Here is a 55,867-nt window from a genome sequence, read left to right as displayed (position 1 = left end):
GACGTGACCGCGTTCTCGCCGGCTCCGGTGGGCCGGCGCCGGGATCCGACGGTGTTGTATGTCGGCCGCATCGACAGGAGTTCGTGGTGGAAGGGGCTCGACATCCTGTTTCAGTCGATGGCCTTGCTGCGATCCCAGGTGCCGGACGTTCGCCTGAACATGGTCGGCGATGGCGACGCGGTACCGGTGTTGCGGGAATTGGCCCGCCGGCTGGAAATCGACGACATCGTGGATTGGCACGGCGCGCTCGACGGCAGCGCACTCGTCGAGGAATATCGTCGCGCGGCGGTGGTGGTGTTGCCGTCGACAACCGAGTGCGAGTCGTTCGGCATGGTCTTGATCGAGGCGATGGCATGCGGGCGGCCCGTCGTCGGGTCCGAGGTCGGAGGTATCCCGTTCGTCGTGCGCCCGGAGGTCGAGGGGCTGCTGGTGCCGCCCGGTGAGCCGAAGGCGCTGGCCGATGCCTGTCGATCCATTCTGCTGGATCCGGCACTGGCCGAGCACCTGGGCGGGCAGGGCCGCAGGATTGCGGAGGACCGTTGGGCCTGGTCGAAGCGAATCGGCCCCATTCTCGACGTCCTCGACCAGACATTGGCGCGCGGCGAGGAACGGCGGGTTAACGCATGACGACCAAGGTTGCCAAGGTTGCCACGCCGCGTGCGAACGGTGGGGCCGGCCAAGACCGGCTGATAAGAAGCTCGTTCTTCATGATGACCACGTTCGTCACGATGGGCGCCTTCGGTTTCGGCTTCTCGGTCGTCATTGCCCGCACCTTCACGCCCGCGCAGGTCGGTGTCGGCATGTCACTGATCTCGGCGGCGTCGATGATCGCCTACCTGAGTCTGTTCGGGCTGAACTGGACCATCGTCCGATTCATCGCGAATTCGAAGAATGCGAACGCCCAGATCACGTACAGCCTGCTCACCGTCGCCGGCCTCGGGGCAGTCATCTCCGCCGCCTATGTCGTCCTCATTCCGCGCTATGCCCCGGAGCTTTCCTTCGTCAAGGAAAACGTGGCCTGCGCGGCGGGCTTTATCGTTGTGTGCGTCTTGTCGGCGGTGAATCTGCTGCGGGCATCGGTGTTCATCGGCACGCGCAGGCCGGAATACAACTTCTTTTTCGATGGCCTGATCCAAGGCGCGATCAAACTCGTTCTCCCGTTCCTGTGCGTCGGTCTCGGCGCTTACGGGGTTTTTGCGTCCGCCGGCGTGGCATCGCTGATAGCTGTGGTCGCGAGCATTATCTGCCTGCGCCGCGGGGGATTTCGTTTCGACTTCCGTCGCGAGGGCGTCCTGACGCGGGCGCAGCTGAGTTATTCACTGTCGGGGTACATCTCGATGGCCTTCGCTGTCGTGCCGGTCATGGCTTTGCCGCTGATCGCGTTGCACACCCTGGGCAGCGCCCAGGCGGGGTATTTCTACTTGACCTTCCAGATCGCGAACCTCATGTACACGATTTCTTACGCGGCGGGAGAAGCTCTGCTCTCCGAAGGTTCGTTCGACGAGTCTCGGATTGTGAACCTGGTCAAACGGTCTGCGCTACTCCTCGGGGCGCTGCAGACCGTCGGCGCGATAACCGTCGCCGTCGGGGCCGGGCTCATTCTGTCGGTGTTCGGCCGGGAATACGCGGAGCACGGCGAGCGCCTGCTGCAGATCTTGGGTGTCGGAACGATTGCGGTGACGCTGAATTCGCTGGCAGGCTACGTCCTGAAGATATTGAGATTGCTCAAACCCATGATCGCGTCCAACGTCGTGTTGGGCGTGGTGACGACGGGAGCCGCCGCACTATGGTGCCCGCGCGGGCTCGAATGGCTGGGCTGGGCGTGGATGATCGGGCAACTCGCGGCCGGCATCTATGCCGTGGTGGCGATAGCGATCTATTACCGAACCGGCCGCGGGCGCAATCCGGAATGCCGCCCGGTGGTGTCCGACAAACCGATGCTCTCCGAGGAAACGGCCTGATCGCCTGAATATCAGGCTTTGATCAGGCCGATTGCAGTGCCCTTTTCCGCCTCCGCCATCAGCAGTGGCCTGCGGTCGATACGGCGAGCGAAGTCGATGAAGGCCGTGTTCGACTGCATGTCATCACAGACCAGCACACCGTTCTTCGTCAGATACGGCCAGACGTGGTGAAATTCCATGGTCATCGTCTCCGCCGTGTGCAGTCCGTCGTGCAGAAACACGTCGATTTCGCCGAGCTCGGAGAGCAATGGCGGGAGTGCCCGACGACTCGAGCTCAAGATGTACGTCCAGCGGTTGCGCAACCTGTCCGGCACCGCGCTTCCGGTGAATTCCCTGTCTCCCCGGATGGCGGGCAGATCGATACTCCACAGATGACCGGCGCCATTTTTGTCGAGCGCGTCGAGCATGAAGGCCGAGGAAACGCCCCGCGCCACCCCCGTCTCCACGATGTTGAGCGGCTTGAGGTGCCTGACCAAAATCCAAAGCGTCGGGGACAACATCTCGCCGGCGTCATACGGGTGACCCGCCGGTGAACTCGCGCTCACTTCGCCGGAAATCGCGCGGATCTCTTCGTGGCAGGTGCTGCAGTCCGGCAGTCCCAGGAAATCGTGCACTGCCGCGAAGGCATCTTGTTGACAACGTGCCGCTGCATCGGCGAGAGTAATCGACCCGTCTGAATATCGCCGGCCGTCGCGCTTGACCTCTTGCCACGATTCAATTCTGTCGACCAGTTCAAAAGGCCGAGTAACCGCCAGGCGCGCGGTGCCGTACGCAAGTTTCAAAGGGCTCTGCAGCATTTATCGATAATACCCGAAAACCCTTCCTGGGGCAATGTGTATAAACGGCAGCCCCATGGGGGAACGGCGAATAATCCCGCGTCACTAAATTGTTTCTCGAGCACCTATCCCGAGAAACATCGTCGTGCCGTATGCGCGGGTTCGCCGGCAGATTCCACCGTCACTGAATAAGCCCTTTGACCGCGTCGGCCAGGGCGGCGAAGACGGGCTTTTTCGATCCGTCGACCCGCGTGATTCCGAAGTGGCTCTCCACGCTGTCGGCGGGGGAGGCGACGTCGCGATAGGTGTACCAGAACAGCGAGCCGATCATCGGTTCCGACCGGGCAGTCGCAATCGCATCCTTTGCCAGCACGGCCTGCTGCACCTCGGTCACATGATCGGGCTCGGCCGCGAGGCTATCGTCCGACCCGCCCCACGCAGGACCGGCGCCGCCCGTCGGGGCCCCGTACTCGGTAATCCATATCGGCAGATGCGGTGTACCCGCCTTTGCCAGCACCCGCCGCAGGTAGGGCAGCCCGGAATCGTCGGGCAGTGACGGGTCGGCCCAGGGACCGCGACTGGCGGGGTTGGGGTACGTGTAGGGATGCACCGCCAGGGCGTCGACAAGCCGCAGCGGCGACTCTGCGGGCGCAGACAGGAAGTCGGAAATGGAGATATTGCCGGCCACCCCCGTTTCGGCCGTCCCCAATCCGCCCATCACCACAAAAGCATGCGGGTCGGCTTGTCGGATCGTTGCCGAGGCGGCTTTCAGCAATCTTGTGTAGGCCGCCGGGTCCGGGCTCGGCTGCCAGAAATGGCTGTAATTCGGCTCGTTCCAGACTTCCCAGTAATGGGCACCGCGGGGTGAATATCTTTTGGCCGCGGCGCCTGCGAAAGCTGCGAATTCAGCGGGGTCCCGCGGAGCGCAGAACATGCTGGAACAACCGGCCGTTCTCGCCCACGGCGGGGTATAGGAAATAATGGGCAGCACGCCGATTTTACGGCGCTGCGCTTGCGCGATGATTCGATCGAATGGACCCCAGACATACCTTTGGGCAGACGTCGGTTGAATGTCGATCCACGGCATGTCGAACCTGATCCAGCGCGCCCCGGTCTCGACCACGTCATCCAGCGCCACGGCCAGCTCGTCGTCGGTCATCGACGGCAGCGTGTTGCCGAAGGAAATCCCCACGCGCAGATGATTGCCCGCGTACCCGGTAAAGGTGGGCTGGGGGATTTGCTGACCCTTTGTGCGCCAGAACGCAGACATCGACCACAGCACGGTCACGATGAGCAATATCACCAGCGAGCGCTTCGCCCCAATGGTCAACGCGCGCATGCCCCGCCGGCCAAATTTCGTTGCAGCCATCATCGTTGACGTCCCCTTCGCCCGGATCAGGAGGCGAGGACCGCCGCGTACAGCATTCGGAAGCGCTCCAACGGCTCGCTCCACGAGTGTTGTTCCGCGCGGGCGGCGCTGCGGCGCGCAAGCCCGCTCCATAGCGAACGGTCGGCGGTGACCCTGTCCATCGCCTCGGCGAGCGCCCGCGCGTTCGGCTCGACAAGCAAACCATCCGGGCCGACGGTTTCCCTGCTGCCTTCCACATTGGTGGCGACAACCGGCAACCCCGTCGCCATCGCCTCCAAGAGAACCAGGCCGGTGCTCTCTTTTCTCGAGGGAAGCACGAAGGCATCCGCCTGTCGATACTGCATCAACAGGTCGTCCCCGCGTTGTGCTCCGGCGAACGAGACGCCGTCGAGCCCCAAACGGCGTGCCAGCGCCTCGAGCGTCGCTCTCTGCTCCCCGTCGCCGACGATCACCAACTCGGCCTCCTGCGACATCACCGACATCGCCTCGAGCAGCAAGCCGACATTCTTCTGCGCGACCAGTCTCCCGACGAAAAGCCAACGGAACGCTCGGGTCACAGGCGCTTCCCGGCGCGGGGTCACGCTGAATTTGCTGTCGGTCCCGTTGGGGATGGTGACGATCTGCCGCGCCGCGACGCCGTACTCTCGCACCAGAACCGCGGGCTGGTCCGGGGACACGGCGACCACCCGAGAGGACGCCCGCAGGACACGGCCCAGCAGGAGGCTCTTGTACCAGGGCAGCAGGAAGCCGAAGATCCCTGAGGCGTCGGTCTCGAGATGGAAGTGCACGACGTAACGGCGGCGCAGGATTTTGGCGGCCAACCATACGACCTCGGGGCAGAACGCGACCGCGGCGTGCACGTGTATCACCGCGTGACGCGGCAGCCTCAGCAAATGCCATAGCAGCGAAGGCATTACGGGGGTGTGCGCGAGTTCGACCGTGCGCAGGCGGCGCACCGTGAGGTTACCGTGCCGCTCCAGCCGCGGGCTGCGCCGTGCCCCGCAATTCGAGGTCAGGACGTCGACGACGTGCGTGGAGGCCAGGCCCTGCGCGATCGCGTCGGCCACCGTCTCGAGGCCGCCGATGTGCGGCGGATAGTACGGAGCAACGTGGACAACGTGCGGCGAAATACGTTGGGCCCGTTGTGATTTCTGGCTTCTGCGAAAACGCAGATCCGTCACCGACACTTTAGTCCCTCCCTAACCCGCATGGCTGGGCCGGCCGGTGACGCAGAGCGCTTCGTCACGATGGGGGGTGGAGGAGTTGCGCTTTGCTCCGGTGTAGGTGCCGAGGCAGCGACCGACGGCTTCGTGCCAGGTGTAGCGACTCGCGGTCTCTACCGCCCCCAGCGACAGCATTGGACGCTCGGCGAGTGCCCGCACGATCAGGTCTGCCAAATCACGCCCATCGGGCCTGCAGAGATAGCCGTTTCGCCCCGGCGCGATGAGCAGACGAGCGAAGTTGTCGGGGTGTTCGGTGGTGATGACGGGCGTGCCGCAGGCCATGGCCTCCACCGCCGCCAGCCCGAAACCCTCCCGTCGCGTCGGGAAGACCATGAGGCGGGCGGACTTCATTCGGCCGATCACCTCGGCATGGGTCGGCAACTCGCCCGTGAACGTGACCTGTGCCGCCACATCGAGGGCCGCGGCGCGCTGACGAAGGGCTGCTTCCTCGGGACCCTTGCCGACGACCGTGAGGGACAGCGACGTGCCGCGCCCGGAAAGTTCCGCCACCGCATCGATCAGAGCGTCAACGCCCTTGTGGTCCAGCAGCCTTCCGACGAACAACAGGTCGGTGCACCGACCGTCGGCCGGTGCGCCGAGGATCTCGTCGGGGTCGATGCCGTTGTGGCCGACAACGACGGGCGTCCGCCTGGCGCTGATCTGGCGGACGCGCTGCGCGGTGCCCTCGCTCACGGCGATGATCCGGTCGGGCAGACGCAGCACGAGCCGCTCGAGGAGCGCCGCCACCGCGCCGAGGCCGCCAAGGTAGCTCTGCCAGTAGTCTTTCCCCCAGACCTCGTGCCAGGTCGCGACCATGGGCTTGCGCCGGATCAGACAAACCATTTTCACGGCCAGCAGCGGCAGGATCGGAATCTGGTCGACCTCGACGAGATCGAAGGGGACGGTCAGCAGCCGCACGCAGGCGAGCGAAAAGGCAACGGCTTCAACGATGGAGCGCCGCTGCCTCGTGTAGAGCGGCCATTGCCGGCACAACGCGTGCAACCGGACGGGTCCCTGATCGGTGAAATGCCCTGAGTCCCACCATTTCATGGTGTAGATGTGCACCTCGAACCCGCTGCGGGCGAGCTGTTGCGAATAATGCCAGGTTCGCGTCTCCTTGCCGCCGCTGTGCCACGGCGCGACGGCATCCGTCACGATCGCCAGTCTGGGCATCGGCGCGGGGGTCTCGACGCCGGCCTGGCCGCGAAGTCGACTACCCCTCACTTTCGTCCCCCTGTGGAGCGCAACGCCGCCGGGCCCGCATCAGTTGCCAGCCGAGCGCCGAGGCGAAGGACAGGCCGAAGCAGATCACACCGAAGGTGTCTTCGTGCGGCCAGGCGAAGAGGTGGGTGAGCCGCAGGTGCAGGGTGTCGGGTGCCACCAGGGCGGACACGGCGACGTAGACCCAGGCCACGAACGTGTACACGCAGACGACGGCCAACGCCGATTCGGTCATCCGCTTCTTCGTTCGGATCATCGCCGTGCCGGGGCCCGCGACCGTGCGCTGGGTGGTCGGGAACGACATGTGCTTCTCCTAGACGAAAGCGAACGGACGTGACGGGCGCTCCGCGGTGTCCGAGCGGGCCGATTCAAAACGCCGGCATGACATACCGGATATCCGTGCTACTGTAACTATACATACTATTCAGATGGTATCAACCGTATCGAGATGCTCACGGTATTTGAGGCGACGCCGGCGGTCGGGGAGCGTCGCTGACCGTGGCGCCCGGGCGGGGCTCGCGAGCGACGAATCGAGGCGACGAACATGCGGCGGTTGACAGCGGCGCTGGCACTGGGGGGCGCGTGCGTTGTCGTCACGTCCTGCACCGGCTCCACCCACGCTCCGGTCGGGGCGGGCGCGCTCGACGGGGTGCTGCTCGGCCCCGCCGAAATCGAGATTGCGATGAACGCCAACGGGCTGGTCAACGAAACGTCCACCGAGATGTCTGACGACAGTGCCAACGTCCCGGATCAGGATTGCCGGTTCATCGACTCCCCTGTGCAGACCTCGGTCTACGACGGGAGCGGGTGGCTCGCCATGCGCTCGCAGTATCAACGCGAATCCGCCGACCTGATCCATCAAATCTGGGAAGCGGTCGTGTCGTTTCCGTCCGCCGCCACCGCGGCGCGCTTCTTCGACGCATCGGCCCGGCGCTGGTCGGCCTGCTCGAATCGCCAGTACCACTACATCAACGACCCCGGCATCAACGACCCCGGCACGCCCGACACCGTGTGGACGGTGGGGCGGATGACCGACATCACCAACACCCTGAGCGTCACTCGGGGCGAGGAGGGCGGATGGGCCTGCCAGCGCGCGCTGACGGTCAGCAACAACGTCGCCGTGGATGTCGCGGCGTGCTCCGTCGCCGCGAGCCCGGGCGGCGCCGGGGTGGACATCGCCCATCAGATCGCGGCGAAGCTGGCCAAAGTGCAGGACCCAATACAGTCCAATAGTATGTAATATAGGTCTCTGGCGCACTATTGGTATACGTCCATCTACGCACGAATAGGCCGGAACGTTGATTGATCAGCAGCACAACGCGACCGTCCGCGGCGGCGGAAGCCAACCTCGGAGCGGGCGCACGATGCCGTCTTCGACAAGAGGGGTGCCGACAGAGCTGACGACAGCGGCGCCGACAGAGGTGCCTACATTTTTCGGACCGTCCGCTTCGCCTCTGTTCGGCGTGCTTCATCTCCCGGCCGACAACCAGATCAGGTGCGGGGTGCTGATCTGTGGCTCGCTCGGCAAAGAGGGAATGGACAGTGTCCGGCTGCACCGGATCCTGGCCGACAGCCTGGCGCGCCGGGGTTTCGCCGTGCTGCGCTTCGACTACCTGGGCTTGGGTGATTCCGCATACGCTCAGGGCCGCGACGACGCGGTCGCCCACTGGGTGGCGAGCGTGGGCCACGCACTCGACTACCTCACCCTGCTCGGCGCGCGGTCGGCTACCGCCATCGGCATCCGCGCCGGGTGCCTGATCCTCGACAAGTACCTGGCCCAATCCCAGGCCGTCGGCAACGTCGTCTGCCTCGATCCCGCCGGTACGGGCAGGCGTTATCTGCGGGAGCACACCGCTCTCTATCGGTTGTCGGTGGGCGAGGACGCAACCCGGCCCGCGGAGGTGTCGATCATCGGCGGCCGGTTGAGCGAGCACGCCGCCGCACAATTCTCCGCCCTGCGGATGGCTGCCGATCCGGTCAGCGCCTACGGCGCCGACCACGTCCTCGTGGTGGGACGGCCAGCCGAGACCGACAGCCGCGTCACCACCATGGCGTCGGCCGGGGGAGTCGACCTGGTCATCGCCGAGGGCCTGCCGGAATGCGCCCGCCCGACAGGGCTGTTGCTGCCGATCCCTTTCGCCGCGGTCGATTCGATCACCGAGTGGATCGATCGAAAGGTGCCCGCCACCACCCACCGCGCCGTACCCCAATACCTCACGACTGTGACCATGCCCGGCCCTGGCGGGGCCGACGTCGTCGAGAGCATCGAACGCATCGAGCCCAACGGCCTGTTCGCCGTCCGCACCCGGCCCCGGCGCGGCTGCCCCGCGCTCGCGAAGACCGTGGTGTTCTTCGTGTCGGCCAACGACTTGCACGTGGGGCCCGCCCGGGAGTGGGTCGAACTGTCACGTCGCATCGCAGCGGCCGGGTCGCAGGCGTTGCGCTGGGACCCGGCGGGACTGGGGTTGTCGGGCCAGGTCAGCCGGAACCCTTGGCGCAACGTGTATTCCAAGGCCGATGTCGCCGACTCCGTAGCGGTGGCCGGGCATGCGCGCCACGACGCCGGTGCACTCGAGCTCGTCGGAATCTGCTCCGGATCCTGGTACGCCGCTCACGCCGCCCGCGCGGTCGGTGCGCAGTCGGCGATTCTGGTCAATCCGCAGCCGTGGAATTGGCGGGTCGCCCCGACCGTGCTGTCGCAGTGGGACGCGCGCCGGCAGACGTTGCGTGCCAACGCGGTTGGGGACACGGGCGACGGCCCGTCCGAATCGCGGGTCGCGGTGATCGCCTACGCGGTCTGGACGAAGCGCCTCAGAGCGCTTCTGACCCCGGCCCGGGCGCGGACGAAGAGGTTCTTGCACACCCGCCTCCCGCGATGTGCCCTGTGGGTGCTGAGCCGGGCCGGGCTGGTGTTTCTGCCCGAGGACGTTCTGACGACGCTCGCCCGCCGCGAAACCGCCGTGACGGTGATCGCCTCGCCCGAGGACGTGCAGCACTTCACCGAAAACGGCGGTCAGGCGGCCCTGGACCGGCTGCGAACAATGCCGCGCCCGCCCCGCCTGATCGCCCCACCCTCAGGCGATCACGCCGCCAATCACCCGGCGATCTTGGCGGCCATCCGCACCGCGGTGCTCCCGGTGGCCATGGCCCGCGCCGCGAGCGCGTGAGATTCCTAGCCGGGTTCGGCCGACCGACAGACCACCACGACGACGGCCATCGCGTGACACTCGGCGTGCGACAGCGACAACGACGAGCTGAGCCAGCCCTGGCGGCGTGCCCCCTCGGCGACCGTCCCGCTCAAGCGGAGCCGGGGCAGCGGGCCGTCCCGCGTCACTTCGATCTCGCGCAGCGGAAACGGTGAGTCGGGTTCCGCGAATGCCTTGATGGCGGCCTCCTTGGCCGCGAACCGCGCCGCCAGCCTTTGCGCCAGGTTGCCGGCGCGGCAGTCGTCGACTTCGCTCGCCGTAAAAACCCTGCGCAGGTAGCGCTCCCCGAACGCCGTGAGCGAGTTCTCGACCTCCTGGATCGCCACGATGTCGCAGCCGACGCGCAGGTGGTGGCCGTCAACCTCGCCCGGCGGGCCGGCCGATGGCGTCACGCAGACGACGTGACCAGGCCTTCGACGACCTGCTCGATGTTGCGTATGGAAGCGAACGTCGACTTCTTGAGCACTTCGTCGGGGAACTCGATGTCGAACGCGTCCTCGAGCCCCAGCATCACATTGACCGACGCATGCGACGTCAAGCCGAGCTCGTAGAGATCGGCCTCGCTGTCCACCGTGTGCGCATCGACCTCCATGCGGCCATGGGCGGCCAGGACGTCCCGAATACGCTCCTGGATCACGCTTCCCCCTAGGTCTGAACTGTCAGCCATCACGTTCAGACCTATTAAACAGGGCTTCGGCCGGGTCCACTCGGCTCGCCCGGGCGCACGAGTTCCGGCGACCTGCACCGGTGAGCGAGAATGGCGGGCGTGCACCTGCGAGAAGGCGTGACGGATGGCGGCGTGCTGGCCGCGGTGCTGGATCATGCCGACCGGGCCCCGGATCGGCCCGCCGTGGTCGACCTCGATCGGGCGCTGACCCGCGGCGAGTTGCGCGTCGCAGCGGGCAGAGTGGCCGCGGGCCTGCGTGCCGGCGGCGTCGGGCCCGGGGAGCGGGTTGCCCTGCTGATCGGCAACTCGGTGGACTTCGTGGTGGCGGCGCTGGGCTGTCTGTGGGCGGGAGTCACGTTCGTTCCGCTCGCGATCGGCGATCCGGAGCTTCGTCGCGCCCAGATCTTGGCCGACTGCCGGCCCGCACAGGTGATCACCGCAGACGCCGGCCAGGCCGCGCCGTCGGGACTTCCCGTCGACACGGCGTGGACCCCCCTTGCGGCCCTGAGCGCGGCCGGCGGGCCCACGCCGCCACCCGTGACGGGGCCCATCTCCTACATCATCTACACCTCGGGGACGACCGGTCGGCCCAAGGGCGTGCAGATCCCCCCGGACGCCTTCTTCACCGCCGTCCAGGCCTGCGCCGACGCAGTGGGTCTCAGCCCCGACGACCGGGCCCTGTGCGTGTCGCCCGTGCACTTCGACGGGTCCTTCTCCGCCATCTTTCCCCCGCTGGTGCGCGGCGTCCCCCTCGTCATCCCTGACCGCGAGGCCCTGCTCTTCCCGCGCAGGTTCTTCTCGATCGTCGAGGGCGAGGGAATCACGGTCACCAGCTTTTCTCCCAGCTACCTGCGGCTGCTCCGGTCCAGCGGCCGGATGGCCCGGTTGGCCGACACCCCGCTGCGGGTGATCGCCCTGGGTGGCGAAGCGCCGTCCACCGCCGACATCAGGGCGGTGTGGGCCGCCAGCCCGCGGCTGCGGGTGGTGAACCGGTATGGCCCGACCGAGACGACCATCGCGGTCGCCCACCTGGAGCTCTCGCCCGAGTTGCTCGATGCGGGGCCGGTTCCGATCGGCCATCCACATCCCGGGAGCTCGTTCTACCTGGTCGACGAACACGGAGAGCTGGTGGATCGGCCCGGCGTCATCGGCGAGATGTACGTCGGGGGACCGCAGCTCATGGCCGGCTATCTGAACGCCCCGGCGGTGACCGCGGCTGCGCTGCGGACGGACGTCATCGAGGGGACCACCCTCTACCGCACGGGTGACCTCGTCTTCCGCGACGAACGGGGACACTACGTGTACGCGGGGCGTTCGGACCGCGTCATCAAGCGACACGGCGTCCGGATGTCGCTGGTCGAGGTGACCGAGGCGCTCGATGGCATCGACGAGGTCGCGGCGGCGGCGTGCACCACCTTCGATCGCGACGGCGATCTGGGGGTCGTCGCGTTTGTGGTGCCCCGCGGCGAGCTCACCCCGCTCGCCGTCCGCCAGGCCGCCGGCTCGCGGCTCCCCGAAACGATGCTGCCCGACCAGTTCGTCTTGGTGGCCGATCTGCCCTTGACGTCGTCTAGCAAGGTCGACGAGCGACGGCTGCTGCACGAGGCGGGCCTGTTTCCGCCGAACCGGGAAGCGTGAGCCGGCCGACATACTGGACACCATGTACATCCCGGGCCATTTCGCCGCCGACGAGCAGGCCGTCGACGACCTGCTCGCCCACCACGGCGCCGCCGACCTGATCACCGCGACGCCGGACGGCCTGGTCGCCACGATGCTGCCGTTCGTCTACGACCGCGGCGCGAGAACCCTGCGCGGCCATCTCGCCCGCCAGAACGACCAGTGGCGGCGTCCGGCGCTCGGTGAGGCACTCGTCATCGTGCGGGGACCGGACGCCTACATCTCCCCGGGCTGGTATCCGAGCAAGGCCGAGCACGGACGGGTCGTGCCCACATGGAACTACATCACCGCGCACGTCTACGGGCGACTCACCGTCCACGATGACCCGGCCTGGGTCGAACGGAATGTCCGTGATCTCACGGGACGCCATGAGGCCGGGCGGCCGCGGTCATGGTCGGTCGACGACGCCCCGCCTCCGTTCATCGAGGGGCAGTTGCGCGCGATCGTGGGAGTGGAATTACTGATCACCCGAGTCGAGGCCAAGTTGAAGCTCAGCCAGAATCGATCCGCCGCCGACGTCGACGGCGTGATCTCGGGACTGATCGCCGACGGGCGCGAAGACGCCGCCGAGGCGGTGCGGCGAGCGCGGCCCGCGTGAGGGCCGTCCGGCGCGGTGCCTGGGCTACGATCGCCGGGTGCAAGCGAGGGCGACCGGCGCGACGTCGGGGGGACACTACGAGCAGCTGATCCGGCGCCAGCGTGCCGAATTGCAGGATGCCTATCTGAAGGGCGTGCGCCGGCTGCGATGGGACGCGGGACGCCTTGCGGCGGAACGCGAACGGCGCCTTCGGGACCTGCTGTCGTGCGCCGCCGGCCGTTCGCCGTTCTGGCGGGAACGCCTGGCCGGACGCGATCTGGCGAATTTCACCGAAGCCGACCTTCCCTCGCTGCCGGTCTTGACCAGAGCCGAGATGATGGCCGAGTTCGACCGGTTGGTCACGGTGCCGGGGTTGACCCTGTCGCGGGTCCGGGACCACCTGGACGCCCTGGACGGCGACGGCTATCTGGACGACGAGTTCCGGGCGATCGTCACGTCGGGCTACATCGGAACCGAAGCCGTCCACGTCTACGGCTGGGACGCGTTCGTCACTTTCGTGATGCAGGGCTCGCGCTGGACCGGCCGCCGCGGCGAAGCCCCGGACGCGGTGCTCGCGCAGGCCTTCGCGACCAGCACCAGGCACGAATCCGGGGTGTTTCACGCCTTCAGCACTTTCGACAGCGGCGGGCCGGCTTCGCACGGCTTCGCCGGCACGCAACCCCTCGACGAGATCGTCGCCGGCCTCAACGACGCCGCGCCCGCGGTGCAAGCCCTGCAGGCCTGGCCCAGCCTCATCTGGGAGCTCGCCCAGGAGGCGATCAGCGGACGGCTGACCATCCGGCCGACCTGGGTCAGCGTCGCCGGGGAAGTCTGCACCCCACCCGTGCGCGAAGCGGTCCGCTCCGCGTGGGGCGTCGAGACCTCCGAGTTCTGGGGTTGCTCGGAGGGCACCTACGCCTTCCCCTGCGGCGTCGGGGAAGGCATGCACATTGCCGACGACCTGGTCATCCTCGAGCCCGCGGACGCCGAGGGCAACGTCGTCCCGTACGGCGAACCCGCCGAGCGGCTGCTGTTGACCAACCTGTTCAACCCGACCCAACCCCTGATCCGCTACGACCTCGTCGACGCGGTGACGCTCTCCGACGAGCCGTGCCCGTGCGGTTGCGCGCACCGCCGCATCACCGCCGTCAACGGCCGCATCGACGGCGCCTTCGAGTACGAGGGCGGTGCCGTGGTGCCCCGGGCGGCCTTCGAGCGCGCGATCCTGGCCGCCCCCGGCGTCGTCAACTTCTTCGTCGGCAAGACCCGCCAGGGTGTGGACGTGTCCGTGGTGACCGACGGCTCATGCGACCTGCCCCGGCTGCACACCGAACTGGCCGACGTGCTTCGCCGGCACGGCGGCGCGGAGCCGGATGTCGTTGTGCGCGAGGTTGATTCGGTGGAGCGACTGTGGTCGGGAAAGTCGAGGCAGTTCGGCGCCGGGTGATCGCGCCGCACGGCCGGCTCAGCCGGCCGAGCCGGCCGTGGCCTTGTCCAGGGCCTGGTCGATGTCGTCGATGATGTCGTCGATGTGCTCGATCCCGATGGACAGACGGATGGTTTCCGGCCGGATGGCGGCCCGCGCCAGCTCCTCGCCGGACAACTGGCGGTGCGTGGTGGAGGCCGGGTGGATGGCCAGGGTCTTGGCGTCGCCCAGGTTGAGCAGCCGCTTGATGAGCTGGAGGGCATCGAAGAACGCCAACCCCGCGTCGTAGCCCCCCTCGACCCCGAACGTGATGATCGACGGCACGCGCCCGTGCAGGTAGCGGTCGACCAGGTGGTGGTAGGGGTGCTCGGGGAAGCCGGCGAAGCTCACCCACGCCACCCGGGGGTCGGCGGCCAGGTGGGCGGCCACGGCCCGCGCGTTGGCCTCGTGGCGCTCGAGCCGCAGCGCCATCGTCTCGAGGCCCTGCAACAGCAGGAAGGCGTTGAAGGGGGACAGCGTGGCCCCGCTGTTGCGCAGCTGGGTGGAGCGGGCCCGCACGGCGAAGGGCCGCTCGGGGAAGTCGCGGGCGAAGACGACGCCGTGGAACGCCGGCTCCGGCTCGTTGAACATCGGAAAGCGGTCGGGGTAGTCGGCCCACGGGAACCGGCCGCCGTCCACGATCGCACCGCCGAGGGCGGTGCCGTGACCGCCGACGAACTTCGTCAGCGAGTGGACGACCACGTCGGCCCCGTGCTCAAAAGGCTTGAGCATCAACGGTGTTGCCACCGTGTTGTCGACGATAAGGGGCACGCCCGCCGCGTGGGCCACGGCGGCCACCGCCTCGAGGTCGACGATGTTGCCGGCCGGGTTGCCGATGGTCTCGCAGAAGACGGCGCGGGTGTTCTCGTCGATGAGCGGGGCGATCGACTCGGCACGGTCGTCGGCGGCGAAGCGGGCCTCGATGCCCAGGGTGGGTAACACGTGGGCGAAGTAGGTGAAGGTCGCGCCGTAGAGCTGGGGAGCCACCACGAAGTTCGAGCCGGCGCTGGCCACCGTCAGGATGGCGTAGCTGATGGCGGCCATGCCCGACGCCACCACCAGGGCACCCGAACCTCCTTCGAGGGCGCAGATGCGCTGCTCGAGCACCTCCAGGGTGGGGTTGTTGAGCCGGTTGTAGTGGAAGCCGGGCGTCTCCAGGTCGAGCACGGCGCCGGCATGGGCGGCGTTGGCGAAGTCGTGGGCCACCGTCTGGTAGATGGGTACGGCCACGGCGCGCGTCCCGTCGGGTGTGTAGCCGCCGTGGATGGCGATGGTTTCGTCGTGCATGGCGCGGGCGCTCCTCTGCTCAGATGGTGGCCAACAGGTTGGCGTACAACCCCAGGGCCGCGTCGCGCCATGGCCATGGGGCGCGGGCGCCGATTTCGTCAAAGGGGAAGGCGGCCACCAGCGACGGGTCCCGCTCGCCGCCAATCACCCGCTTGTGCAGCAGGCGGAGCTCCTCCCAGTCCGGGCCCTCCACGCAATCCGTTGGAAGGCAAGGCAATTCGTCTCGCTCATGGCCGGCGTAGCGCCGCAGATCGCGGTGGTACTCGCGCACCAGGCTCGACGGATCGTACTCGGGATGGCTCTGGGCCAGCACCACCTGCGAGCGGCACACCGTCTTGGTGGCCACGCTCCAGCCCACCTCCTCGGACTGCCACGCCACCGCGTAGCCGGCGGCGGTCACCTCCGCTACGGGCACGGCGTTGAGCCGTGAGTGAGGCAGGACGGCAGGGCCGCGCAGCCCGGCCGTCAGCGGGTGGGTCGGGTCGGCCTGCTGGGCGAAGACGCCCGCGCATTTGGCGGGCAGGGTGATCCGCTCGAGGCCGTCGAAGACGGCCAGCGCGGCGTGGGCCGCCAGGCAGGACAGCAGCATGGCCGGCACGGTCTCGGACCCCCACCGCAGCAGGCTGCACAGCTCGGACCAGTAGGGCTCGTCCTCGATGCGCGATTCGACCGGGTTGGAGCCGGTCACCACCAGCAGGTCGGGCGGGCCGGCGAAAATGTCGTCGAGAGGCCGGTATTCGGCGGCGATGCGGGCCCTGACCCGTTCGCCCCGCGGGACCCCGGCCATGGTGTGGCGGGTCACCACGATGTCCTCGCCCCCGGACCCGGCGTCCAGCAGACCCACGAACTGTCGCTCGGTGGCGTCGAAGGCGGCGTCGGGCATGTTGTTGACCAGCGCACACGTCCGCGGCACCGGCCCGTCGGCCTCTTTCGGCGCCGCGGGGTGGCGGGCCCCGGCCAGTCTCACGCTCACCGCTCAATACCTCACGTCTGTGTAGCTCACCGTGACCTCCTGGTGGAGGAGCCGGTAGGCCGCCTGCAACTGCTGCTCGTCATCGGTCGAGCCGACCACCGCCACGATGTGGTTGCCGGACCCGTCCCGCCAGTCCAGGGCGGCCCCGGGACCCTGGTGGACGCTGACCGTGTCCACCTCGGCGCGGTCGGTGAAGTCGTTGATGCCCTCGATGGCGGTCACCGTGGCCGAGACGGTCGGCGGCTGGAGGAAGAAGCGGTAGCCGACGCGCTCGGTGGCCACGGGCCCGTCGACCGATACCGGCTCGCCCAGGGCCACCCGCAGGGTGAGGTCCAGCAGGCTGACGCCGGCGGCCCGCTCCAGCATCTCGGGCACCCCGCCGCCCACGCGCCCGTTGACCTCGATGATGCGGGGGCCGTCGGGCGTGAACTTGACCTCGGTGTGCAGGCAGCCGGTGTGTACCCGCAGGGCGTCGATGGCCCTGGTGGCCAGGTCCAGGACGGCCGAGCGGCTCGCCTCGTCGAGGGCGGCGGGGATGAAGAAGCCGGTCTCACGGAAGTTTCCGGCCGGCGGGAAGCGGCCGGTCAGGGCCAGGTGGCTGACGATGCCGTCGGCCACCACGCTCTCGACCGACACGTAGCCCGCGTAGGGCCCGCCGGCCCGGGCCGGATCGTCGGGCAGGTACCCCTCGAGAACCATGTCGGGGCGGCGCGACCCGAGGGCGCCGAGCAGCTGGTCGAACTCGGCGGTGTCGCGGACCAAGAAGGTGTAGCGGCTGCCCTGGGCCGAGCGGGGCTTGAGGACGGCGGGCCAGCTCATCTGGGCGCCGACGGCCGCGAGCTCGCGCTCGGACTGATAGGGGCGGACGAGGTGGCACGGGGGCGTGTCGAGGCCGGCGTCGCGCAGCGCGCGACGCTGACGTGCCTTGTCGGTGAGGGCGGCCGCGGTCGCCGGGCTGTGAAAGGGCAAGCCCAATCCGTCTGCCACGCAGGCCAATTCGACCATCTTGGCATCGAGGAAGGTTGTCATGCCCGCGGGTTCCCAGTCGCCGAGGGTCTTGACCGCCTGCTCGACGCTCATGCCCTCGATGTCGACGATGGGGCCGACCCGGTTGAGCAGGGCGGTCATCTCACGCATCCCCGGCACGGCCGTGTCGATGATCCACAGCAGGTCGCAGAGGCCGGCGGCCGCCTCGGCGAGCTGCATCACGGGAACGCAGCGGGGCCCGTAGCCCACCGCCACCAGCGGCCGCGCCCGCCCGGTCGTGAAGTCCGTCATGGTGGTCAGCCGATCACGGCTTCGACGCAGTCCTGGGCGTCGTAGACGGCGCGCAGGCGGCTGCGGGGCGAGGGTAGGTAGTGGGTGAAGTAGCGCACGCCCTCGGTGAGCACGCCCAGCAACGAGATGTTGGGCTGCAGCCGGCCCTCGGAGTCGTAGGGGTGGAAGCTCTCGTTGATGGCCACGCTGCCGACGGGTGTGTCGCCGTAGGTGAGCTGCGTCAGCCTGCCCTTGGCGCATAGACGGTTGAGCAGCGGCGAGCCCGAACGGGCCAGCGATGGCATGTCGAGATGGCCCCGCACCACCCCGTCGACCAGCACGTTGGCCGGCTCGTCGAGGGCGGTCGAGCTCAGGCGGACGCCGTCGGGACTGGGCGCCAACTCCGGGCCGGGCCCGAGCGGGATGCGTACCACCCCGGCGTCGAGCAGCCCCAGCAGCTGCTGGGAGCGCATGGGCGGCACGCCCGCCTCCAGGCGGTTGATGCGACCCCGGACGCGTGACTGGAACTCGACGTAGGAGTCGAGGGACAGGCCGCCGAACTCGATGACCGATCGCAGCTGGTCTCGGAGGATGCGCAGCACTTCCTGGGCCGCCTTGACGGGGCTGCCCCCCGGGCGCAGGGCCTCGGTCAGGTCGTCGTCGATCATGTCGTAGACCTGACCCTGGTAGTCGGCGGCCGAGGCGTAGTGACGGTCCGATCCGGCGAACAGATGGCTCGCCGGGTCGAATCGCCCGTAGCGTGGCTCGAGACCGTCGACGACCTTCTCGTAGTGGCCGTCGATCCAGCCCTGGCGCAGGACGGTGCGTACCTCGGCCGACTCGGCGCCGCCCCCGGCCAGCTCGGCGGCCTGGATGTAATAGCGCGCCTGCATCTCGGCGAAGATCAGCGGGAGAAGCTCGGCCCGGAAGTCCACGTGGCGCCGCGCCGGCGACCCGCCCGGGTTGGTCAGCGCCGCGAATTCCTCGGGGGTGCACACCACCGGCTGGTACTGGCCGTAGGGGTCGACGCCGGTGGCCGACTTGGCGCAGTACGGCGCCCCCGAGCGCGAGTAGAGGGTGATCCTGGGCTCGCGGCCCGAGGGCACGTAGCGCATCCGGTCGGCCCGGTCGCACCGGTCCCGGAAGGTCCCGCCCCGTCCGATGGTGAGGGCCGTGAGGATGTCGAAGCCGACCAGGCCCATGCCGGCGACGGCCACCGAGGAGCCGGCCGCAGCGCTCTGGTCGAGGCACTCGATGGGGTAGGGCTGCAGGTAGCGCAGGCCCCCGTCGGCCCGGTGCTCGTGGTTGCCGGTGTGTCCCGAGGTGAGCACCACATGGTCGACGGTGAGGGTGGTGCCGTTGTCGAGCAGCACCGCCTCGCGCCCCGCCAGCGCCTGCGAGATGTCGATGGCCGCCGCGTAGTGCCGGACGATCTCGAGATTGTGCGGGGCGTAGGCCACCAGCGTGTCGTAGAACCAGACCAGGTACTCGCCCATCAATCGCCGGGGCAGGTAGTCGGTGGGCAGGATGGGGCTGCCCCCGGCGCCGATCCGGCACTCGTAGCCCACCCAGCGGTAGCCGCGGACCACCGCCCACGGGTGCAGTCCCACGGCGTAGGGGGGGAGCGCGCCCCCGTCGGGTGCGACGTAGAGGGAGAGCTGACCGCAGGCGTTGTTGAGCACCAGGAAGTCGGGCTGCTCGGCGGAGTAAACCCCGCCGCCGAGCTGAGCGGGCTCGATCACGTGCACCCGCACGCGCGTGCCCGTCTGCCGGGCCCGGCTCACGGTCCGCTCCAGCACGCACAGACCCCACGAGCCGAGTCCCACGATGGCCATCTCGATCATCGGACGCGTCCCATCCGGTCCATGTGTGCCGGCTGGTTCGAGGCGGGAAGAAGGACGGTGGCGTCCGCGGGCGGCCGGGGATCTGCAGCCCTCGACGGCAGCGCTGCTGCCTGTGTGGTCCCCAAAGACACGTGCCCCTCCTACCGCAATCAGCTCCAACCGGGCTGTCGACGCTCGAGTGCGCGATATCGCTATACCACTGTGCACTTGATCGGATAGATTACATACCATTAGACCAAAAATAAAGAGATCAAGCGACATATAGTCGGGTGATAGGCCGAAACCGGCAGGTAGCCCGCAAGATTGCCGCTGTAGTAGACCGCCTGTCTGTCGGTCATGGCACGGCCGGCCGCGACCGCCGGCGTCTGTCTGCCGTGTGGAGTAGACCTATAGTTTGCTCAGCCATTGAGAACATCTGAAAAGTATGTATAGTGACCGAAAACAGAATCTGCGTTTGGTACCCGGCCGTGCGCTGCGGTCGCAACGTCATCGCAGCGGCTGTGCGGGGGCCCACAGGGGTAGGTCCGTATCCGGGAGGAGTAGCACATGTTGCCGTTCGCCGTGCCCGCGCAGCTGTGCCGTGCGGTCAGCGCCCGGACGGGGGCATGTGCGATCACCGGGGCCGATCGATCCGGCGGTCGCTAGATGCTGGATTTCGCCGCCCTGCCACCGGAGGTCAACTCCGGGTTGATGTACGCCGGGCCCGGGTCGGGTCCGATGCTGGCCGCCGCGGCGGCCTGGGACGCTCTCGCCGCCGAGCTGTACTCGACGGCGCTGTCCTACGGGGTGGTGATCTCCGATCTCGCGAGCGTGTGGCTGGGGCCGTCGGCGATAAGCATGGCGGCCGCGGCCACGCCGTTCGTGTCGTGGATAGCGGCGACTGCCGGGCAGGCCGCGGATACGGGTGCGCAGGCCACGGCCGCGGCCGCCGCCTACGAGGCGGCATTCGCGATGACGGTGCCCCCGCCGGTGATTGCGGCCAACCGTGCGTTGCTCATGGCGTTGATCGCGACGAACTTCCTCGGTCAGAACACTCCCGCGATCATGGCCACCGAGGCCCAGTACATGGAGATGTGGGCCCAGGACGCTGCGGCGATGTATGCCTATCAGGCTGCGGCGCAGACCGCGTCGACGTTCACGCCGTTCGCCGATCCGCCGCAGATCACCGCCGCGGGGGGCGCGCAATCCGCCGAGGTTGCCCAGGCCGGCGCCACGCCCGCGGGCTCAGCCGCTCAGACGGTGGCGCCGCTGACGTCGGCGATGTCCACTCCCGCCGCCGCCGCGCTGCCCGACGCCGGCCTCACCTCGGGTGCCTCGTCGATGTCCTCGACGTCGTCGGCGTCGCAGCTGTCGATGTTGACGACCCTGACGTCGTCGTCGACGACACTCACGTCGGGCGCCGGCATGGTGTCGGGTGCGGGTTCGTCGGCATCGATGTTCGGTCCGGCCGGTGCGCTCATGCAGTCCGTGAATCCGATGGCCGGTGTCGCCGGCCTGCCGGTGTTCAAATCCTCGCTGACCGGCTTCGGTCCGGGGACGGGCGTCGTCGGCGCGCCCGCCCTGGGGAGCGCCACCGTGACCGCGGGCGCGGGCCGGGCGGCCACCGTCGGCGTGCTCTCGGTGCCACCGGGCTGGGCCTCGGCCGCGCCGACAGTCAGCCCGGTCGCCCCGGCGCTACCGGGCGCCGGAGCGACTCCCGCGGTCGCGGCCGGGGCGCCGGGGGCGATGCCGAGCGGGATGCCGATGACGGCCGGCGCGCAGCGCGGCACGGGATCTTCGACCCCGCCCCGGCTCACGATCGGCTACCGTCCGGCGATGGTTCCGGACGCGGTGTACGCCGGTTGAGGATCGACAGGGAAAGGGGACCATCTGAGCGTTTTCGGCCGGCGGTGATGCGGGGTCGCGGATCCGCCCGGCTTGTCGGTATCCATCATGTCCAAGCTTTGAAGTAAGGAGGCATCAAGATGCCTATGCGTTTCATGACCGACCCGCACGAGATGCGGGCGATGGCGGGCCGCTTCGAGCTGCACGCCCAGACGGTGTCCGACGAGGCTCGCAAGATGTGGGCGTCCTCGCAGAACATCGCCGGCGCCGGTTGGGGCGGGCAGGCCCAGCTGACCTCATACGACACCATGGGCCAGGTCAACCAGGCGTTCACCAACATCGTGAACATGCTGCACGGGGTGCGTGACGGGCTGATCCGTGACGCCAACAACTACGAGCAGCAAGAGCAAGCCTCGATGCAGATTCTGAGCAGTTAGCCGCGCGACTTTTTTAGATCGGGAGAACGAGATGTCTATCAATTATCAGTTCGGCGATGTCGACGCCCACGGCGCCCTCATCCGTGCCCAGGCCGCATCGCTGGAAGCCGAGCACCAGGCCATCGTCCGCGATGTGCTTGCGGCCGGGGACTTTTGGGGCGGGGCCGGGTCGGTGGCGTGCCAGCAGTTCATCACCGACTTGGGTCGCAACTTCCAGGTGATCTATGAGCAGGCCAACGCCCACGGGCAAAAGGTGCAGACTGCGGGCAGCAATATGGCGAGCACGGACAGCGCGGTCGGCTCCAGCTGGGCCTGACCGCCCGCTCTCACTCCGCCGGCGCACCCGGGAACTGCGCGTGTTGCCGCGTCACGATGGCGTGGCATTGCGCTACAACGGGTTTCGTTCGGTGGCCACGCCACGGCGGCCGGGCACGCATCCGCTGATGCGGCCCAGCCGCCCGGGGAGCCCCCCGCCTACGGCCGCGACGGCCCGTTCGCCGGCGCCGACGTGCCGGATCCAAGGGTGCAGCGACTCGCCCCAGCCGGCCGCGTTTCGCTGGGTGCGCGTCACAACATCACCGAGATTGTCGGCTGGAGGGCCGGAAACGTTTACCGTATAGGGATGTCGGGATCCCTGGATGATCTGGTGACGTCGGTCGCCGCCGCGTTGATGGCGGCCGATGCGAGTAACTCTGCCGCTATCAGCCAACGGATCCTCGGTGATCTCGTCGGCCACTTCGGTGTGGACGCCGGTTTTCTGCGCCGCAATGACCACGAGATTCACGCGACAGTGCTCGTCGCCGAATGGCCGGCGCGCAACCTCGACCCCGACCCGATCGGTGTGGTGTATTTCGCGGACGCCGACTCGGTGTTCAAACTGATCGAAAAGAACCGGGAGCCTTACATTTTGCGCCCCGAGCCGACGAACGCCGACTATCAACAGAACATTGCGGAGGGCACCGGCGTGGCTGCCGTTTCGTTGGCCTGTGTGCCGATGCTGTCCGGGGACCTGACCACCGGCACGCTGGGCTTCGTCAAGTACGGCGATCGCGAATGGCTACCGGAGGAACTCAATGCCCTGCAGACGATCGCCACGCTGTTCGCGCAGCTGCAGGCCCGCATGGCCGCCGAGGAGCAGGTCCGCTATCTGGCCGAGCATGACGATCTCACCGGACTGCTGAACCGCAGGGCGCTGATCACCCACCTCGACAAACGACTGGCCGAGGGTCGGCCCGGCCCGGTTGCGATACTGTTCCTCGACCTGGACCGCTTCAAGGTGGTCAACGAGCACCTCGGTCAGAGCGCAGGCGACCGGTTCATCAAAGGCTTCGCCGACCTGCTGCGCGAGGCGGCGGAGGGTTCGTCGGTCACCGCCCGGCTTGGCGGCGACGAGCTTGTGGTGGTGCCGTCCGCGCCGATGGACACCGAAAGCGCCGTCGCGTTTGCCAAGTGGCTACAGGACCGAGTTCACAAGCAGGTCGTTATCGACGGCGAGAAGCTCAGCCGTTCGGTGACCGTCGGCGTCGTCACCGGCATGCCGGGAAGCGACACCACTTCCGATCTCCTGCGCCGCGCCGACCAGGCCACCCGATCGGCGAAGAGTTCCGGTGGCGCCCGGGTTGCGGCATTCAGCCCGGAAATGTCCGAGCAGGACACCATTCGCAATGACATCGAACTGGAGCTGGAAGGGACGACCGACAGCTACAACGGCGCCCTGGTGCTGCATTACCTGCCCGAGTTCGACATGCGCACCGGCGAGGTGCTCGGGGCCGAGGCGCTGATCCGTTGGCAACACCCGACCCGTGGGCTACTGATGCCCGAGTCGTTCATCGGTGTGCTCGAATCGATCAATCTGGCCAGAAAGCTCGGCCGTCTGGTAATGCGTTCGGCCTGTTTGCAATTCGGACTGTGGCGGTCACGCGGCGTGGGGGCCGACGCCACGCTGCGGGTCAATATATCGCCGATGCAGCTCGTCGCGAACAACATTGTCAGCGACGTCGCCGCCACCCTCAACGAGTTCGCGATCGACCCCAAAGCGGTGTGTCTCGAAATCACGGAAAGGGTTGTGGTCCAAGAGATCGACACCACGCGGCGAACACTCGCCCAGCTCAAAGACATTGGCGTACAGATCGCTATCGACGACTTCGGTACCGGCTACAGCGCGCTGGCTTATCTGAAGTCGCTGCCGGTCGACACGCTCAAGATCGACAAGGGATTCGTGCTCGATCTCGGCTCCAGTACGCATGATCTGGCGATCGTGCAGGCGATTGTCGCCCTGGCGGACGCGTTCAAACTCGAGGTCGTCGCGGAGGGCGTCGAGACCGTCGCCGCCGCCAAAACGCTGGTTGAACTGGGCTGCAGTCGGGCGCAAGGTTTTCTGCTGTCCCGTCCGCTGGACAGCGCGGCTATGGAGTCGCTGCTCGCCAAGGGGGCAATATCGATGGACTTCTCCGCCATGCGGGATGTGCCGTTCGACGCGTGATCACCGATCGGCGGGGCGCCGCTCGAACAGGTAGTAGCGCGTCGGCGTCTTCTCATCGAGCTCCCGCTCTTCGCCCGTGGACAACAAAGTCCAGTTCTGGGCGAATCGGCGTTCCATCTCGGCGTGGTCGATGCCCGGCACGCCGAACCTTCCACCGGGCGGGAACGCGACGATCAACAGCCGCGCGCCGGGTGCGGCCAGGGCGCTGACCTCACGGACGTAGGCCTCGCGATCGTCCCCGCTCATGTTGTGCAGACAGCCGTTGTCGACGATCAGCTCAAAGCCGGTCCCGATGCCCGACTGACTCAACTGCGTGACGTCCGCGTGGACGAAGTCGACCGATACTCCCGCGGCGCCTGCCTTGGCGCGCGCCTTGGCGAGCGGCTTCGCGACGTAGTCCACACCGGTGACGTGCCAGCCGCGTTGGGCGAGATAAATGGAGGAGTCTCCGGTGCCGCACCCGACATCGAGCGCCGAACCCGTTGGGAGCGGGGCTGTGTCAGGGGTGCCCTCGACCAGATCACGCAGGCCCTGGCCCAGGGCATGGCCCTCCCACGGCGTGAAGCCGACTCGATAGAAGAACCGGAAGCGGGTGTGTCGCGAAGCCATAGCCGTCATGATCGCATCTTCGTCACCACCCGCGACAACGCGCCTCGGCGCGACGTCAATGTCAGCGGGCCTCCCGTCTGGTCGTGGCGACCGAGGGGGGTGCGTCGGGGCACGCGATACGGTACACAATGAGCACGATGCACGAGCCCGATGAAAGCGCCTACAGAGCGCACATTCTCGACCCCGCAGACCCTGCCGACGGTTCCGCGTTGCAGCGGCTCCGGGCAGATCCCGGCGTGGTGTTCATCGACCATCTCGACGCGCAACGGGCCAACCTGGGCGGCCTTCGCCCCCGCCCCGACGATGAGCTGGTCGCGGAGCCGGCCCGGTGGGCCTACTTCGCATGGCGGAGGACGGCCGTTGCGGTGCTGGGCCCGCGCGGGTTTCGCGCGGTGCGCCTGGACCGTAACCGCAACAACATCACCCCGCGCGAGCAGGACAGGCTCGGTGCGCTGCGGATCGGCGTCGCCGGCCTGAGCGTCGGCCACGTCATCGCACACACCCTGGCCGCCGAGGGCGTGTGTGGCGGCCTTCGCCTGGCCGACTTCGATCGCCTCGAACTCTCCAATTTGAATCGGGTGCCCGCCGGCGTGCTCGACCTCGGCGTGAACAAAGCCCATGTGGCCGCGCGCAGGATCGCCGAGCTTGATCCGTATCTACCGGTCGAGGTTTACGATGCCGGGCTCACGCCGGAGACCATCGACGAGTTTGTCGACGGATTGGACATTCTCGTCGAGGAATGCGACGCGCTCGATATGAAGGCGGCGCTTCGAGTGGCCGCCCGCGCGCGCGGGATCCCCGTGCTGATGGCGACGAGCGATCGCGGGCTGATTGATGTGGAGCGCTTCGACCACGACCCCCGACGCCCGATCTTGCATGGCCTGCTGGGCGAGCTGGATCTGGCGTTGTTGCCCGGCATGAGCAGCCGCGAGAAGGTTCGGCACGTCCTGCGTCACCTCGAAGCCGAACGGTTGTCGCCGCGCGTCGCCGCGTCGCTGGTGGAGATCGACCGCTCGTTGTCGACCTGGCCGCAACTGGCCTCGGACGTGGTGCTCGGCGCCTCCGTCGTCACCGAGGCCGCACGCAGGATCGGGCTCGGAGAAGAACTGCGCTCCGGCCGGGTCCGCATCGACGTCGCCTCGGCCCTCGAACAACTCGACGAGCCCGACATGGCCCGGGAGCGCCCCGCGCCGGAAGAGCGTCATGAAACGCCGGAACTGCCCGGGGCCGCGGGCGCGGTGGCCGCTGCCGCGATCCGCGCCCCGTCGGGCGGCAACGTGCAACCGTGGCGTGTCCATGCCGCCCCCGCCGGCATCACGATCGAGCTTGACGCTCAAGGCAACTCCATGATGGACGTCGGCTTGCGCGGCAGCGCCGTCGCGCTCGGCGCCGCCGTGTTGAATGCCCGAGTCGCGGCCGCGGCCCACCATGTTCTCGGGTCCGTCACGCTGACCGAGCGCGCCGAGGGGCCGCAGTTGCGCGCCGTCCTGACGCTGGCCGATGGCACCGACCCCGACCTCGCCGGTCTCTACCGGACGATGCTCGCCCGCGAAACCAACCGCCATCACGGTAGTCCCGAACCGATCGACACCGCGACCGTCGACGCGCTCACCGCCGCCGCCCGCCGGGAAGGTGCGGCGCTACGCCTGCTCACCGACAGAGACGACATTGCCCATGCGGCAACGATTCTGGCCGAATCCGATCGCATCCGCTACCTGACGCCACGGCTGCATCAGGACATGGTCTCCGAACTCCGCTGGCCCGGGGATCCTGATCCCGACACCGGGATCGACGTGCTCAGCCTGGAACTCGATGACGGCGACCTCGCGGTGCTCGACATCCTGCGCCGCCCGGACGTCATGGGCCATCTGGCCCGGTGGGATGCGGGCAGCGCCCTGGGTGAAGACATGCGCGACCGGATATCGGCGAGTTCTGCGCTGGCCGTTGTCAGTGTTCACGGGCAGACGCTGCGCGACTATGCGAAGGGTGGCTCGGCGGTCGAGCTTGTCTGGATCATCGCCCAGCAGCGAGGATTATCGGTCCAGCCGGTTTCGCCGGTGTTCCTCTACGCCCACGACCGCGCCGAAACCGACTGTCTTTCAGATGCTTTCGTCGATCGGCTAGAGCAGTCGCGGCGCGAATTCGGGCGGCTGGCCCGCGTCCCCGCCGAAGATTCCATCGCGCTGGTATTGCGGTTCGCCGTCGGGCCACCGGCGACGGTGAAGAGCCGGCGGCGCCTGGACCGCGTCCGGATCGGCTGATCCGGAAGGTCAGCGGCGCCGCACGCGCGCCCGGATCGGCGCCGCCGCGACCATGGTGAACGGCACGGCGAGCGGGAAATCGTCCTCCAGAGAACGGATCTCGAACCGCCGCACGATCGTGGCCAGCGCCAGTGCAGCTTCCAGCATGGCAAAATGATCCCCGATACATGAGCGCGGGCCGCCGCCGAATGGGACGTACTGCCAACGGTCGCCGCCCTGCGAACGCTCGGGACCGAATCGGTCCGGATCGAACGCCAGCGCGTTATCCCAGAGGCTCGGATCGCGCTGCACCGCCATCCTTCCGACCGCCAGCATCGTGCCGGCCTCAACGCGAAAGCCGGCAACTGCGACGTCGCGCTCCGCCATCCGGGTGCCTGTCGGACCCGGCGGGCAGAGCCGCAGCGCCTCCTGGAGCACCTGGACGGTAAAGCCCAACCGCGGCACGTCGTCGGGTGCTAGTTGCCGATCGCCGAGTTGCCCGACTTCGGCCGCCACCCGGTCCTGCAAGTCGGGCCGTCGGCCCAACGCCCACAGCGCGTAGGTCAGCGTCGTCGCGGTGGTGTCGTGACCCGCGAACAGGAAGATGATCATCTCGTCGCGAATGGCGTTGTCCGACAACGGCTGGCCGGTCTCGGGGTCGGTCGCGGCGATCAGAGCCCGCACCAACGGTGCGTCCCTGGCCGGGTCGCTGCGGCACGCTTGGACAATCTCGTCCGCAAGCGCACGAATCGTGGCCACCGCCGCACGCGCCCGCCGCCGCGCCGGCGTGGGCATCCAGTGCGGCGCGCGCAACGGACGCAGCGCCCGCCGCACGGCGTAACTGGTTGCGACACGCAACGGTTCGGCGACCGCGTCGCTTCGTTCATCGAGGTCCAGACCCAGCACCGAACGGCCCAGCGCCCGCATCGTCAACAAGCGGCACTGGGCATCCAGATCGATCACCGCGTCGTCGCGCCATAAGGCGCACACCGCCTCTGCCGCCTCGGCCATGTGGCCCCCGAACTGGCGGACACGCTGGCGGGTGAACACAGGCTGCAGTGTGCGGCGGCGCGGCAGCCACTCGGCGTGCGGCAACACGAACAGATTTCCGCCGAGCAACCGGCGGAGCTCGGTAGTGACCGTGCTCGTCTTGTCGATGGAACCGTCTCTGACGCTGACGATGTCGTGGATGGCCTGCGGAGACGTCGCGACGACGATCGGTGGCATCAGCCACTTGGGTCCCAAGATGACCCGGGTGACCGGCCCGCCCGCATCGCGAAGCCTGTCCACCCCGGTGTGGAAGACCCTGACCGCCTTCAGGCGCTCGCGATACGGCAGCGGGTTCTTCGGGGCCAACGGCAGCGCGGCAATGTCACGAGTCGAGTCCCTGACGGACACAGCGTCGAGCGTACCGCGACTGCATCAGCGGCTTGGCGCTCTCAGCCGCGACCCACGACGACAACACCGATCAAACATGTCGCGCCGGTGCCGTCATGATGCGCAATTACGCTTCATCCAATAGCGGCGCTTCGGTCTCCTGCCGGCTATACAACTGTTGGGTTAATTGATGTGTCTCTTGGAGGATCTTGGCCACCTGCGCCGGCTGCGCGTGATTGACGAAGTCGCGCCGATTCCACCACATCATCTTGGTTTGATAGCGCTCATCGGGGTACGGCGTCGCGGGAATATTTGCCACCACCCCACCTGAGGACCGCCACCGGTTCAGCGCATAGGCCGCGGCTGTGGCCATGCAGAATTGAATGTCCAGCAGGGCCATCATGTGGAAGGCGCTGCGAGCCACGGCGCTGGTGAGTTCAGAACTGCGGTCCGCGGCGTCGGCCGCCCATGCCGACTTCATCTCCAGAACACCGAAGGGCACCCGATCGTTGATCGCGTTGCGGACCGCACCCTGGCCGGGTTGTCCGGCCCATTCGACGAGCGCGTGCGAGTCTTCCGCGGACCGCAGCGGTCCCTTGGCCCGGACACCGGCCACCATCCGCCCGGCGTCGTCGATCACCCCGAAGAACATGATGGTGTCCGCACCGCTGCGCAACGCGTCGAGGTCCAGAGCGCACTCGACACCATGTTTGCGATAGCTGCGATGCGCGCCGACGGAGTACTCAGCCCACAGATCAGGGTCCGTCGTCGGCTGCGAAACCACCAGCGTGCAGCCGATATCGGGATCGTGCCAGCTGAGGCCCTGCTCAAGGCGGAATCCATCGACGCCTGCGGCTTGCAGCGGAATCACAGCCATAAACATCTTCCTATCGGATGCGGACTTTTGGTTGGTTTTTGCGAATTTTCTAGACTCAGGGGATGAATATATCCGGATTTACAAACCATATCCCTGCAAGCTAACCCTAGTCGTTCTATCGCCTTAATACTTTGCCAGAATCTAGACTCCAGGCAATATAAACAGCGTAGCAGACCGTCGTCATCATATTCCCAATGCAAGATGATGACCATCCGTCTGGCTCTTTTCCAATCCAAGAAACGAAAACCGGGTCAATGTTGGCGGAATCGTGAGACTTTAGCCGTACGGCCCACGGGGCCCGCGCGAACGTGCTGACAGCGCGGGCGGCTTTGCAGACGAGTCTCTCGTCCGGGCGAAATGTCGGCCGACGGCGCGTTCCCAAGAAGTTGGACGCTCGTGCAAGTTTGCTGGGCGCAAGGGGACTACGCAGTGCGGTCGGCAGCAACTTCTTCGTCGCCCGTCGACGACAATCCGCTCACGTGTCACCGTTTGCCCAAACGCGGGGCGTTTCGCATCCGGGCAGGTCAAGGCTCGCATTCCGTGCCGTGCAGGAGTGCCGAGCCGAATGGTTTCGGCATAATGCGCAAATGCGTCTTCGCCGTTCTGTGCGTCATTGGATCACCGCAATTAATTGAAAGATTTTCGACTTCATCATTGCCGCGCCGGTGACTCACGATATCTCGTCAAACGGCAGTGCTCGGTAACAGCGCGTCTCATCACTTCTGTAATGCGGGCACCATTGTTGACCGTCAGGCAGTAGCGTCGTGCTGTCGGTTTCGTCGAAAAGGATCCCGCGATGACGGTGGGAACTCACACCAGGGCACGGGTCGGGTCAGTGGTCGCGTTGCTGCTCGCGGCCACCACGGTGACGATGGTCATGGGGCATCCGTCCGGGAGTCCCGCGCCCGCGGTGATCCCCGTGGATGTATCCCGACCGCTGTCCAGCACCGTCGCTCTGGCTCCGCCACCGCCGGGCTTTCCGAACCTGGACGGGTTGTCGGATGTCTCCGCTGATCACGTGGGCGACAACCAGGGCATCTATCCGCTGGCGACCTTTACCGGCCCGTCCGGCGTGCAGTGCGCGATGTGGAGCAGCCTCGGCGACACGGCGGCCTCCTGCTACGGGACGATTCCCGGCGCGGACCCTGCGGCGAACCATGTCTACGCGAGCGACGTCGGCGCGCAATTCGACCAGAACACGCCTCCCGCCGCCGACAAGCTGAACGGGAAGCCCCTGGCATCGGGCCAGAAAGTCGTGTTGGGCGCGGGCGGAACCCTGATGGGCGGCGACCAGATCACCTGCGGCGTGCAAGGCGTTGTTGTCGCGTGCGTGGTGGTCAGGGGATTCAGTCAGAATCACGGTGACGCCACCGCGCAGCGACACGGCTTCGTCGTCGATCCGCGCAAGAGTTGGACGTTTTGAGCTTTCCGGTTCGTTCTAGCGCTTCGGGGCCAGCACGACGACGGGAATGGCGCGCGACGTCTTCTTCTGATACTCGTCGTACCGGTTCTGATTGTTCTTGTTGACGATCTGCCACAGCCGCGGATAGTCGGGATCACCGGAGCGCACCGGTCGTGCGGTGACGGCGAAACGCCTTGGGCCGACGTTGATCTCGACGTCCGGATCGGCCTTGAGGTTGTGATACCAGCCGGGAGCCTCGGGTGCACCTCCCTTGGAGGCGACAACCAGATAGTTGTCACCGTCGCGGGCGTAGGTCAGCGACGTCGTGCGTTGTTTGCCGGTCTTCGCGCCGACGGTATGCAGCAGCAGGCTTGGTATCCACAGGGTGCGGTGACCGATCCAGCCGTTGGTCTTCTGATATACCGCGTCGTGCACCCGCAGCACCTGCGACAGCACCTTCTCCACCAGACTCATAGCCCCAGTCTCACCCAGTGGCGTCGAGATTCGCCAGTGCCGTGCGCCCGGCTAGTGGTGATGCGGGGGTCGCTCGTCGCGCAGCCGGCGTTCGTCGGACGCCTCGCGCACCTGCTCCTCGTCGCCGAACCGCTCCACGTCCTCGGGGGTGACGTGCACCCGCTTGGGGTGGCCGGTGGCCGGCGTTCGGTGTGCGGGTTCGCTGGGCATCAGGCAATTGTCTCTCATTCGGAGGAACCCTGGGTCTTGCCTGGACCCGTTGGCCGGCGGCGAACGGCTGGACTTCGTCAAGGACCTCGGCGCCGTCATGCCGCTGCGCGTGGGGGGCATGCTGTTCGGCATCCCCGCGGACTATCAGCGCCGGGTCCAGGAGGACGGCGAGAAGTTCGTTCGGACCACGCGTGGCGGACGCATGACGGACAACACCGATGCCAAGCTCGCCGACGGGGAGGTATTCGCCGGCTTCATCGACTGGGCGCACCGGTCATCCCGCCGCCGACCTCACCACCGAGCTGCTCTTGGCGCACGGCCGCCGCTCCGGCGTGCGCCGTCGAATCCTGCCTTCAGGTGTTCTCGGTGATCCACGTGGTGGTGAAGCGCAGTATCTCGGGGATGCCCGCGGCCAGATCGGATCCGATGGCTTTCTCGAATTTGCCACCCACCAAAGGGATTTTCACCTCGACCCGCAATGCGGAGCGCGCTTGGCAACCGCCGTCGTCCGCCGGTGCCAGCCAGGTTTCCACCTGACCAGACCCCAACCCGCCCGACGCCGTGATGCGGGCTTGCCCCCGCAGCTGCCGGTCACCGTTCGGTCGCCAAGTCTCGCTCTGCACGATTCGCAGGTCACCTTTGACGAATTTGGCGGCCAGCCCGGGCAGCAGCTGACGACCGATGTGCTGGGTCACCCGCACGGTCACCGCGTCGTCGGCGTCGACTACCAGCGAATCCAGCGTGATGTCGGCGTTACCGGCTATGCGGGCCCGCCAATAATCCTCGCGGGCGAACGCGGCGTGGATCTGCTCGACACTGGCGGGCGACTCGGTCGAGACGTCGAATGAGGACGACATATGCATCCATTCTGACAGAGGCCCCGTTCAGGGCCGTTCGAAATGCTGATAATCGACCGGCGCCCTCCAGTGGCCGCCCCAGCGCCACCCACGGTCGGTGAAGACGCGCACCACGGGGTCGTCGTCGTGCAGGACCCCCGGGTCGCTGCGGCCGCGGTCCACGTACTGCGCCGCGTTGTGCGGCTCGAAGGTGCCGTCGGCGTAGACGCACGGGTTGCGACGCGGATTCAGGTCGACGGCGCGGCCGTAGGCGTGTCGAGACCAGTGGCCGCTTCCCGGAATGCGCCTGCAATTGAAAGCCGACGTGTTGTCGTCCTCCATCGACAGCTCGTCATCGGCGCCCGGATAGTGGTCGGCCGTGCGGATCTTCTCGATGGGAAAGCCGCGCCGGTACAGCTGCGCGAAGATCGCGACGACGTCCGGCACCAGGTCCTGGTGCACGATCAGCTCACCACGGTGGGTCCGGCCGTCGAAACCGATGTGGTCGACCCCGACCCGTCGTAGCCGGCTGGGGTCCACCGGGCAGCCCGGCTGCCAGCTCGCACCGAGCTCCGCCGCGGTGACCGGCCGAACGGCGCCCCCGGCAGGCGCCGGGGTGGACGATGGCCCGGCGACAGGCGGTGGCGGCGCGGCCGTGCACTGCGTCAGCGTGACCGCGGCCGTGGCTGCCACCGCGGCAATCCGCAACCTGGCGGAGGTCACCGGGGAGGGGTCCGCACCGCTTTGCTCCATCGAACGAGACCGCTCGCGACCGGGTGTTGCGAGCCGGGGTCCTCAACGCTACGGCACCCCGCTCCTAATCCGATGTGCAACAGCCACTTTGCGGCGAACGCGGCGGCGCGGTGGATGCCGGCGGGGGCGTCGACCTACCCTTGCCCTATGCCGGTAGTCCGTGGCGGGTGGACGTCCTGGCCACCATCGCTGCGCAAGGCGGTTGTGGTCGCCGTCGCGTTGCTTGCCCTCGTCGCGGCTTCCCCGTGGGTCTTCACCGCACACACCCCGGTGGCCGACCGCCCGCAGCCGCCCGCGCCGAAGCCCGCGCCTGCGCCCGCCGCGCCGGCCCCCGCCCCCGAATTCGCCACCGTCTCCACGCTGATCAACGAGGCGATCGCGGCCAACGAACTGCCCGGGGCCGTGGTGCTGGTCGGGCACGGCGGCCAGGTCGTCTTCCACCAGGCCTACGGGTCGCGCAAGCTCGCGGGCGAACCGGGGCTCGATGGATCGCCCGCACCGGCGGAGCCGATGACCGAGGACACGATCTTCGACATGGCCTCACTGACGAAATGCCTGGCCACGGCGATCGCCATCATGCAGCTCTACGAACAGGGCAAGGTGGCGTTCGACGATCCGGTGCAGAAGTATCTGCCCGACTTCAACACGACCAACGATCCACAGCGCGCCCAGGTCACGGTGCGCATGCTGCTGACCAACACCTCCGGCGAGGGCATCGATGTCAACCTGGCGGACCCGTGGGGGCTGGCCGGGCCCGACAAGGCGGAAGGCATTCGCCGCGCGCTGGCCACGCCGCTACAGTCGCATCCGGGTGAGCTTTTCCGGTACTCCGACATCAACTACATTCTGCTGGGCGCGCTGCTGGAGAAGACTGCGGGCGAGGCCGAAGACACCTACGTGCAACGCAATGTGTTTGCGCCGCTTGGTCTGAAATACACCCGCTACCTTCCGGTGGCCAAGGCCTGCGGCCCGCACGCGGTGCGCGGGGCGGCCATCGCGTGGGCCGCCACGCCCACGGGAGACCGGCCGGCGAATTGTCCCGCGCAAGCATGGAGCGCGGACCTGTTGCCGCGCATCGCGCCGACGGCGCGCGACGAGGAGAGCAGGGACGACCCGGGCAAGAATCCGGATTTCTTTGCCCTGCTTCGGGGTACGGTGCATGACCCGACGGCGCGCCGGATGGGGGGAGTGGCCGGCAATGCCGGGTTGTTCTCGACGGCTCACGATGTCGGCATCTTCGCGCAGGCACTACTCGACCGGCTGGCCGACCGTCCGAGCGAATTCCCTTTGCGCCCTGCGACTCTCGGTCTGATGACCGCTCCCCAGCAGCCCGGCCACACCGCCGGGCAAGTGGGGGCGGCGAACCGTGCCGCTCAACAAGCTCACGTCCCGCACTATCCGGCGATCGAGGGCCAGAGCCTCTTCGGTTTCGGTTGGGACATCGACACGGCCTATTCCAGGCCGCGCGGCACGGTCTTTCCCGTCGGCAGCTTCGGCAACACCGGGTTCACCGGAACCACGCTGTGGATCGACCCGGGCTCGGATACCTACGTCGTTCTGCTGTCGAACTCGATCCACCTACGGGGCAGCCCTCCCATCTCGAATCTCAGGGGCGCGGTGGCCACCGCGGCGGCGCGGGCCTTGCAGCTGTACGGCGCCGCGCCGTCGGCCGCGGCGCCCGCGCCGCGGAAAACACCGTGAATCTTGTCATTTCACGCAGGGAACGCCGTCGGCCGTCATGCGTGAAAGGTTGGTGACGGCCGGTTCTTGCGTGCCGGTGCCGGTGGCCGGCACCGTGCTGACGGGGGCCGCGGACGTTGGGGTCGGCGATTCCGACGTGTCGTAGCGTCGGCGGTCGAACCGGGAGTAGTCGGTCCCGACGGTGAGCCGCACCGTGTTGCGGGCGACGGCCGAGGATGCGGTCGCCCTGATGTCGTATTGGTCGGCGAGCTCGGTGGCAGCCACCTTCGCACCGGTTCCGTAGCTGACGTTGCTCGTCTCGGTGGTGGAGTCGGCCGTGCTGAGCTGGCCCGCACCGAATGTCCCTGTCGCCAAGAGTATTTGGAGGCTTGCCGCCTCGCCCTGCCGGCCGGAGGCATTGACGACGTCGAGCGTGATGCTGCCGGCGCCGCCCTGCGCGCCACCGTCCGGTTGCGCTGCCGTGCTGGGCGACGGCGTCGTCGGTGAATCGGCGCCCATCAGGTTGCGCGCGATGGAGCGGATGGTGGGTATGTCGATGAAGTTCACATAGGCGCCGTCGGAGAGTTCGCCGAAGCCGGCGACCGGCAACGTGTATAGCGCGACCGATCTGTTGGGGAATGCCAACGCATTTCGCAGCAGACCGTCGAAGTCGAAGGCCGCATCGACGGCGACGTTCTGCTTCGCGACGTCCAACAGGGCGCGCAGCCGGGCGGGGTCCGACAGTGTGCCATCGCGGCGCATCGAGCTGATCACCGAGACGATGAACGCCTGCTGCCTGCGGCTTCGATCGAGGTCGGTGAACGCCGCGTCGTCGGGGTCGCGGCGCTGCCGGACGAAGGCCAACGCCTGGGTTGCGCTGATCTGTTGCGCGCCACGGTGAAAGTCCGCGCCGGAGTAGTCGCGGTCCGAGGTGTCGGCGTTGAGGCACACCGTGATCGGTTGGACCACCTGTGCGATTTGGAAGAAACCGGCCAGGGTGACCTCGATGAAGTGGTCGATCGGGATCTGCAGGAGGCTCTTGATGGTGCTGATTTCGGCTTTGCGGCCCGCCTCCCGCGCCGCCTGTTCTTCAGCCGCCGCGACTTGTCCCTGCGGCGGCGCCGGATTCGGCTGCGAGCTGCCGGAACCGTGGCCGGACATCACCCGCTGGTAGGCGTAGCTGTAGGCCTCCTTGATCTTGCCGCGGCAATCCGTGGTCGGGCATCCGGCCAGATCGACGTAGTCGTCGCGTGGGATCGAGATCGCGGTGACCGGGCCACCGCCGCCGGGCAGGTGCACGACGATGAGGGCGTCGGAGTCGCCGTCGGCGGAATCCTCGTTGCCCGCGTGCAACGCGTCGTAGAGGTCGGGAGCCAGCGGCTGTCCGTGCTGGTCGCGGCGGCTGTCCAGGCCCATGATCAAGATGTTCTGGTCGCTTCCGGTCGGCGCGGGCTCACCGGCCAATGCCTCGGATCGGGTGATGCCCGCCGAGGCCCTGCGGTAGGCGTGCCAGGCGACGCCGACGGCGGCGATGACCACCAGCGATACCAACGCGGCCAGCATTTTGGCACCGGCCACCATCCTGTGGTTGCGGTGCCGGCGATTCCGGCACCCCGCCGTCCGCGAATGTGCTTCTCGCTCGCCGGACGGGCCGGCTTGACGCGTCATGACAGAACTGAGAATAGCCAGGCAGCGGCGGGTCTAACCGGCATTGCGGATGGTGACGGCTGCATCTGGGCTACGACCTGTTCTGGTCTGCGATCCCACCGAGGCTGGGTCGGTCAGCTCGTCAGGCGTCCGGATCGGGCGCCCACCTTGGTCGGCGGACGTTGGTCCTGCGCGGCGAACGGGCGGAGGCCAGTGCCGCCGCGTGCTCGCTGTTGATTGCGGTCAGCGGCGGAGGCTGACCCTTGCGCAGCGTCGCGATCAGCTCGCGGTAAGGGCCGATGAGGTAAGCGGTGTCGCCGGCTTTCAGTCGGGCATCGCGGCGCGGACGCAAGCTGACCGGCCCTTCCGGACGGGTGATTGCGATGACGCGCGTTTGGGTCGACATGTCCGCCATGCGCAGTCCATCGAGTTCGCTGCCCGCCGCGACCAGCATCGCGCCCATCATGAAGGAGCGCTGCCCGACCCAAAACGTCCCGAGCACCTGTAGGCCCATCGCGGCACCGATGAACCAAGGTGCCGCAAGGTCGACGATCGACCGCACGTTCTCAAAACCGAACCGCCGATTCACCGCATTGCTCAATGCACGGCCTTGGACGCGCATGACGATCGGCACCTTGGTATCGGGTCCCAGGATTTCCAGCAAGACGATCCCGGTCTCGATGTTCTCCATGTCGTCCTGGCTCACCACGGCAACACCGCGGGCGCGATCGACGCGCGCTGATTCCAACGTCTGACGCATCGCTGAGTCTCCGAAAATCACGGGCACATCGAGTTCGGCCACGGTTGACAGGAAGCGGTTGTTCTCGTCCTCCTCGATGACGACGACGTCGTATCCGGCGGCTGTCAGGTCGGTGACGACGCGGACACCGATTGAACCGAGTCCGATGACGACGACGTGATCGCGCATATGGCGGGCGCGTCGGAGTCCGGCCGTTTGCAGGAAGCGCCGCGACAGCAACAGGTCCGCAAGAAAAGCGACCAGGACGGCGGTAACGGTCACGCCGCCGAACATCAGCACGACGGCGAACAGTCGCAGCAAGGGGGATTGTTGGGCGAAGCTGAAATCGCCATAGCCCACGCCGGTAATCGTCTCGGAGGCGAAGTACAGGGCATCGATCCAGGACATCGGCGGGTTGTGATAGGCGAAGCGCACCACGGCGGCCGAGCCGAGCGTCAACAACAGCGCGAATGCCAGCAAGGAGAAGAGCATCGGATTCACGTCGTCGCGCATCGCACGCGCGGCATCGATTGCCCGTCGGACTCGAGAGTGGCGAGATCGCTTCGCGGTCGGCGGAGGCACCGTGATCCCGCGGGCTTCCAATTCGTCTTTCACGCCGATCATCGAGGTCCAATCGCCGGCGTAGACGTGCAGATCCCGCCCCGGGCACGGCACCACCTCGCCCGGAGTAGGTGAGTTCTTGCCGTGGACGACGGCCACCGGGGCCAGGTCGGCGTAGATTTCGCGCAGCGTCGCCTCGTACGGTGCCTCGCCTCCGCACACCACGAATTCGAGTCCTGCCGTGCGGAACTGATGGGCGTTACGCGAGAGAACGGCCTCGACGAGCGATGGTGTCGCAAGGTCGGCGACGTCCAAGATCGCTCCGGGACCGTTGACTGCGGTTACCGCTCCGCGCAGCACATCGTTGGCCAGACGTGCCACCACACGCACACTAGGACTGAATTCTCTTGCTAATAACGCGATTTCGAGATTCAACGCGTCATTGGGTCCAGCACAGACTACGGCGCGCGCGCGGTTCACCCCGGCGCTGAGCAGGTCGGCGGCGGTGTTGATTTTGATTATTCGTGCGCCCGCGCCCCTCAGCTCCTCGGCGATCGTCCTCGACAGCGCATCGTCGCCGCTGACGATGATCTCTCGATGGAACTGAAAGAGCTGACCCGTTTCGCGGCGATCCGGGTGCCTCGTTCGATCGCTACCACGGCTCGTCGCAACATTCGGCCGTTCCCGTACGTCGTTCGGCATGATGCTGCCACCTCCGTTGATACGCGTAATCACGCGCCGGTATCTCGTTCCTATGACTATCGGCCACCGCGCTGGATGGCGCCACCGGAGGATCGATGACCGACAGCCAGACTGAACACCACTGTTGCGCAACCGAAGTCGCTTACCATGTCGGCCGGCCGAAACCCGGACCCGGTCGAGGACAAGTTGCGCGCGCCGGCCGCAACAAGTTGGACTCATCATCGTCACGCAGGCGAAATAGCAGTGGTATAGAGAAAGGTCCCGAGTCAGTTCTCTCCGCCTGAAAAGACTTGGTAAAGGCGAGTTCTGCGGGAAAAACGGCGGTGGAGCACGCGTGACTTGCGGTTGTTGTCTGCCCGGATCAAGCAAGGGAGCCTATGTGTCCGAAAAGACGCCCGACGATATCTTCAAGCTCGCCCAGGACGAGAACATTGAATATATCGACGTCCGCTTCTGCGACCTGCCAGGCACCATGCAGCACTTCACGATTCCGATCTACGCATTCGACGACAACGTATTCGAGAACGGCTTGGCGTTCGACGGTTCCTCGATCCGGGGATTCCAATCGATCCACGAGTCCGACATGCTGCTGCTTCCCGACCCGGAAACCGCGACGATCGATCCGTTCCGTGTCGCCAAGACGCTGAACTTGAACTTCCACGTTCACGACCCATACACCCTCGAGCCTTACTCACGCGACCCGCGCAACGTCGCCCGCAAGGCGGAGAATTATCTCATCAACTCCGGCATTGCGGACGCCGCCTACTTCGGCCCGGAAGCAGAGTTCTACATCTTCGACTCGGTGAAGTTCGACTCGCGCACCGATACTTCGTTTTACAAGGTCAATGCGACATCTGGGTGGTGGAACACCGGGGAGGAGACCGAGCCCGACGGCAGCCTCAATCGCGGCTACAAGGTCCGCCCCAAAGGCGGGTACTTCCCGGTCGCTCCCACCGACCACTATGTCGATCTGCGCGACGAGATTCTCACCCACCTCACCAACGCGGGCTTCTTGCTGGAGAAGGGTCACCACGAAGTGGGCAGCGGCGGCCAAGCCGAAATCAACTACAAGTTCAACACTTTGCTACACGCGGCCGACGACCACCAGATGTACAAGTACATCGTCAAGCAAACCGCATGGCAGGCCGGCAAGACCGTGACGTTCATGCCCAAGCCGCTGTTCGGCGACAACGGCTCCGGTATGCATTGCCACCAGTCGCTCTGGAAGGACGGCTGCCCGCTGATGTACGACGAGGACGGATACGCCGGCCTGTCGGACGTCGCCCGTCACTACATCGGCGGCTTGCTCTACCACGCACCGTCATTGCTTGCCTTCACCAATCCCACGGTCAACTCGTACAAGCGGCTGGTTCCGGGCTATGAGGCTCCGATAAACCTGGTGTACAGCCAGCGCAACCGCTCGGCGTGCGTGCGTATCCCGATCACCGGGAACAACCCGAAAGCAAAGCGGCTCGAGTTCCGCTGCCCCGACTCGTCGGGCAACCCCTACCTGTCGTTTGCGGCCATGCTGATGGCTGGGCTCGATGGCATCAAGAACAGGATCGAGCCGCCTCCCCCCATCGATAAGGATCTCTACGAACTGCCGCCGGAAGAAACCGAGCACATCCCACAGGCGCCCACGCAGCTGTCCGCGGTGATCGACCGCTTGGAGGAAGACAGTGAATACCTCACCGAGGGAGGCGTGTTCACGCCCGACCTGATCCACACGTGGATCAACTACAAGCGCGATTACGAGATCGCGCCGTTCAATCTCCGCGTCACCCCCTACGAGTACGCGCTCTACTACGACGTGTGAACCGGCGCCGCTACCGGTCCGGGAGGGGCCTGGCTACTAAGACTCCGGCCGGCTTTCCAACAGCCGCAACGGATGCAGGCCGTCGACGTTGCCGACGAACGGCGGGTGAATGCTGTAGCCGAGCATCCGGCGGATGTCGCCGGAGACCGCGCGTGCGATGTCGCGCGATATCGACAGGGTGTAGGCCTCCATCGGGCGCAGCCACGGCTGGCAGTACTGCGCGGTGACGGCCAGGCGCTCGCGCTGCGTGGTGTTGGCGCCCCCGCCGTGCCACAGGGTGCCGACGAAGAACACGCACGATCCGGCGGGCATGACGACGGGCCGGGCCTCATCGTCCGGACCCGGCCGGCGTTTTCCCCAGCGGTGACTGCCCGGGTAGACGACGGTGGCGCCGTTGTCGGCGGTGAAGTCGTCGATGGCCCAGATCGTCGCGGCCGCCAGCGGGGCCCGGGGACGCGGAATCGGGTAGAAGCCATCGTCGTGGTGTGCCAGCTGCGCGGCCTCGCCGGGCTGAATGTTGATGGCCTGCAACGCCGAAAGCAGGTAGTTGGGCATCAGCAGCCGATCGAGCACCGCCAGCACCCGCGGGTCATCGACCAGCCGGTCGCAGTCCCGGGTCCTGCTCAGCACGCTGTAGATCCGCTGGGTGCGCAGGCCCTCGAAACTGTTGCGTCCGGTGTGCCCCAGCCAGGGGCGCACCACCTCGCGGATTTGCGCGCACTGGCCGGCGCTGAGCAGGTTTTCCCAGATGACGTAGCCGTCGTGTTCCAGCGCCGCCATGTCGGCCTCGACGATCGCGCTGTCTACCGAGCTGCCACCTGTCGGTGTGCGCCGGTACCGCTGCGCCAGATCGCCGCGCAGGTCCTCCAGCGTGGTCAGGGATTCGTCGTCGATGCTCATGGGTGCTCGTCCTTGGTTCACTGGCACTTCTGCCCACCCTAGGTCGGGTTCGCCCCGACCCACACCCGAATCGCCGTCGGGTCAGCCCCGCAGCCCGGTGACGAACCGTTGCACGCTGCGGGCCAGTGACCGTGGGACGTGGTCGGGATCCATCAGGTCGTTTTCGGCCAGCGGGCCGGCCTCGTCGGCGACGGTGCGCTCGGTGAACGGCCGCAGCGTCTTGCCGTCGCCCCGAAGTGCCTCGACCGCCTTGAGCACCGACCGGTGTTCGACGATCGCGCCTTCCAGATCGACGACCGGAACACCGAGGTGCTCCGCCACCAATTCGTTTCGTAGCGTAGCGATTTCGTGGCGCAGGGGGCCGTGCTCGGCGTCGGCCGGTTGCGCCTCGATGGCCACATCGCACTCGCTGTCGAAACCCATCGAGCGGTTGTTGAAGTTCGACGAGCCGATGCGCAGCAGCCGATCGTCGACAACCAGCACCTTGGAATGGACGTAGATCGGTGTGCCGCCGTCTGTCACCGGCCAGTAGACGCCCAACCGGTCGTGATCGTCCGCTTCCCACAGCAGCTGGATGAGGCGGTGGCGGGCGCTGTCCATGGTTCCCCGCTCGAGGGGGTTGTTGCCCCGGCGGGCGAGCACGATGACGATCTCGGGGCCGTCGTCTTCGCGCAGCCGCGCGGCCAGCGCTTCGGCGATGGTGCGCGACGCCAGGTATTGGTTCTCCACGTAGACGGTGTCGCGCGCCGCGGCGATGGCGGCCAGGTTGAGCGCCTCGACCTCACGGACCTCGGGGCGATCGTCGAGCTCCGGCACGGTGCGCGCAATTCCGACGTCGACGTGGCGCAGGCGCGGTGTGAGCTTGCCGGGCCAGGCGCTGTGCTTGGCCTCGACCGGCGACAACGGCTGTTTCGTTGCGGTCTGCCACCTGGCCAGCGCCTGCTCTCCCAGGGCCCGCGCCGCCGCACCGTCGACGGCCACGCCGATGTCGTGACGCGGCCCGTAACCGCGGCCCACGGTTCGGCGATGCGGATTGTCGTGCGCGTGCGCACGGGTATCCCATCGTTCGAGCGTCAGGTCGATACCGCCGCAGAACGCGACCGCATCGTCGACGACCACGATCTTCTGATGATGCACAGAGCCGATCGGGTGGGCGCCGTCGATGGCGAAATGCATTCGCCTGCTGCTGATCTGGTTCAGCAGCGACACTGGTGTGAGACCGAACCAGATGCCGTCAAAGGCCGGCAGCAGCCGCAGGTTGGACTTCAGCAGGTAGATGTCCAGGCCCGGCCGCTTCCACAGCATCCAATAAAGAAAGGCGCCCAGCTGATTCGGCCCGGGAAGCGTCTTCGCGCCCCGCTCGAAGCTCACCCGGGCATCGAAATCCCAGCCGATCAGCACGATTCGATGGCGGGCGCGCAGCATCGCCGCCTTGACGCGCTTGAAGTAGTCCTCCGCGTCGATGATGGGGGCGAACCGGTCGGCCCGTGCCGTGCGCCAGCAGGTCTCGCCGGGAATCAGAAGTCGATCGTCGTGCACGCGGGGCTCTCAACGATGTTGATGGTACGGCGCGGACATAGCCACTGTGTACCACACGGAGGCGGGTGCCATCGTCCGTGGTGAATGGGCGCCGACGGGGCCGGGCAGGACAGGGCCGCCGATCTGTACGAGGATGAGGCGATGCGAATGCCGGTGGTGCTTGCGGGCTGCGCCGTCCTCATCGGTGCGGCCGCGCCGGCGTACGCCGATCCGGTCGGCGCGCCGGGAGCCGATGCGAGCTTCATCGCCGCGCTCAACCAGGCCGGCATCACCTATCGGGACCCGGCCGCCGCCATCGAGGTGGCGAGGAGGGCGTGCGAGCTGATGGACGCGGGCAGCCCGCAGGTCGACGTCATCAAGAGCGTGTCGTCGAGCAATCCGGGGTTCACCGTCGACGGCGCAGCCCAGTTCACCATGATCGCGGCGAGCGCCTACTGCCCCCAGCACCTGGGGCAACGCGTCACCCGGGCGCCGACGTCACCGCCGGTGGTCGACATGCCCGTCATCACACCGGGCGCTGGGTAACGTGTCCGCCGACGATGTATCGGACTGTGGGACAGCCGCATTCACTCGGACGCCAGTGATGCCGCCGACCCCCTCGATGGCGGCATCGATCGGATCGTCCAAACCGCGTCGCGGCCTGGTGTTGTTCAACTATGCTGTGAAATCGTTGCAGTGGTAGCGGGGAGTGCGGTTGTGGGCGGAATCGAACACGCGATTGACCCGGTCCGGCGCATCCTCGAGCGCAAGTTCAGCATCGGCGCGCTGATCGAATTCGCGGTGTGGCTGGCGATCCCCTATCTGTGTATTGGGTTCGCGTGGACGGTTTTTCACCCCGACCAGACCCAGCGAATTCAGGCACGGATAGAAGCCGTGTCGCCCGTCGGCGCCGACGTCGCGGCCTTCGGGCTGGCCACCGCGCTGTGGCCGGCGGCGCTGCAGATCGCCGACTCCTGCCCGGCGCCGTGAGCACCTTCTCGGTGGAATGCGTGCCGATCGCAGGGTTTGCTCCTAGGCTTGCAGACCATGTCCATCGACCGATTCGGCATCCTTGCGGGCACCATCCGGCTTGCGTCCGGCGTTTCCTTCCTGGTCGACCCGCTACGTGCGAACAAATTGTGGGGTGACCCGGACGAGCCGACACCGACCGCGCAACTGCTGTTGCGGTCGATGGGTTATCGCGACGCGCTGATCGGCGTCCTGCTCGCGGGCGCGGCGCTGCGCGGCAAGAACACCCGCGGCTGGTTCCTGGCGTCGGCCGGCGCCGACGTGGCCGACCTGGTCGGCGGGATGAGCGTGCACAGCCAACTGAAGCCCTCGCAGCAGATCATCGGCCTGGGCGGCGCTGCGGTCGGTGTCGCGGCCGGCCTCTGGGGCGCGGTACGTCCGTCTGCCCGCGCGGTGGCCGAGGAACCGGTGCCCTGACAAGCTCGCGCTGACGGCGGCCGCGGCGGTAACCGGGAAGCTGCTCCTGGGTACCGGCATCGCTCTGGTCCCGCAACGCGATCCGATCCACACGGCCAAGGAGGTGGCGTCGCTGGATCTGGTGTCGCAGGGGCGATTTCGGTTCGGCGTGGGTGTGGGCTGGCTGCGCGAAGAGATCGCCGATCACGGTGTCGATCCCTCGGCCCGGGGACGCGTGGTCGATGAGCGACTGGACGCGATGATCGAGATCTGGACGCACGAAAAGGCGGAATATCATGGCGATTTCGTCAACTTCGACCCGATCTACAGCTGGCCCAAGCCGGTGCAGAAGCCCTACCCGCCGCTCTACCTAGGCGGGGGACCGGCGGCCTTCAGGCGCATCACCCGGCTCAAGGCGGGTTGGCTGTCGATGACGGGGTCGGCGGCAGATTTGTCGCCTCAGCTGGACCAATTGCGGGATGTGGCCGGCCAGAACGTGCCGGTGATCCACTTCCACGGCGGCAAGCCGACGGCGAAAGAGCTGGAGGGTTACCGCGAGCTGGGATTGGAACACCTGCTGGTCGACCTGCCGACCGAGCCCCTCGATCAGACGCTACCAAGCCTCGATGAGTTGCAGGCCGAGCTCACCAAACTGGCGTAAGGTCAAGTGCCGCAGAAGGTTTGGTACTTGCCGAAGTCCTCGGGGGCGGGGCTGGCGTAGCGCTCGAGCCCTGGGCGTTCCGCATAGGGGTCGGTGACCGCGGCGAGCAGTTGTTCGAGCGGGCCGAGCTCGCCGGCCGTCGCGGCCGTCAGCGCCTCCTCCACCAGATGGTTACGCGGAATGTAGACCGGATTGGTGCGATCCATCGTGTCGGCGTCGGGCTCCAGCGCGCGCCAGCGCGTCAGCCACGCGTCGAAGCCGGCGAGGTCGATGAACAGTCCGCGGACGGGCTCGGCGTCGGTTCGCGCCGCGCGGCTGAGCAGGCGGAAGAACGACGTGTAGTCGATGTGGTTCTGCTTGAGCAGTACCAGCAGTTCCTCGACCAGCACCGTGGCGAATTCGGTGTCGAGGCCGGCGGACAGGCCGAGTTTGGCGCGCATCCCGGTACCCCACACGGCGTCATAGCGGGTTTGGAATATCGCGAACGACTGCTCGGCGAGCGCGATGGCCTCGTCGGTGTTCTCCGAGAGCAGCGGGAGCAGGGTCTCGGCGAAGCGGGCGAGGTTCCATCCGGCGACGACCGGCTGGTTTCCGTAGGCATAGCGTCCCCAGAAATCGATCGAACTGAAGACGGTGTCGGGGTCGTAGGCCTCCATGAAGGCGCACGGCCCGTAGTCGATCGTTTCGCCCGAGATGGTCGTGTTGTCGGTGTTCATCACGCCGTGGACGAATCCGATCAGCATCCATTGGGCGATCAGCGAGGCCTGGACGGCGACCACTGCTTCGAACAGGGCGAGGTACGGGTTTTCCGCCTCGGCGGCGGCGGGGTGATGGCGGGCGATCGCGTGGTCGGCGAGGCGCCGCAGCAGGTCGGTGTTGCCCGTGGACGCGGCGAATTGGAAGCTGCCCACCCGCAAGTGACTGCCCGCCACGCGGGTGAGCACCGCGCCCGGCAGTGTTTCCTCGCGATGGACCGGGCGCCCGGTAGCCACCACGGCCAGCGACCGCGTCGTCGGCACGCCCAGGGCGTGCATCGCCTCGCTGACGAGGTATTCGCGCTGCATCGGCCCCACCGCTGCCAGCCCGTCGCCGCCGCGGGCGAACGGCGTGGCACCCGAACCTTTGAGGTGGACATCCCATAGCCGCCCGTCGTCGCCGGCCAGTTCGCCGAGCAGCAGGGCACGGCCATCGCCCAACCGCGGGACGAATCCGCCGAACTGGTGACCGGCGTAGGCCTGGGCCACCGGCGTCGCGCCGCCGGGCACTGCGTTGCCCACCAGGAAGCGCAACCCGTCGGGCCCGCGCAGCCAGGCGGCATCGAGGCCCAGCGTCGCGGCCAGCGGCTCGTTGAGCTCCAATAGCCGCAGCTCGGGGAACGTCTCCGCCTGCCAGCGGACCGCCATCTCCGGCAGCTCGCGGAAGAACCGGTCCTGCAAGGTGATGGTGGTGTCCGGGGCAACGCTCATCTTGTCGAGCGTACTGAACCTCCACGCCGCGCCGGGTGCGCTATCCGAGGGCCTTGCCGATCAGGTCGCGGGCGCGGTCGAGCATGGACGCGAACGGCCCGAGCGCGAAGTTGAGCTTCGCCGATTCCACGCCGGGGTGGGGGTGCGTCGGAGCGATGGCCTCGGCGGCGCGCACCGCCGCGCCCATGCGCTTGAGGTCGGCGTCGTTGACATTGCGCTTCAAGACGGGGAACTCTACTTCCTCCTCCTGCCGGGCGTGCTCGAGCACGGCATCGCGCAGTTTGGTGACCTCTTCGATGAACCTCTCCGAGGTGATGTCGAGCTTCTCGATCGCCGAGAGCAGCTCCTTGGCGTCATGCTCCTCGTTGAGACGGGCGTCGACGATCGCGTCGCCGGCGTCGTCGTCTTCGCGCCGCACCCGCGGGTGCACCACCATTTCCTCGGCCGTCTCGTGGGCGGCCAGCAGTTGGCGCAGCGTCGCGAACGGCTCCTCACGCGCTTGGGGATCGGTGGCGTGCAACACCTGGTCGAACATATCCTCGATGAGGTTGTGCTGGGCTTTCAGGAACCCGACGACTTCGTCGGGCGACTCGATGATGAGGTCTGACATCGCCGATACCTCCAAAGACTCTGGCATGGGAATGCGCACGGTGGGCTGTGTGCGATTGACCAGGAAATACCCGGCATACCCGCTGCTGAAACGGCGTAGCAAGTCCAGTGTGCCTCAGACGCCCGTATCACGTTGCGCTGCAACAATTTCGGTGTTACCGGAGGTTGATCCGCCCGCCGCCGCGCCGGAGGCGGCGGGCAATCGCTACGGTTAGGGTCAACACTTCCGACATCGACACCCAGAGACGACATGTACGAACAGGTCAACAGCGCCGCCGCCGAGTCCGAAGACATCGGTTCCCGCATCGACCCGGTGCTCGCCCGGAGTTGGTTGCTGGTCAACGGCGCGCATGCCGACCGGTTTCAGTCCGCGGTCGACTCGCGCGCCGACGTCGTCGTTCTCGACATCGAGGATGCCGTCGCACCTAAGGACAAGCACACTGCCCGCGACAATGTGGTGGGCTGGCTGAACGCTGACAACGTCGATTGGGTCCGCATCAACGGCTTCGGCACCCCCTGGTGGGCCGACGACCTGGCCGCCCTGGCCACGACTCCGGTCGGCGGTGTGATGCTGGCGATGGTCGAATCGGTCGACCACGTCACCGAGACCGCGAAGCGGCTGCCCGACGTGCCGATCGTGGCCCTGGTGGAAACCGCCCGCGGACTCGAGCGCATCACCGAGATCGCCGCGACCAAGGGCACCTTCCGGCTCGCCTTCGGCATCGGCGACTTTCGCCGCGACACCGGCTTCGGCGACGACCCGGCGACCCTGGCGTACACGCGATCACGCTTCACCATCGCCTCTAAGGCGGCCGACCTGCCCAGCGCCATCGACGGTCCGACCATCGGCTCGAATCCGCTGAAGCTGATCGAGGCGACCGCGGTGTCCACCCAGTTCGGGATGACCGGCAAGATCTGCCTGACGCCGGACCAATGCGCCGTCGTCAACGAGGGACTCTCGCCGTCGCAGGACGAAATCTCTTGGGCGAAAGAGTTTTTCGCTGACTTCGAGCGTGACGGGGCGGAGATCCGCAACGGCTCCGATCTGCCCCGCATCGCCCGGGCGACCAAGATCCTGGAGCTGGCCCGCGCGTACGGCATCGAGGCGCTGGACATCGACGAGGAAGAACGCGATCACTCGCCCGCACCCTCCGATACCTATCACTACTGAGCGGAGACCTGCGATGAGCGTTGCGGTGGACTTTCATTTCGACCCCATGTGCCCGTTCGCGTACCAGAGTTCGCTGTGGATCCGCGACGTTCGCGACCAACTCGGCATCACGATCGGCTGGCGATTCTTCAGCCTCGAAGAGGTCAACCGGTCGGAGGGCCAGAAGCATCCATGGGAACGCGAGTGGTCCTATGGATGGTCGTTGATGCGGATCGGTGCGCTGCTGCGCCGATCGGACATGGCGCTACTGGACCGGTGGTACGCCGCCATCGGGCACGAACTGCACACGCTCGGCGGCAAACCCCACGACCCCGCGGTCGCCCGACGTTTGCTGAGCGACATCGGGGTTGAGGCGTCGGTGCTCGACGCGGCGCTCGACGACCCCACCACCCACGACGAGATACACCGCGATCATCAACGGGTCATCGACGCGGGCGGCTACGGGGTGCCGACGCTTTTCCTGTTGGGACAGTGCTTGTTTGGGCCTGTGCTGGTGGATCCCCCGACCGGTTCGGAGGCCCTGACACTGTGGCGGGTGGTCACCGGCATGGCAGAGCTGCCCCACGTGTATGAGCTGCAGCGGCCCAAGTCCGCCGCCGACGTCGAGCTCATCGGCCGCAGCCTGCGCCCCTACCTGAGCGGGCGCGACTGGGTCAGCATCAACCGCGGTGAAGTGATCGACGTCGAGCGCCTCACCGGTCAGGGGACCTAGGCGACATGGCGCGCGAGTGACACCCCGACCCGCAGTTCCACCTCGCTGACCGTGATCGCGAGTCCGCGGGGCGGCGCGGTCGACCGGTAGCTCTTGCCGGTGGGTGTGGTGAATAGTGCTGTGTGAGTGTGGTTTTCATCGACCTCGGTGCTCACCCGCCAGCCGGCGTTTTCCTTGACGTAGTTGCAAGCCTCGCAGAGTCCCAGACCGTTGTCCGCGGTGGTGCGGCCACCGTCCGCCCATGGTCGTGCGTGGTCGCGGTGCCTGATCGGCGCGTCGCAGTAGGGAGTGCGGCAGCGTTGATCGCGCAGTCCGATGAATGCGGCCAGCTGCCGGGGGAAAGTACGTGCCCGCGATTCCATGGCCACCAGGGCACCGGTCCCGGGATGCGCGTAGAGCCTGCGCAGGGTTGCCCGCGAACGTCGGTCGGTGGCAGCGCCGGCGACCATCGCGCGCGCGACCGCAGCGGGGACGGGGCCGTAGCCGGTGATGTCGGCCGGTGCATCGTCACCGCCGAGCAGCGTGTCGTCGGAGAGCACCAGGTTCACCGCGACCGGGGCGGGGACCGTGGCGCTGCGGCCGGTGACCCTTTCCACCAGCGTGTCTGCCATCACCTGCCCGCGCGAACGCCCGTCGCCGCGGGCGTCCGCCTCGCGGCGCAGCGCCGCGTACACCGAAACCCCCTGAGCCACCGGCAATAACGCGGTCAGGTACGTCATCGTGTCGGGCGCCGGCCTGATGGTGACGGTGCGTTCGTGCTCGGCCTTGGCCGCCCGCTCGACGACGGCGTGCGGATCCAGCCGGTAGGCGATCGCCTTCGCGGCCGCGGCCACCCGCGCGTCGCCAATGCCGGCCAGGCTCGCGCGATCGCCACACAGTTCCGCGTCCAACGCGCGTCGGTCGTCGACGTCGAGGCAGGCGCTCTCGCGCACGATCAGCGTGGCCCGCCATTCGGACAGTGCTCCGCATTCCAGCGCCGCCAGCGTGTGCGGCATCTCGTGCACGAGCGCTTTGGCGAAGCCGAGATGCCGGCCGCCCCGGGCGGGCGAATCGCGGCGGGCCAGGGCGACTTCGGCGGCCACGCCCCGTCTGCGCCGTGCGGCGGGCGTCCCGGCGTCCGCCTCACGGGCCCGGCGCGACGCGTCCAGGATGGCCGCCGCTCGAGCCTGGCCCGCGGCGGCGGCACATTTGGCCGTCTCCAACTCGGCGATGCGCTCTATCAGCGCCGATTCGTCGGCCGCCGGATCGATGGCCGCCAGTGATTCGAACATATTTTCGATAATAGCCGCGGCGCCGACAAACCTCATCGTTACCCTGGGCATGTGAGCGCCAAGAAGAAAATCCGGGTGGCGCGGGTCTACGACGAGATGGGCCCCGACGAGGGGCAGCGCGTGCTGGTCGATCGTGTCTGGCCCCGGGGGGTGCGCAAGGACGACCCGCGGGTGGGTGTCTGGTGCAAGGATGTCGCGCCGTCGCAGGACCTCCGCGAGTGGTACCACCACGACGCGGACCGGTTCGACGAATTCGCGTCACGCTATGAGGCTGAACTGCGCAACAGTTCCGCGCTGAAAGACCTGCGCAAGCTCGCCGAGCGCGGTGGCGTGACGCTGGTGACCGCGACCCGTCAGCTGGACATCAGCCAGGCGGCGGTGCTGGCCAAGCTTTTGTAAGCACGTCAAATGCCGCCTGTGGCCGTGCGACGATGGCGAGATGCGGCTGGGACTGCACGCACTCGGCATTGGCGCCGGCGCCGACCGCGCGGTGATCGATGCCGTCGCGTCAGCTGCGGACAGCTGCGGCTTCGCCACCCTCTGGGTGGGCGAACACGTGGTCATGGTGGACCGGTCCGGCTCCCGGTATCCCTATTCCGAGGACGGCGTCATCGGCGTCCCCGCAGAAGCGGATTGGCTAGACCCGATGATTGCCCTGAGTTTCGCCGCTGCCGCAACACACCGGATCGGTATCGCGACGGGCGTGCTGCTGCTGCCCGAACACAATCCAGTGGTGGTGGCCAAGCAGGCTGCGAGTCTGGACCGGCTGAGCGGAGGGCGCCTGACACTCGGGGTGGGTGTCGGGTGGTCCAAGGAGGAATTCGCCGCCCTGTCAGTGCCGTTCGCGCATCGCGGCGCGCGCACCGCCGAATACGCTGCCGCGATGCGCACGCTGTGGCGTGACGACGTCGCTTCGTTCGAGGGCAAAGTCGTCTGCTTCGACTCCATTCGGGTGAACCCCAAACCCGTGCGCGGTCGTATACCGATTGTGCTCGGTGGCAATAGCGCTGCGGCGCTGCGGCGCGTGGCGACATGGGGCGACGGCTGGTACGGGTTCAATCTCGACGGCACGTCGGCCGTGCGCGATCGGGTCGCCACGTTGGAACGGCTGTGTGCTGAATCGGGGCGTGACCGGGGCCGGCTGCGGCTGTCCGTGGCACTGCGCAATCCACGCCCTGGTGATATCGGCACCCTCGCCGAGTTGGGTGTCGACGAATTGGTTCTCGTCCAGACGCCGCCTGACCGGCCCGAGGAGGCAGCCGAGTGGGTGTCGGCGCTGGCGCAGCAGTGGACCCTCCCCTTAGAAAACGACTTCGACCATCAGCGTCCTAGGCTGCAGCGTTGACATGACAAACGCCGAACCCATCCTTCCGCGGGAACTGACCGATCTTCCCGAGGCGATCCGCAGCGTCCCGGCGCCGCCGCTTCCAGAGTTGCCCGAGCCGTACGGCCTGCGCATTGCCGACCCGGACGCCGACGCCGAGATGGTCTCGGAGTGGATGAGCCGGCAACACTTGGTCGAGGGCTGGGAGTCCAACTGGCCCGCGGCGCGCTGGCATCGTTACCTGCAGGCGCAATTGGAGGGCAAATTTTCGCGTCCGCTCATCGGCATGCTGGATGGGGATGATCGCGCGTATATCGAATTATACAGGGCAGCAAAGGATTCCATCGCTTCACGATATGAGCACGACCCCTACGATTTGGGTTTGCACGTCGCGGTCGCCGATCTGGAATACATCGAGCGCGGGCACATCAGTCGCATGCTGCCGTATCTGGTGGTCAGCATCCTCACCCTCGATCCGCAATGCCGGCGCATCATGTTCGATCCCGATCATCGTAACGTGTTGGCGCGCAAGTTCTGTGAGCGCAGCGGCTGCACATTTCTCGGCGAGCACGACATGGCGAATCGGCGGATGGCACTGTATGTGCTGCCCCGCACTCCCGACGACATCCCCCGTCAGCGCGACGCCTGACCGCGCCGCGCGCACGTCAAAGTTGTTGTGCGATCTGCAGTCCGATCAATGCCGCCATTTCGCCGAGGATGACGCTGACGGCGATGTTGGTCAGTGCGGCGCGCAGTTGGCGTTCCTCGCCGAGCCGCTGCGTCTCCAGCATCCAGGTGGAAAACGTGGTGTAGGCGCCGACGAAGGCGGTGCCGGCCAGCAGCGCCGCCTCCTTGTTCAGTGCGAGGCCGGCGAGGAAGCCCAAAAGCGCTGCGCCGGTGGTGTTCACGGCAAGCGTGCCGAACGGAAACGGCCGCGACACGCGGCGCGCCACCGTACGGTCGATGACGAAGCGCAGCACCGAGCCGATTCCGCCGATGAGCACGACGCCGAGCCAGACCAGAGCCGTCGTCGCTGCGCTCACCGGCGCACCCGGACCCTGCGCACCAACTTGGTGGCAAGGTGCACCGCCAGCAGTCCCAGCGCGATGCTGGTGACGGTGTAGCCGATGGCCAGTCGCCAGTGGCCGTGTTCGATCATCGTCAGCGTCTCGACCTGCATCGTCGAGAAAGTGGTTAAGCCGCCGCACAATCCGGTGCCCAGCAGCGGACGCCGATAGCTCGACGTCGGCAACCGCTCCAGCAGTCGGGTGGTGAAATAGCCCACCAGAAATGCCCCGACGATGTTCACCGTGAACGTGGGCCACGGCCAGCTCGCCGGATCGTCGCCGGCCATCGTGCTCAGGACGGCACGGGCCAGAGAGCCCAGCGCCCCGCCCGCGAACACCGCGGCCAATTCGCGATAGTCCTGTTGAGCCACTGGGTCGGTTCCCTTCAGTCAGCGGTGCGCTACGTAGCGTATGGCCGAACTCCACACCGGCGCAGCCCGGGGGACGCGGACACGGGCAGAATTGGTAATCATGGTGGCTAACCCCCGCGCCGGTCAGCCGGCCCAGCCCGACGACCTCGTTGATCTGCCCCACCTGGTGACGGCGTATTACTCGGTTCAGCCCGATCCCGGCGACGTGGCCCAACAGGTCGCGTTCGGCACGTCGGGGCACCGCGGGTCGGCACTCAACGGAGCGTTCAACGAGGCTCACATCCTGGCGATCACCCAGGCCATCGTCGAGTACCGCGCCGCACACGGCACCACGGGTCCGCTGTTCATCGGGCGGGACACGCACGGCCTGTCCGAGCCGGCCTGGGCGTCGGCGCTGGAGGTGCTGGCGGCTAACGATGTCGTCGCGATGATCGACTCCCGCGACCGGTACACGCCGACACCGGCGGTCAGCCACGCCATCCTCAGCCACAACCGCGGACGCACCGAGGCGCCGGCCGACGGAATCGTCGTCACACCGTCGCACAACCCACCGGCCGACGGCGGCTTCAAGTACAACCCACCCAACGGCGGTCCGGCCGACACCGACGCCACCAACGCAATTGCCAAGCGCGCCAACGAGATCCTGCGCAGCGGCGAGGGGGTCAAGCGCATCCCGCTGGCCCGTGCGCTGCAGCGCGTGCGGCGACACGATTACCTGAGCAACTACGTCGACGACCTGCCCAACGTGGTCGACATCGATGCCATCCGCGCGGCCGGGGTGCGGATCGGCGCCGACCCGCTGGGTGGGGCCAGCGTGGACTACTGGGGCGAGATCGCCCAGCGGCATCGCCTGGACCTGACCGTGGTCAATCCGCTGGTCGACGCGACCTGGCGGTTCATGACGCTCGATCACGACGGCAAGATCCGGATGGATTGCAGCTCGCCGGACGCGATGGCGGGGCTCATCGCCAACCGCGACCGCTACCAGATCGCCACCGGCAACGACGCCGACGCCGACCGTCACGGCATCGTCACACCCGACGCGGGGCTGCTCAATCCGAACCACTACCTCGCGGTGGCCATCGAATACCTGTACACCCGGCGGCCGTCGTGGCCCGGCGGCATCGCCGTCGGCAAGACCGCGGTCAGTTCGTCGATGATCGACCGGGTGGTCGCCGGCATCGGCCGCACACTGGTCGAGGTGCCGGTCGGCTTCAAGTGGTTCGTCGAAGGCCTGATCGGGGGCACGCTCGGGTTCGGTGGTGAGGAGTCGGCCGGGGCCTCGTTCTTGCGGCGCGACGGCTCGGTGTGGACTACGGACAAGGACGGCATCATCCTGGCGCTGCTGGCGTCCGAGATTCTCGCGGTCACCGGGGCGAGCCCGTCCGAGCGTTACCAGCGGCTGACCGCGAAGTACGGCACGCCGTCCTACGCGCGGGTCGACGCGCCCGCCGACCGCGACCAAAAGGCCCGCCTGTCCAAGCTCTCCGCCGAGCAGGTGACCGCGACCGAATTGGCGGGGGAGCCGATCACCGCGAAGCTGACCGCCGCGCCGGGCAATGGCGCGCCGCTGGGCGGATTGAAGGTGACGACGGCCGATGCGTGGTTCGCGGCGCGGCCGTCGGGAACCGAGGACGTGTACAAAATTTACGCGGAATCTTTCCACGGGCCAGAGCATTTGGCGGAGGTGCAGGAAGCCGCGCGCGAGGTGGTTAATACAGTCATTGGGTGACCATTTCCCTCCGCTTTGCCCGCGCGGAGGGCCGTGCGTCCCGTTCTGGCCGGCTGCCCCGCGAAATCTGGATCCTGAGCTGGGCAAACATCATGGTCGCGCTGGGCTACGGGGTGATTTCGCCGGCCTTGCCGTCCTTCGCCCGCAGCTTCGGGGTGAGCATCAAGGCGGTGACTTTTCTGGTCACCGTCTTTTCGTTGAGCCGGCTGTGTTTCGCGCCGATAAGCGGCCAGCTGGTCCAGCGCCTGGGGGAGCGGCGGATTTACATCGGCGGCATGCTGATCGTCGCGGTCTCCACCGCCGCGTGTGCATTTTCCCACGCTTACTGGCAACTGCTGGCTTTCCGCGTGATCAGCGGCATCGGGTCGACGATGTTCTACGTCTCGGCGCTGGGACTGATGATCCATATCAGCCCGCCCGACGCCCGCGGACGGGTCGCTGGCCTGTTCATCACGTCGTTCATGGTGGGGGCTGTGGGCGGGCCGGCCGTCGGCGCCGTGGCGGCCGGGTGGGGCCTGACCGCCCCGTTCATCGTGTACGGCGTCGCGCTGCTGGGCGCGGCGGCGGTGCTGTTCTACAGCCTGCGGAATTCGTCCCTGGCCGCGCCGGGGCCGCCGACCCGATCGACGGTGACGATGCGCGAGGCACTGCGGGTTCGCGCCTACTGGTCGTCGCTGGGGGCCAACTTCGCGACCGGTTGGTCGGCGTTCGGCCTGCGCGTCGCCCTGGTCCCGCTGTTCATCACCGACGTCATGGGCCGCGGCGTCGGCACCATCGGCATCGCGCTTGCGGCGTTCGCCGGAGGCAACGCGATGGCGATGATTCCCAGCGGTTACCTGTCCGACCGGATGGGACGGCGCACGTTGATGATCGTGGGCCTCGCGCTGTCCGGCGTGGCGACCATCGTCCTGGGCGCCGCGTCGTCGTTGCCGGCGTTTCTGGTCGCCGCGCTGGTGGTCGGTGTGGTGACCGGCATCTACATGTCGCCGATGCAGGCCGCGGTGGCCGACATCCTCGGCAGCGAGGCGCGAGCCGGCAGCCCGGTAGCGGCGGTTCAGATGATGTCCGATCTGGGCGCCATCGTCGGATCCATGACGCTCGGTTGGGTCGCCGAGCGGCTGAGCTACAGCTGGGGTTTCACCGTCAGCGGGTTAGTCCTGCTGATCGCGGCAGCCGGCTGGGTGGCGGCGGCGGAAACGCGGACGATGCCCGCCCCGGACCAGGACCCGTTGCCGTCTGCGCACTCGGCGAATCTGCCTGAGCAGCAACTTTGAAGGACGGTTGACCGTGGTGTAGCTTCGATGGGCACGACTTCTCGGGGCTATGGCGCAGCTGGTAGCGCACCACACTGGCAGTGTGGGGGTCAGGGGTTCGAGTCCCCTTAGCTCCACCCTTGTGATGAGTCGAGTCATGGGTTACACATGAGTCGCGTCATCGGTTACAGATCGCCCCGGCCATCGGCCGGGGTTTT

At 67.3% G+C, this 55,867-nt stretch carries 55 protein-coding genes, 1 tRNA gene and 1 pseudogene (1 of these 57 cut by a window edge); 28 read left to right on the top strand and 29 right to left on the bottom strand.

Features of this window, described 5'->3' with window-relative positions; genetic code table 11:
* On the top strand, positions 1–627 hold the 3' portion of the coding sequence (locus OQ789_RS13580; protein ID WP_324686447.1) for a glycosyltransferase. Its footprint begins 1,179 nt before the window's first position; the window shows 627 of its 1,806 coding nt (coding positions 1,180–1,806); the start codon falls outside the window, past its left edge; its stop codon occupies positions 625–627.
* Here OQ789_RS13580 and OQ789_RS13575 read toward each other — a convergent pair.
* Complete coding sequence (locus tag OQ789_RS13575; protein WP_324686579.1) at positions 617–763, bottom strand: hypothetical protein; 147 nt, start codon at positions 761–763, stop codon at positions 617–619. The genes OQ789_RS13580 and OQ789_RS13575 overlap by 11 nt on opposite strands.
* Here OQ789_RS13575 and OQ789_RS13570 point away from each other — a divergent pair.
* Positions 708–1,961, top strand: a complete 1,254-nt coding sequence (locus tag OQ789_RS13570; RefSeq protein WP_324686564.1) for a lipopolysaccharide biosynthesis protein — start codon at positions 708–710, stop codon at positions 1,959–1,961. The genes OQ789_RS13575 and OQ789_RS13570 overlap by 56 nt on opposite strands.
* 11 nt (positions 1,962–1,972) lie before the next feature.
* On the opposite strand, the gene OQ789_RS13565 is transcribed toward OQ789_RS13570, so the two are convergent.
* From OQ789_RS13565 to OQ789_RS13545, 5 genes are all read right to left on the bottom strand, one after another.
* A complete protein-coding gene (locus tag OQ789_RS13565; protein WP_324686446.1) occupies positions 1,973–2,758 on the bottom strand; it encodes a class I SAM-dependent methyltransferase in 786 nt (261 codons plus the stop codon).
* Positions 2,759–2,918: 160 nt separating this feature from the next.
* Positions 2,919–4,109 (bottom strand): cellulase family glycosylhydrolase, encoded by a 1,191-nt coding sequence (locus OQ789_RS13560; protein ID WP_324686445.1) that lies wholly within the window; start codon positions 4,107–4,109, stop codon positions 2,919–2,921.
* 23 nt (positions 4,110–4,132) lie between these two features.
* A complete protein-coding gene (locus OQ789_RS13555) occupies positions 4,133–5,293 on the bottom strand; it encodes a glycosyltransferase family 4 protein (protein WP_324686444.1) in 1,161 nt (386 codons plus the stop codon).
* Between the two features lie 12 nt (positions 5,294–5,305).
* Positions 5,306–6,484 (bottom strand): glycosyltransferase family 4 protein, encoded by a 1,179-nt coding sequence (locus tag OQ789_RS13550; RefSeq protein ID WP_324686443.1) that lies wholly within the window; start codon positions 6,482–6,484, stop codon positions 5,306–5,308.
* A gap of 58 nt (positions 6,485–6,542) precedes the next feature.
* Positions 6,543–6,854: a hypothetical protein gene (locus OQ789_RS13545; RefSeq protein ID WP_324686442.1), complete on the bottom strand. Its 312-nt coding sequence runs from the start codon at positions 6,852–6,854 to the stop codon at positions 6,543–6,545.
* A 240-nt stretch (positions 6,855–7,094) separates the two neighbouring features.
* Here OQ789_RS13545 and OQ789_RS13540 point away from each other — a divergent pair, with 240 nt between their 5' ends.
* Together OQ789_RS13540 and OQ789_RS13535 are read left to right on the top strand one after the other, a co-directional pair.
* The gene (locus tag OQ789_RS13540) at positions 7,095–7,790 is read left to right on the top strand and encodes a sensor domain-containing protein (protein ID WP_324686440.1); all 696 of its coding nucleotides are present in this window, start codon (positions 7,095–7,097) and stop codon (positions 7,788–7,790) included.
* A 295-nt stretch (positions 7,791–8,085) separates the two neighbouring features.
* Positions 8,086–9,717, top strand: coding sequence for a hypothetical protein (locus OQ789_RS13535; protein WP_324686438.1), 1,632 nt, complete (start codon positions 8,086–8,088; stop codon positions 9,715–9,717).
* Between the two features lie 5 nt (positions 9,718–9,722).
* Here the strand turns inward: OQ789_RS13535 and OQ789_RS13530 are convergent, their stop codons facing one another.
* Positions 9,723–10,148 (bottom strand): 4'-phosphopantetheinyl transferase superfamily protein, encoded by a 426-nt coding sequence (locus OQ789_RS13530; RefSeq protein WP_324686437.1) that lies wholly within the window; start codon positions 10,146–10,148, stop codon positions 9,723–9,725.
* Positions 10,145–10,423, bottom strand: a complete 279-nt coding sequence (locus OQ789_RS13525) for an acyl carrier protein (protein WP_420716111.1) — start codon at positions 10,421–10,423, stop codon at positions 10,145–10,147. Before OQ789_RS13525 ends, OQ789_RS13530 begins: the two co-directional genes overlap by 4 nt.
* Positions 10,424–10,522: 99 nt before the next feature.
* Between OQ789_RS13525 and OQ789_RS13520 the strand changes: the two genes are divergently transcribed.
* The 3 genes from OQ789_RS13520 to OQ789_RS13510 are packed head-to-tail and all read left to right on the top strand — an operon-like array spanning position 10,523 to position 14,124.
* The gene (locus tag OQ789_RS13520; RefSeq protein WP_324686436.1) at positions 10,523–12,061 is read left to right on the top strand and encodes an amino acid adenylation domain-containing protein; all 1,539 of its coding nucleotides are present in this window, start codon (positions 10,523–10,525) and stop codon (positions 12,059–12,061) included.
* 22 nt (positions 12,062–12,083) lie between these two features.
* On the top strand, positions 12,084–12,698 hold the full coding sequence (locus OQ789_RS13515; RefSeq protein WP_324686435.1) for an FMN-binding negative transcriptional regulator: 615 nt from the start codon (positions 12,084–12,086) through the stop codon (positions 12,696–12,698).
* 37 nt (positions 12,699–12,735) lie between these two features.
* The gene (locus tag OQ789_RS13510) at positions 12,736–14,124 is read left to right on the top strand and encodes a hypothetical protein (protein WP_324686434.1); all 1,389 of its coding nucleotides are present in this window, start codon (positions 12,736–12,738) and stop codon (positions 14,122–14,124) included.
* An 18-nt stretch (positions 14,125–14,142) separates the two neighbouring features.
* Here the strand turns inward: OQ789_RS13510 and OQ789_RS13505 are convergent, their stop codons facing one another.
* From OQ789_RS13505 to OQ789_RS13490, 4 genes are read right to left on the bottom strand one after another with little or no spacing between them, the layout of a single operon-like run.
* Positions 14,143–15,429 carry an O-acetylhomoserine aminocarboxypropyltransferase/cysteine synthase family protein gene (locus OQ789_RS13505; RefSeq protein WP_324686433.1) on the bottom strand — a complete coding sequence of 429 codons (1,287 nt, stop codon included), beginning with the start codon at positions 15,427–15,429 and terminating at the stop codon, positions 14,143–14,145.
* A 19-nt stretch (positions 15,430–15,448) separates the two neighbouring features.
* On the bottom strand, positions 15,449–16,402 hold the full coding sequence (locus tag OQ789_RS13500; RefSeq protein WP_324686432.1) for a homoserine O-acetyltransferase/O-succinyltransferase family protein: 954 nt from the start codon (positions 16,400–16,402) through the stop codon (positions 15,449–15,451).
* A gap of 3 nt (positions 16,403–16,405) precedes the next feature.
* The gene (locus OQ789_RS13495; protein WP_324686431.1) at positions 16,406–17,680 is read right to left on the bottom strand and encodes a hypothetical protein; all 1,275 of its coding nucleotides are present in this window, start codon (positions 17,678–17,680) and stop codon (positions 16,406–16,408) included.
* Between the two features lie 5 nt (positions 17,681–17,685).
* Positions 17,686–19,503 carry an FAD/NAD(P)-binding protein gene (locus tag OQ789_RS13490; protein ID WP_324686430.1) on the bottom strand — a complete coding sequence of 606 codons (1,818 nt, stop codon included), beginning with the start codon at positions 19,501–19,503 and terminating at the stop codon, positions 17,686–17,688.
* Between the two features lie 645 nt (positions 19,504–20,148).
* Here OQ789_RS13490 and OQ789_RS13485 point away from each other — a divergent pair.
* The 3 genes from OQ789_RS13485 (at position 20,149) to OQ789_RS13475 (ending at position 22,080) form a co-directional block, all read left to right on the top strand.
* The gene (locus OQ789_RS13485; protein ID WP_324686429.1) at positions 20,149–21,348 is read left to right on the top strand and encodes a PPE family protein; all 1,200 of its coding nucleotides are present in this window, start codon (positions 20,149–20,151) and stop codon (positions 21,346–21,348) included.
* Positions 21,349–21,467: 119 nt separating this feature from the next.
* The gene (locus OQ789_RS13480; protein ID WP_324686428.1) at positions 21,468–21,764 is read left to right on the top strand and encodes a WXG100 family type VII secretion target; all 297 of its coding nucleotides are present in this window, start codon (positions 21,468–21,470) and stop codon (positions 21,762–21,764) included.
* Between the two features lie 31 nt (positions 21,765–21,795).
* Complete coding sequence (locus tag OQ789_RS13475) at positions 21,796–22,080, top strand: WXG100 family type VII secretion target (protein ID WP_324686427.1); 285 nt, start codon at positions 21,796–21,798, stop codon at positions 22,078–22,080.
* A 72-nt stretch (positions 22,081–22,152) separates the two neighbouring features.
* On the opposite strand, the gene OQ789_RS13470 is transcribed toward OQ789_RS13475, so the two are convergent.
* The gene (locus OQ789_RS13470) at positions 22,153–22,335 is read right to left on the bottom strand and encodes a hypothetical protein (protein WP_324686426.1); all 183 of its coding nucleotides are present in this window, start codon (positions 22,333–22,335) and stop codon (positions 22,153–22,155) included.
* Positions 22,336–22,386: 51 nt separating this feature from the next.
* Between OQ789_RS13470 and OQ789_RS13465 the strand changes: the two genes are divergently transcribed.
* Positions 22,387–24,246 (top strand): putative bifunctional diguanylate cyclase/phosphodiesterase, encoded by a 1,860-nt coding sequence (locus OQ789_RS13465; protein ID WP_324686424.1) that lies wholly within the window; start codon positions 22,387–22,389, stop codon positions 24,244–24,246.
* On the opposite strand, the gene OQ789_RS13460 is transcribed toward OQ789_RS13465, so the two are convergent.
* Positions 24,247–24,855 carry a class I SAM-dependent methyltransferase gene (locus OQ789_RS13460; RefSeq protein WP_324686422.1) on the bottom strand — a complete coding sequence of 203 codons (609 nt, stop codon included), beginning with the start codon at positions 24,853–24,855 and terminating at the stop codon, positions 24,247–24,249.
* A gap of 137 nt (positions 24,856–24,992) precedes the next feature.
* Between OQ789_RS13460 and OQ789_RS13455 the strand changes: the two genes are divergently transcribed.
* On the top strand, positions 24,993–27,116 hold the full coding sequence (locus OQ789_RS13455; RefSeq protein WP_324686420.1) for an Rv1355c family protein: 2,124 nt from the start codon (positions 24,993–24,995) through the stop codon (positions 27,114–27,116).
* A gap of 9 nt (positions 27,117–27,125) precedes the next feature.
* On the opposite strand, the gene OQ789_RS13450 is transcribed toward OQ789_RS13455, so the two are convergent.
* Entirely contained in the window at positions 27,126–28,493 is a 1,368-nt protein-coding gene (locus tag OQ789_RS13450) for a cytochrome P450 (RefSeq protein WP_324686418.1), read from the bottom strand.
* A 106-nt stretch (positions 28,494–28,599) separates the two neighbouring features.
* Positions 28,600–29,349 carry a hypothetical protein gene (locus tag OQ789_RS13445; protein WP_324686417.1) on the bottom strand — a complete coding sequence of 250 codons (750 nt, stop codon included), beginning with the start codon at positions 29,347–29,349 and terminating at the stop codon, positions 28,600–28,602.
* 796 nt (positions 29,350–30,145) lie between these two features.
* On the opposite strand from OQ789_RS13445, the gene OQ789_RS13440 reads away from it, so the two are divergent.
* Positions 30,146–30,772, top strand: a complete 627-nt coding sequence (locus OQ789_RS13440) for a hypothetical protein (RefSeq protein WP_324686415.1) — start codon at positions 30,146–30,148, stop codon at positions 30,770–30,772.
* Between the two features lie 15 nt (positions 30,773–30,787).
* Here OQ789_RS13440 and OQ789_RS13435 read toward each other — a convergent pair whose 3' ends face one another.
* Together OQ789_RS13435 and OQ789_RS13430 are read right to left on the bottom strand one after the other, a co-directional pair.
* Positions 30,788–31,225: a nitroreductase family deazaflavin-dependent oxidoreductase gene (locus tag OQ789_RS13435; protein WP_324686414.1), complete on the bottom strand. Its 438-nt coding sequence runs from the start codon at positions 31,223–31,225 to the stop codon at positions 30,788–30,790.
* 51 nt (positions 31,226–31,276) lie between these two features.
* Entirely contained in the window at positions 31,277–31,435 is a 159-nt protein-coding gene (locus OQ789_RS13430) for a hypothetical protein (RefSeq protein ID WP_324686412.1), read from the bottom strand.
* 49 nt (positions 31,436–31,484) lie between these two features.
* Here OQ789_RS13430 and OQ789_RS13425 point away from each other — a divergent pair, with 49 nt between their 5' ends.
* Positions 31,485–31,805, top strand: a complete 321-nt coding sequence (locus OQ789_RS13425; RefSeq protein WP_324686410.1) for a hypothetical protein — start codon at positions 31,485–31,487, stop codon at positions 31,803–31,805.
* On the opposite strand, the gene OQ789_RS13420 is transcribed toward OQ789_RS13425, so the two are convergent.
* Positions 31,789–32,292, bottom strand: a complete 504-nt coding sequence (locus OQ789_RS13420; RefSeq protein ID WP_324686409.1) for a DUF2505 domain-containing protein — start codon at positions 32,290–32,292, stop codon at positions 31,789–31,791. The two genes, OQ789_RS13425 and OQ789_RS13420, sit on opposite strands and share 17 nt — an antisense overlap.
* A gap of 27 nt (positions 32,293–32,319) precedes the next feature.
* Entirely contained in the window at positions 32,320–33,024 is a 705-nt protein-coding gene (locus tag OQ789_RS13415; RefSeq protein ID WP_324686408.1) for a M15 family metallopeptidase, read from the bottom strand.
* Positions 33,025–33,171: 147 nt separating this feature from the next.
* Here OQ789_RS13415 and OQ789_RS13410 point away from each other — a divergent pair, with 147 nt between their 5' ends.
* A complete protein-coding gene (locus OQ789_RS13410) occupies positions 33,172–34,725 on the top strand; it encodes a serine hydrolase domain-containing protein (RefSeq protein ID WP_324686406.1) in 1,554 nt (517 codons plus the stop codon).
* 6 nt (positions 34,726–34,731) lie between these two features.
* On the opposite strand, the gene OQ789_RS13405 is transcribed toward OQ789_RS13410, so the two are convergent.
* Both OQ789_RS13405 and OQ789_RS13400 read right to left on the bottom strand, forming a co-directional pair.
* Positions 34,732–36,372: an LCP family protein gene (locus tag OQ789_RS13405; protein WP_324686404.1), complete on the bottom strand. Its 1,641-nt coding sequence runs from the start codon at positions 36,370–36,372 to the stop codon at positions 34,732–34,734.
* A 121-nt stretch (positions 36,373–36,493) separates the two neighbouring features.
* Entirely contained in the window at positions 36,494–38,485 is a 1,992-nt protein-coding gene (locus tag OQ789_RS13400) for an NAD-binding protein (protein WP_324686402.1), read from the bottom strand.
* Positions 38,486–38,732: 247 nt separating this feature from the next.
* Between OQ789_RS13400 and glnA the strand changes: the two genes are divergently transcribed.
* On the top strand, positions 38,733–40,169 hold the full coding sequence (gene glnA, locus OQ789_RS13395) for a type I glutamate--ammonia ligase (RefSeq protein ID WP_324686401.1): 1,437 nt from the start codon (positions 38,733–38,735) through the stop codon (positions 40,167–40,169).
* Between the two features lie 36 nt (positions 40,170–40,205).
* On the opposite strand, the gene OQ789_RS13390 is transcribed toward glnA, so the two are convergent.
* Together OQ789_RS13390 and OQ789_RS13385 are read right to left on the bottom strand one after the other, a co-directional pair.
* On the bottom strand, positions 40,206–41,069 hold the full coding sequence (locus OQ789_RS13390) for a phytanoyl-CoA dioxygenase family protein (RefSeq protein ID WP_324686399.1): 864 nt from the start codon (positions 41,067–41,069) through the stop codon (positions 40,206–40,208).
* 81 nt (positions 41,070–41,150) lie between these two features.
* Positions 41,151–42,608 carry a phospholipase D-like domain-containing protein gene (locus OQ789_RS13385; protein ID WP_324686398.1) on the bottom strand — a complete coding sequence of 486 codons (1,458 nt, stop codon included), beginning with the start codon at positions 42,606–42,608 and terminating at the stop codon, positions 41,151–41,153.
* 84 nt (positions 42,609–42,692) lie between these two features.
* Between OQ789_RS13385 and OQ789_RS13380 the strand changes: the two genes are divergently transcribed.
* From OQ789_RS13380 to OQ789_RS13365, 4 genes and pseudogenes are all read left to right on the top strand, one after another.
* Positions 42,693–43,133, top strand: a complete 441-nt coding sequence (locus OQ789_RS13380; RefSeq protein ID WP_324686397.1) for a DUF732 domain-containing protein — start codon at positions 42,693–42,695, stop codon at positions 43,131–43,133.
* A 171-nt stretch (positions 43,134–43,304) separates the two neighbouring features.
* Entirely contained in the window at positions 43,305–43,577 is a 273-nt protein-coding gene (locus tag OQ789_RS13375; RefSeq protein ID WP_324686396.1) for a hypothetical protein, read from the top strand.
* A 57-nt stretch (positions 43,578–43,634) separates the two neighbouring features.
* Positions 43,635–44,033: a DUF4267 domain-containing protein gene (locus tag OQ789_RS13370; RefSeq protein ID WP_324686394.1), complete on the top strand. Its 399-nt coding sequence runs from the start codon at positions 43,635–43,637 to the stop codon at positions 44,031–44,033.
* A pseudogene (locus tag OQ789_RS13365) lies at positions 43,999–44,673 on the top strand (TIGR03619 family F420-dependent LLM class oxidoreductase); the annotation flags it as partial. The gene OQ789_RS13370 and the pseudogene OQ789_RS13365, both read left to right, overlap by 35 nt.
* A 2-nt stretch (positions 44,674–44,675) precedes the next feature.
* Here the strand turns inward: OQ789_RS13365 and OQ789_RS13360 are convergent.
* On the bottom strand, positions 44,676–46,139 hold the full coding sequence (locus tag OQ789_RS13360) for a protein adenylyltransferase SelO (protein ID WP_324686392.1): 1,464 nt from the start codon (positions 46,137–46,139) through the stop codon (positions 44,676–44,678).
* Between the two features lie 40 nt (positions 46,140–46,179).
* Positions 46,180–46,749, bottom strand: a complete 570-nt coding sequence (locus tag OQ789_RS13355) for a hemerythrin domain-containing protein (protein WP_324686390.1) — start codon at positions 46,747–46,749, stop codon at positions 46,180–46,182.
* A gap of 249 nt (positions 46,750–46,998) precedes the next feature.
* Here OQ789_RS13355 and OQ789_RS13350 point away from each other — a divergent pair, with 249 nt between their 5' ends.
* Together OQ789_RS13350 and OQ789_RS13345 are read left to right on the top strand one after the other, a co-directional pair.
* Positions 46,999–47,919, top strand: a complete 921-nt coding sequence (locus OQ789_RS13350) for a CoA ester lyase (RefSeq protein WP_324686389.1) — start codon at positions 46,999–47,001, stop codon at positions 47,917–47,919.
* A 13-nt stretch (positions 47,920–47,932) separates the two neighbouring features.
* Positions 47,933–48,631 (top strand): DsbA family protein, encoded by a 699-nt coding sequence (locus tag OQ789_RS13345; RefSeq protein ID WP_324686387.1) that lies wholly within the window; start codon positions 47,933–47,935, stop codon positions 48,629–48,631.
* Here OQ789_RS13345 and OQ789_RS13340 read toward each other — a convergent pair.
* On the bottom strand, positions 48,628–49,902 hold the full coding sequence (locus OQ789_RS13340; protein ID WP_324686386.1) for an HNH endonuclease: 1,275 nt from the start codon (positions 49,900–49,902) through the stop codon (positions 48,628–48,630). The genes OQ789_RS13345 and OQ789_RS13340 overlap by 4 nt on opposite strands.
* 96 nt (positions 49,903–49,998) lie before the next feature.
* Here OQ789_RS13340 and OQ789_RS13335 point away from each other — a divergent pair, with 96 nt between their 5' ends.
* The 3 genes from OQ789_RS13335 to OQ789_RS13325 are packed head-to-tail and all read left to right on the top strand — an operon-like array spanning position 49,999 to position 51,875.
* Positions 49,999–50,301, top strand: coding sequence for a DUF488 domain-containing protein (locus OQ789_RS13335; RefSeq protein ID WP_420716113.1), 303 nt, complete (start codon positions 49,999–50,001; stop codon positions 50,299–50,301).
* A 40-nt stretch (positions 50,302–50,341) separates the two neighbouring features.
* Positions 50,342–51,247, top strand: a complete 906-nt coding sequence (locus tag OQ789_RS13330; protein ID WP_324686382.1) for an LLM class F420-dependent oxidoreductase — start codon at positions 50,342–50,344, stop codon at positions 51,245–51,247.
* A gap of 1 nt (position 51,248) precedes the next feature.
* Positions 51,249–51,875: a GNAT family N-acetyltransferase gene (locus OQ789_RS13325; protein ID WP_324686381.1), complete on the top strand. Its 627-nt coding sequence runs from the start codon at positions 51,249–51,251 to the stop codon at positions 51,873–51,875.
* Between the two features lie 16 nt (positions 51,876–51,891).
* Here the strand turns inward: OQ789_RS13325 and crcB (OQ789_RS13320) are convergent, their stop codons facing one another.
* Together crcB (OQ789_RS13320) and crcB (OQ789_RS13315) are read right to left on the bottom strand one after the other, a co-directional pair.
* The gene (gene crcB / locus OQ789_RS13320; protein WP_324686379.1) at positions 51,892–52,269 is read right to left on the bottom strand and encodes a fluoride efflux transporter CrcB; all 378 of its coding nucleotides are present in this window, start codon (positions 52,267–52,269) and stop codon (positions 51,892–51,894) included.
* Entirely contained in the window at positions 52,266–52,664 is a 399-nt protein-coding gene (gene crcB, locus OQ789_RS13315) for a fluoride efflux transporter CrcB (RefSeq protein WP_324686377.1), read from the bottom strand. Before crcB (OQ789_RS13315) ends, crcB (OQ789_RS13320) begins: the two co-directional genes overlap by 4 nt.
* A gap of 100 nt (positions 52,665–52,764) precedes the next feature.
* Between crcB (OQ789_RS13315) and pgm the strand changes: the two genes are divergently transcribed.
* The 3 genes from pgm to OQ789_RS13300 all read left to right on the top strand — a co-directional run bounded on the left by pgm (position 52,765) and on the right by OQ789_RS13300 (position 55,786).
* The gene (gene pgm / locus OQ789_RS13310; protein WP_324686376.1) at positions 52,765–54,396 is read left to right on the top strand and encodes a phosphoglucomutase (alpha-D-glucose-1,6-bisphosphate-dependent); all 1,632 of its coding nucleotides are present in this window, start codon (positions 52,765–52,767) and stop codon (positions 54,394–54,396) included.
* A gap of 74 nt (positions 54,397–54,470) precedes the next feature.
* The gene (locus OQ789_RS13305; RefSeq protein WP_324686562.1) at positions 54,471–55,670 is read left to right on the top strand and encodes an MFS transporter; all 1,200 of its coding nucleotides are present in this window, start codon (positions 54,471–54,473) and stop codon (positions 55,668–55,670) included.
* Between the two features lie 43 nt (positions 55,671–55,713).
* Positions 55,714–55,786: transfer RNA gene (locus OQ789_RS13300), tRNA-Ala, on the top strand.
* Positions 55,787–55,867: the final 81 nt, after the last annotated feature.

Source organism: Mycobacterium sp. 94-17, from assembly GCF_035617725.1.
Taxonomy (GTDB): Bacteria; Actinomycetota; Actinomycetes; order Mycobacteriales; family Mycobacteriaceae; genus Mycobacterium.
This window is presented reverse-complemented; position numbering and strand designations above follow the sequence as displayed.

Excerpts from the sequence above, each read along its gene's own strand:
- OQ789_RS13570 (WP_324686564.1), top strand. The coding sequence starts at position 708 with ATGATGACCACGTTCGTCACGATGGGCGCCTTCGGTTTCGGCTTCTCG.
- OQ789_RS13575 (WP_324686579.1), bottom strand. The coding sequence starts at position 763 with ATGACGACCGAGAAGCCGAAACCGAAGGCGCCCATCGTGACGAACGTG.
- OQ789_RS13565 (WP_324686446.1), bottom strand. The coding sequence starts at position 2,758 with ATGCTGCAGAGCCCTTTGAAACTTGCGTACGGCACCGCGCGCCTGGCG.
- OQ789_RS13560 (WP_324686445.1), bottom strand. The coding sequence starts at position 4,109 with ATGATGGCTGCAACGAAATTTGGCCGGCGGGGCATGCGCGCGTTGACC.
- OQ789_RS13545 (WP_324686442.1), bottom strand. The coding sequence starts at position 6,854 with ATGTCGTTCCCGACCACCCAGCGCACGGTCGCGGGCCCCGGCACGGCG.
- OQ789_RS13540 (WP_324686440.1), top strand. The coding sequence starts at position 7,095 with ATGCGGCGGTTGACAGCGGCGCTGGCACTGGGGGGCGCGTGCGTTGTC.
- OQ789_RS13535 (WP_324686438.1), top strand. The coding sequence starts at position 8,086 with ATGGACAGTGTCCGGCTGCACCGGATCCTGGCCGACAGCCTGGCGCGC.
- OQ789_RS13525 (WP_420716111.1), bottom strand. The coding sequence starts at position 10,423 with ATGGCTGACAGTTCAGACCTAGGGGGAAGCGTGATCCAGGAGCGTATT.
- OQ789_RS13515 (WP_324686435.1), top strand. The coding sequence starts at position 12,084 with ATGTACATCCCGGGCCATTTCGCCGCCGACGAGCAGGCCGTCGACGAC.
- OQ789_RS13505 (WP_324686433.1), bottom strand. The coding sequence starts at position 15,429 with ATGCACGACGAAACCATCGCCATCCACGGCGGCTACACACCCGACGGG.
- OQ789_RS13495 (WP_324686431.1), bottom strand. The coding sequence starts at position 17,680 with ATGACGGACTTCACGACCGGGCGGGCGCGGCCGCTGGTGGCGGTGGGC.
- OQ789_RS13490 (WP_324686430.1), bottom strand. The coding sequence starts at position 19,503 with ATGATCGAGATGGCCATCGTGGGACTCGGCTCGTGGGGTCTGTGCGTG.
- OQ789_RS13485 (WP_324686429.1), top strand. The coding sequence starts at position 20,149 with ATGCTGGATTTCGCCGCCCTGCCACCGGAGGTCAACTCCGGGTTGATG.
- OQ789_RS13480 (WP_324686428.1), top strand. The coding sequence starts at position 21,468 with ATGCCTATGCGTTTCATGACCGACCCGCACGAGATGCGGGCGATGGCG.
- OQ789_RS13475 (WP_324686427.1), top strand. The coding sequence starts at position 21,796 with ATGTCTATCAATTATCAGTTCGGCGATGTCGACGCCCACGGCGCCCTC.
- OQ789_RS13465 (WP_324686424.1), top strand. The coding sequence starts at position 22,387 with ATGTCGGGATCCCTGGATGATCTGGTGACGTCGGTCGCCGCCGCGTTG.
- OQ789_RS13460 (WP_324686422.1), bottom strand. The coding sequence starts at position 24,855 with ATGGCTTCGCGACACACCCGCTTCCGGTTCTTCTATCGAGTCGGCTTC.
- OQ789_RS13455 (WP_324686420.1), top strand. The coding sequence starts at position 24,993 with ATGCACGAGCCCGATGAAAGCGCCTACAGAGCGCACATTCTCGACCCC.
- OQ789_RS13445 (WP_324686417.1), bottom strand. The coding sequence starts at position 29,349 with ATGGCTGTGATTCCGCTGCAAGCCGCAGGCGTCGATGGATTCCGCCTT.
- OQ789_RS13440 (WP_324686415.1), top strand. The coding sequence starts at position 30,146 with ATGACGGTGGGAACTCACACCAGGGCACGGGTCGGGTCAGTGGTCGCG.
- OQ789_RS13435 (WP_324686414.1), bottom strand. The coding sequence starts at position 31,225 with ATGAGTCTGGTGGAGAAGGTGCTGTCGCAGGTGCTGCGGGTGCACGAC.
- OQ789_RS13430 (WP_324686412.1), bottom strand. The coding sequence starts at position 31,435 with ATGCCCAGCGAACCCGCACACCGAACGCCGGCCACCGGCCACCCCAAG.
- OQ789_RS13420 (WP_324686409.1), bottom strand. The coding sequence starts at position 32,292 with ATGTCGTCCTCATTCGACGTCTCGACCGAGTCGCCCGCCAGTGTCGAG.
- OQ789_RS13415 (WP_324686408.1), bottom strand. The coding sequence starts at position 33,024 with ATGGAGCAAAGCGGTGCGGACCCCTCCCCGGTGACCTCCGCCAGGTTG.
- OQ789_RS13410 (WP_324686406.1), top strand. The coding sequence starts at position 33,172 with ATGCCGGTAGTCCGTGGCGGGTGGACGTCCTGGCCACCATCGCTGCGC.
- OQ789_RS13405 (WP_324686404.1), bottom strand. The coding sequence starts at position 36,372 with ATGACGCGTCAAGCCGGCCCGTCCGGCGAGCGAGAAGCACATTCGCGG.
- OQ789_RS13390 (WP_324686399.1), bottom strand. The coding sequence starts at position 41,069 with ATGAGCATCGACGACGAATCCCTGACCACGCTGGAGGACCTGCGCGGC.
- OQ789_RS13380 (WP_324686397.1), top strand. The coding sequence starts at position 42,693 with ATGGGCGCCGACGGGGCCGGGCAGGACAGGGCCGCCGATCTGTACGAG.
- OQ789_RS13370 (WP_324686394.1), top strand. The coding sequence starts at position 43,635 with ATGTCCATCGACCGATTCGGCATCCTTGCGGGCACCATCCGGCTTGCG.
- OQ789_RS13360 (WP_324686392.1), bottom strand. The coding sequence starts at position 46,139 with ATGAGCGTTGCCCCGGACACCACCATCACCTTGCAGGACCGGTTCTTC.
- OQ789_RS13355 (WP_324686390.1), bottom strand. The coding sequence starts at position 46,749 with ATGTCAGACCTCATCATCGAGTCGCCCGACGAAGTCGTCGGGTTCCTG.
- OQ789_RS13350 (WP_324686389.1), top strand. The coding sequence starts at position 46,999 with ATGTACGAACAGGTCAACAGCGCCGCCGCCGAGTCCGAAGACATCGGT.
- OQ789_RS13345 (WP_324686387.1), top strand. The coding sequence starts at position 47,933 with ATGAGCGTTGCGGTGGACTTTCATTTCGACCCCATGTGCCCGTTCGCG.
- OQ789_RS13340 (WP_324686386.1), bottom strand. The coding sequence starts at position 49,902 with ATGTTCGAATCACTGGCGGCCATCGATCCGGCGGCCGACGAATCGGCG.
- OQ789_RS13335 (WP_420716113.1), top strand. The coding sequence starts at position 49,999 with ATGGGCCCCGACGAGGGGCAGCGCGTGCTGGTCGATCGTGTCTGGCCC.
- OQ789_RS13330 (WP_324686382.1), top strand. The coding sequence starts at position 50,342 with ATGCGGCTGGGACTGCACGCACTCGGCATTGGCGCCGGCGCCGACCGC.
- OQ789_RS13325 (WP_324686381.1), top strand. The coding sequence starts at position 51,249 with ATGACAAACGCCGAACCCATCCTTCCGCGGGAACTGACCGATCTTCCC.
- pgm (WP_324686376.1), top strand. The coding sequence starts at position 52,765 with ATGGTGGCTAACCCCCGCGCCGGTCAGCCGGCCCAGCCCGACGACCTC.